Source organism: Paenibacillus sp. NPDC058174, from assembly GCF_042883865.1.
Lineage (GTDB): Bacteria > Bacillota > Bacilli > Paenibacillales > Paenibacillaceae > Pristimantibacillus.
In genome coordinates, this window is the sequence record NZ_JBHVUY010000003.1 from 219,597 (window position 1) to 272,282 (window position 52,686).

The 52,686-nt window shown below is 48.6% G+C and carries 44 protein-coding genes and 1 pseudogene (2 of these 45 running past the window's edge); 35 read left to right on the top strand and 10 right to left on the bottom strand.

All coding sequences use genetic code 11. The features are described 5' to 3' along the window. Positions 1–2 carry a 2-nt sliver of an ABC transporter ATP-binding protein gene (locus ACFVVF_RS17145; RefSeq protein WP_387812022.1) on the bottom strand. It extends 676 nt beyond the left edge of the window, so just 2 of its 678 coding nucleotides fall inside the window; only part of the start codon is in view: it crosses the left edge, with 2 bases visible at positions 1–2; its stop codon lies beyond the left edge, outside the window. Further along, positions 1–1,117, bottom strand: the 5' portion of a protein-coding gene (locus tag ACFVVF_RS17150) for an ABC transporter permease (protein ID WP_387812025.1). 2 nt of this gene lie to the left of the window's left edge; 1,117 of the gene's 1,119 nt are visible here — the first part of the coding sequence; its start codon is at positions 1,115–1,117; only part of the stop codon is in view: it crosses the left edge, with 1 base visible at position 1. The genes ACFVVF_RS17145 and ACFVVF_RS17150 overlap by 4 nt, the downstream gene beginning before the upstream one ends. Positions 1,118–1,262: 145 nt before the next feature. Here ACFVVF_RS17150 and ACFVVF_RS17155 point away from each other — a divergent pair, with 145 nt between their 5' ends. Then, the gene (locus ACFVVF_RS17155; protein WP_387812028.1) at positions 1,263–1,841 is read left to right on the top strand and encodes a sigma-70 family RNA polymerase sigma factor; all 579 of its coding nucleotides are present in this window, start codon (positions 1,263–1,265) and stop codon (positions 1,839–1,841) included. Next, positions 1,831–2,817, top strand: coding sequence for a hypothetical protein (locus ACFVVF_RS17160; RefSeq protein WP_387812031.1), 987 nt, complete (start codon positions 1,831–1,833; stop codon positions 2,815–2,817). Before ACFVVF_RS17155 ends, ACFVVF_RS17160 begins: the two co-directional genes overlap by 11 nt. Before the next feature lie 80 nt (positions 2,818–2,897). On the opposite strand, the gene ACFVVF_RS17165 is transcribed toward ACFVVF_RS17160, so the two are convergent. The 5 genes from ACFVVF_RS17165 to ACFVVF_RS17185 all read right to left on the bottom strand — a co-directional run bounded on the left by ACFVVF_RS17165 (position 2,898) and on the right by ACFVVF_RS17185 (position 9,624). Beyond that, on the bottom strand, positions 2,898–4,772 hold the full coding sequence (locus ACFVVF_RS17165) for an ABC transporter permease (RefSeq protein ID WP_387812033.1): 1,875 nt from the start codon (positions 4,770–4,772) through the stop codon (positions 2,898–2,900). A gap of 28 nt (positions 4,773–4,800) precedes the next feature. Further along, on the bottom strand, positions 4,801–5,586 hold the full coding sequence (locus tag ACFVVF_RS17170; protein ID WP_387812036.1) for an ABC transporter ATP-binding protein: 786 nt from the start codon (positions 5,584–5,586) through the stop codon (positions 4,801–4,803). 116 nt (positions 5,587–5,702) lie between these two features. Further along, positions 5,703–6,725, bottom strand: a complete 1,023-nt coding sequence (locus ACFVVF_RS17175; protein ID WP_387812039.1) for a sensor histidine kinase — start codon at positions 6,723–6,725, stop codon at positions 5,703–5,705. Positions 6,726–6,738: 13 nt separating this feature from the next. Next, the gene (locus tag ACFVVF_RS17180) at positions 6,739–7,422 is read right to left on the bottom strand and encodes a response regulator (protein WP_483875031.1); all 684 of its coding nucleotides are present in this window, start codon (positions 7,420–7,422) and stop codon (positions 6,739–6,741) included. 120 nt (positions 7,423–7,542) lie between these two features. Next, a complete protein-coding gene (locus tag ACFVVF_RS17185) occupies positions 7,543–9,624 on the bottom strand; it encodes a serine hydrolase domain-containing protein (RefSeq protein ID WP_387812041.1) in 2,082 nt (693 codons plus the stop codon). A gap of 191 nt (positions 9,625–9,815) precedes the next feature. Here ACFVVF_RS17185 and ACFVVF_RS17190 point away from each other — a divergent pair, with 191 nt between their 5' ends. The 10 genes and pseudogenes from ACFVVF_RS17190 to ACFVVF_RS17235 all read left to right on the top strand — a co-directional run bounded on the left by ACFVVF_RS17190 (position 9,816) and on the right by ACFVVF_RS17235 (position 25,634). Continuing rightward, positions 9,816–10,406: a TetR family transcriptional regulator C-terminal domain-containing protein gene (locus ACFVVF_RS17190; RefSeq protein WP_387812044.1), complete on the top strand. Its 591-nt coding sequence runs from the start codon at positions 9,816–9,818 to the stop codon at positions 10,404–10,406. A 79-nt stretch (positions 10,407–10,485) separates the two neighbouring features. Beyond that, positions 10,486–11,313: an SDR family NAD(P)-dependent oxidoreductase gene (locus ACFVVF_RS17195; protein WP_387812047.1), complete on the top strand. Its 828-nt coding sequence runs from the start codon at positions 10,486–10,488 to the stop codon at positions 11,311–11,313. Between the two features lie 115 nt (positions 11,314–11,428). Continuing rightward, positions 11,429–12,550: an aminopeptidase gene (locus ACFVVF_RS17200; protein WP_387812050.1), complete on the top strand. Its 1,122-nt coding sequence runs from the start codon at positions 11,429–11,431 to the stop codon at positions 12,548–12,550. Then, positions 12,550–13,344 (top strand): annotated as a pseudogene (locus ACFVVF_RS17205) (class I SAM-dependent methyltransferase). Before ACFVVF_RS17200 ends, ACFVVF_RS17205 begins: the two are co-directional and overlap by 1 nt. A 514-nt stretch (positions 13,345–13,858) precedes the next feature. Next, entirely contained in the window at positions 13,859–16,276 is a 2,418-nt protein-coding gene (gene helD, locus ACFVVF_RS17210) for an RNA polymerase recycling motor HelD (protein ID WP_387812052.1), read from the top strand. A 331-nt stretch (positions 16,277–16,607) separates the two neighbouring features. Further along, a complete protein-coding gene (locus ACFVVF_RS17215) occupies positions 16,608–17,504 on the top strand; it encodes a LysR family transcriptional regulator (RefSeq protein ID WP_387812055.1) in 897 nt (298 codons plus the stop codon). Between the two features lie 218 nt (positions 17,505–17,722). Beyond that, positions 17,723–20,134 (top strand): autotransporter outer membrane beta-barrel domain-containing protein, encoded by a 2,412-nt coding sequence (locus tag ACFVVF_RS17220; protein ID WP_387812058.1) that lies wholly within the window; start codon positions 17,723–17,725, stop codon positions 20,132–20,134. Positions 20,135–20,174: 40 nt separating this feature from the next. Next, positions 20,175–23,981 (top strand): S-layer homology domain-containing protein, encoded by a 3,807-nt coding sequence (locus ACFVVF_RS17225; protein WP_387812061.1) that lies wholly within the window; start codon positions 20,175–20,177, stop codon positions 23,979–23,981. A 162-nt stretch (positions 23,982–24,143) separates the two neighbouring features. Then, complete coding sequence (locus ACFVVF_RS17230; protein ID WP_387812064.1) at positions 24,144–24,626, top strand: GNAT family N-acetyltransferase; 483 nt, start codon at positions 24,144–24,146, stop codon at positions 24,624–24,626. A gap of 474 nt (positions 24,627–25,100) precedes the next feature. Further along, complete coding sequence (locus ACFVVF_RS17235) at positions 25,101–25,634, top strand: NAD(P)H-dependent oxidoreductase (protein WP_387812067.1); 534 nt, start codon at positions 25,101–25,103, stop codon at positions 25,632–25,634. Between the two features lie 72 nt (positions 25,635–25,706). Here the strand turns inward: ACFVVF_RS17235 and ACFVVF_RS17240 are convergent, their stop codons facing one another. Continuing rightward, positions 25,707–26,051, bottom strand: a complete 345-nt coding sequence (locus ACFVVF_RS17240; RefSeq protein WP_387812070.1) for a winged helix-turn-helix transcriptional regulator — start codon at positions 26,049–26,051, stop codon at positions 25,707–25,709. Between the two features lie 605 nt (positions 26,052–26,656). Between ACFVVF_RS17240 and ACFVVF_RS17245 the strand changes: the two genes are divergently transcribed. From ACFVVF_RS17245 to ACFVVF_RS17290, 10 genes are all read left to right on the top strand, one after another. Beyond that, positions 26,657–27,154, top strand: coding sequence for an RNA polymerase sigma factor (locus tag ACFVVF_RS17245; protein ID WP_188890048.1), 498 nt, complete (start codon positions 26,657–26,659; stop codon positions 27,152–27,154). Further along, positions 27,135–27,980 carry a hypothetical protein gene (locus ACFVVF_RS17250; RefSeq protein ID WP_387812073.1) on the top strand — a complete coding sequence of 282 codons (846 nt, stop codon included), beginning with the start codon at positions 27,135–27,137 and terminating at the stop codon, positions 27,978–27,980. Before ACFVVF_RS17245 ends, ACFVVF_RS17250 begins: the two co-directional genes overlap by 20 nt. A gap of 252 nt (positions 27,981–28,232) precedes the next feature. Further along, positions 28,233–29,918: a methyl-accepting chemotaxis protein gene (locus ACFVVF_RS17255; RefSeq protein ID WP_387812075.1), complete on the top strand. Its 1,686-nt coding sequence runs from the start codon at positions 28,233–28,235 to the stop codon at positions 29,916–29,918. 181 nt (positions 29,919–30,099) lie between these two features. Next, positions 30,100–30,903 (top strand): inositol monophosphatase family protein, encoded by an 804-nt coding sequence (locus ACFVVF_RS17260; protein ID WP_387812078.1) that lies wholly within the window; start codon positions 30,100–30,102, stop codon positions 30,901–30,903. Between the two features lie 149 nt (positions 30,904–31,052). Further along, positions 31,053–31,787 (top strand): hypothetical protein, encoded by a 735-nt coding sequence (locus ACFVVF_RS17265; protein WP_387812080.1) that lies wholly within the window; start codon positions 31,053–31,055, stop codon positions 31,785–31,787. Positions 31,788–31,892: 105 nt separating this feature from the next. Further along, positions 31,893–33,008 (top strand): hypothetical protein, encoded by a 1,116-nt coding sequence (locus ACFVVF_RS17270; RefSeq protein WP_387812083.1) that lies wholly within the window; start codon positions 31,893–31,895, stop codon positions 33,006–33,008. A gap of 116 nt (positions 33,009–33,124) precedes the next feature. Beyond that, the gene (locus tag ACFVVF_RS17275) at positions 33,125–33,760 is read left to right on the top strand and encodes a TetR/AcrR family transcriptional regulator (RefSeq protein ID WP_387812086.1); all 636 of its coding nucleotides are present in this window, start codon (positions 33,125–33,127) and stop codon (positions 33,758–33,760) included. Between the two features lie 15 nt (positions 33,761–33,775). Further along, the gene (locus ACFVVF_RS17280; protein WP_387812089.1) at positions 33,776–34,282 is read left to right on the top strand and encodes a DUF4188 domain-containing protein; all 507 of its coding nucleotides are present in this window, start codon (positions 33,776–33,778) and stop codon (positions 34,280–34,282) included. Between the two features lie 198 nt (positions 34,283–34,480). Further along, entirely contained in the window at positions 34,481–35,218 is a 738-nt protein-coding gene (gene pyrH, locus ACFVVF_RS17285; RefSeq protein ID WP_387812092.1) for a UMP kinase, read from the top strand. Between the two features lie 57 nt (positions 35,219–35,275). Next, entirely contained in the window at positions 35,276–35,605 is a 330-nt protein-coding gene (locus tag ACFVVF_RS17290; protein WP_387813112.1) for a low molecular weight protein tyrosine phosphatase family protein, read from the top strand. Positions 35,606–35,687: 82 nt separating this feature from the next. Here ACFVVF_RS17290 and ACFVVF_RS17295 read toward each other — a convergent pair whose 3' ends face one another. Next, a complete protein-coding gene (locus ACFVVF_RS17295; RefSeq protein ID WP_387812095.1) occupies positions 35,688–36,398 on the bottom strand; it encodes a DUF421 domain-containing protein in 711 nt (236 codons plus the stop codon). 118 nt (positions 36,399–36,516) lie between these two features. Here ACFVVF_RS17295 and ACFVVF_RS17300 point away from each other — a divergent pair, with 118 nt between their 5' ends. The 3 genes from ACFVVF_RS17300 (at position 36,517) to ACFVVF_RS17310 (ending at position 38,796) form a co-directional block, all read left to right on the top strand. Next, positions 36,517–36,849: a hypothetical protein gene (locus ACFVVF_RS17300; RefSeq protein ID WP_387812098.1), complete on the top strand. Its 333-nt coding sequence runs from the start codon at positions 36,517–36,519 to the stop codon at positions 36,847–36,849. 30 nt (positions 36,850–36,879) lie between these two features. Continuing rightward, a complete protein-coding gene (locus ACFVVF_RS17305; protein ID WP_387812100.1) occupies positions 36,880–37,086 on the top strand; it encodes a hypothetical protein in 207 nt (68 codons plus the stop codon). 159 nt (positions 37,087–37,245) lie between these two features. Continuing rightward, the gene (locus tag ACFVVF_RS17310) at positions 37,246–38,796 is read left to right on the top strand and encodes a tetratricopeptide repeat protein (RefSeq protein WP_387812103.1); all 1,551 of its coding nucleotides are present in this window, start codon (positions 37,246–37,248) and stop codon (positions 38,794–38,796) included. 102 nt (positions 38,797–38,898) lie between these two features. On the opposite strand, the gene ACFVVF_RS17315 is transcribed toward ACFVVF_RS17310, so the two are convergent. Next, positions 38,899–39,567, bottom strand: a complete 669-nt coding sequence (locus tag ACFVVF_RS17315; RefSeq protein ID WP_387812104.1) for a hypothetical protein — start codon at positions 39,565–39,567, stop codon at positions 38,899–38,901. Between the two features lie 181 nt (positions 39,568–39,748). Between ACFVVF_RS17315 and ACFVVF_RS17320 the strand changes: the two genes are divergently transcribed. The 10 genes from ACFVVF_RS17320 to ACFVVF_RS17365 form a co-directional block, all read left to right on the top strand. Next, positions 39,749–41,167, top strand: a complete 1,419-nt coding sequence (locus ACFVVF_RS17320) for an MDR family MFS transporter (RefSeq protein WP_387813115.1) — start codon at positions 39,749–39,751, stop codon at positions 41,165–41,167. 355 nt (positions 41,168–41,522) lie between these two features. Continuing rightward, complete coding sequence (locus tag ACFVVF_RS17325; protein WP_387813118.1) at positions 41,523–42,059, top strand: GNAT family N-acetyltransferase; 537 nt, start codon at positions 41,523–41,525, stop codon at positions 42,057–42,059. Positions 42,060–42,116: 57 nt separating this feature from the next. Continuing rightward, positions 42,117–42,785: a response regulator transcription factor gene (locus ACFVVF_RS17330; protein WP_387812107.1), complete on the top strand. Its 669-nt coding sequence runs from the start codon at positions 42,117–42,119 to the stop codon at positions 42,783–42,785. Continuing rightward, positions 42,782–44,164, top strand: coding sequence for a HAMP domain-containing sensor histidine kinase (locus tag ACFVVF_RS17335; protein WP_387812110.1), 1,383 nt, complete (start codon positions 42,782–42,784; stop codon positions 44,162–44,164). The genes ACFVVF_RS17330 and ACFVVF_RS17335 overlap by 4 nt, the downstream gene beginning before the upstream one ends. A 185-nt stretch (positions 44,165–44,349) precedes the next feature. After that, on the top strand, positions 44,350–45,360 hold the full coding sequence (locus ACFVVF_RS17340) for an oxidoreductase (RefSeq protein WP_387812113.1): 1,011 nt from the start codon (positions 44,350–44,352) through the stop codon (positions 45,358–45,360). 120 nt (positions 45,361–45,480) lie between these two features. Next, entirely contained in the window at positions 45,481–46,332 is an 852-nt protein-coding gene (locus ACFVVF_RS17345; RefSeq protein WP_387812116.1) for an amidohydrolase family protein, read from the top strand. Between the two features lie 154 nt (positions 46,333–46,486). After that, complete coding sequence (locus ACFVVF_RS17350) at positions 46,487–48,211, top strand: S41 family peptidase (RefSeq protein ID WP_387812119.1); 1,725 nt, start codon at positions 46,487–46,489, stop codon at positions 48,209–48,211. Positions 48,212–48,337: 126 nt separating this feature from the next. Next, positions 48,338–49,810 carry a protein adenylyltransferase SelO gene (locus tag ACFVVF_RS17355; protein WP_387812122.1) on the top strand — a complete coding sequence of 491 codons (1,473 nt, stop codon included), beginning with the start codon at positions 48,338–48,340 and terminating at the stop codon, positions 49,808–49,810. A gap of 116 nt (positions 49,811–49,926) precedes the next feature. Beyond that, positions 49,927–50,460 (top strand): GNAT family N-acetyltransferase, encoded by a 534-nt coding sequence (locus tag ACFVVF_RS17360; RefSeq protein ID WP_387812125.1) that lies wholly within the window; start codon positions 49,927–49,929, stop codon positions 50,458–50,460. Positions 50,461–50,810: 350 nt separating this feature from the next. Next, positions 50,811–52,686, top strand: a 1,876-nt coding sequence (locus tag ACFVVF_RS17365; RefSeq protein WP_387812128.1) for a leucine-rich repeat protein, incomplete at its 3' end; no start/stop codon positions are given.

Below are 52,686 nucleotides of genomic sequence, written 5' to 3' on the forward strand. Positions count from 1 at the left end.
ATGCTGCAGTCCTCCCTATAGCGTCTAATGCATCAGTTCGCGAAACCTTGTACACGGATAGCAAGGATCCTAGAACAGCCGTCACGATAAACAAGGAGCAAGAGAGCAGTACGGTCGAAGAATCCAGCTGGAATGGCATGGATGCCGGCAGCACGCTGTATACGACACGGATAAGTCCAAGACTAACCGCTAAGCTGCCGATCGAGAGCAGCAATACTTGACCGACGACATTACGCGCCAGATAGCCTGTTTTTGCACCGATCGCCTTCAAAATACCGAATTGGCTCGTTTTCTGTATCGTAATGACGAAGAAGAAGACGGCAAGCACCATGGCGGATATGACATACAGAAAAGCAATCATCATCAGAAGCGAGCCTTGCTCTTCTTTATAGCCCGGTACGGCGGATACGGTATCCGACTTGGAAATGATATCGGTGTCCGCCAGTTCAGTACGCAACTGCGCCAGCTGCTCTCCGGTTGCTTTTAAGGCGATCGCATTATACGATTTGTCCGAGGCGTTCTGCCCCTTCACAGGGGTAAAGGACTGCAGTTGCAGCCAATCCTTCTCATTCATAAATACGCTTGGCGTATGGCTGTAAGATTCGTTGGCGACGAATCCGCTTACTGTCCAGCTCGCACCAGTCATTTGATCTACGAGAACGCTGCCGACTTTAATTCCAGCCTCTTTAAGCTTGCGGTCCACGAGCACTTGGTCTTGTGTATCATTCGTGATGGTCTGCCCTTCAACCGTTGGCGGGGCAAGCCAGCTTGCCATATCCATCGCGAACAATGTCACGTCGGATTTGAGGCTGAGGCCCTTTTCCGTTACCGTCGCCATACGGAGATTTAGCGTAGTCGCCTTATCATCGCCTACAACTGTACGCGCAGTCGTGAGAGCTTCTTCCGTTATCTGTGAGCGTCCAAAACGGTGATCCGAATCTTTTTGCAGAATAAAATGGCTTGCCGCCATGTTCTTAACAGATGAAGCATTTGCGTATGCCAGTCCTTTGGCCAAGCCGGTCACAAACAAGACCAAGAACGAAATCAGCAGCATGATCATGACGATCATTACATATCGGGTTTTGGCGAATCGAATTTCCCTCAGTGCCAGATACATCGTGAATCCCTCCCTTGTTTCTATATCTAATAGTAGGAATCAAAAATGAACGGTTGATGAATAACAAATTACAAATGCGCTGAATTGAACCTTTTTCAGCAAACGAGCCAATAGCTCATGTAACACCTGAATGGAGGCCGGTCCTATGAAGGATATGAATTGGAGTCCATGGCTTATCCGGATGAGCCAGGGCGACGAGGAGGCTTTTCGGACGGTTTACGAAGCGACGCGCAATCATGCCTATGGATTGATTTATTATCTCTCTCCACGCAAGCAAGATGTTGGAGACATCATGAGCGAAGTATACATCGAGTTGCTGAGAAGCGCGGACAAGTACCGGCCGGAGCACCCTTTTACAGCATGGTTTAATGGTTTGATCGTAAGACAAGTTAGAAATTGGAAAAGAAAAGGGTGGAGGCTGTTCCGAATTGAGGAGAAGCTGCGCGGGTCGAAAGCTGAATCGCTCGACTTGGAGTCGGAGGCCAGGCTGTCTGCAGTTGGCGACCGCATGGAGCTGCTGCCGCTTCTAAGAACGCTGCCTTACAAAGCGAAGGAAATCGTTGTTCTTCGGTATTATCAGGATTGTTCACTTGAAGAAATCGCGGGCATACTGAACATACCGCTAGGCACAGTAAAATCGAGACATCATCATGCTCTGAAGCAATTGCGCCGTCGATACGAGGAGAAGCACGGCAGGAAGGAGAGGAATGGCTATGTCTATTGAGCGGCAGTTGGCCGAAGCCTTCAAGCACAACGAATCTGCACTCGAATGTCCTCCTTCGCTGGACGCCCGTATCATGGCGGAATACGGACGGATGATGAGGGGAAAAAGGGGAGATTCGTTCATGAAGAGAAGATGGAACCTGTCAAAAGTGGCTATTATCGTTGTAGTGGTTGCAATCCTCAGCGGATTCGCTTACGCCGGCAACAAGTTTCTGTTCTCGGATTCGCAAGGCCGTTATTCGATTCACATGCAAACGAACGAGGCGTTCAGTCTCAATCAGGAAACGCTGCAGAAGGCAAGAGCTTCACTCAAGGAGGTACAGAGCCAGCTTGCGCCAGGGGAAACGGCAGTCGTCTATCTTCCGGAAGTTGCCGCACAGTTTAACGGCGAACTGCCGCCGCTCGGTGTGACAAATCCGGCCTATATGACGGACAGACAGCAGTGGAAGCAAGCATTGGAGGAGAGCGGAATAGGAGAACCGCTGCCCGATTCCTTGCTCGGAGGAACGTACCCATTCCAGGCGGGAACCTTGAACAGTCCCTTTCATTTCATGATGGGGCTAGATGCGATTGAGCTGCAGAACGAGATGAAAACGGAGAACAAGAAGGGGGAAGGCAACCGGCCTCTATGGCGCTTAACGGCTCCTCCTGTTGATATTCCGCAATCTTACTACACCTCCGTCTATCGTAATGCAAACGGCGAAGCGATCTATATCAGCTGGGGAGTTTTAAAGGGCTCCTCTATAAAGCTGGAAGGAATCAGTTCGCCTGATACGGAATATGTTCAGCTTGATTTGAACGGGCAGAAAGCGCATTATACGAAAAACGACCAGTCTTTGTACGGGGACAGCAACGTATTTCAAAGTATTATGTGGATTGAAGAAAGGGAAGATCAAACGATCGTCTATCATGTAGAGTCCGATTCCGCCAGCATGACGAAGGAACGGTTAATCGAGGCTGCCACAAGTCTGCAATAAATGTTGATTGTTCTAAAAAGGACCTCAAATTCCTCTGCAACGAGGGGCTTGAGGCCCTTTCGCATATAGTTGTCGTACTTCTATAAAGCAGCCGCCACAATCCGGCGGTAATACCCTACGGTAAGAGCGGCAAACAGGAAGTATACAAGCGTGTAGACGGCCATGGCGACAGCAGCCGGGAACGTAATGTCGGACAGCGTCAGCGCAGAGGCGGTCTTGATGGCAAAGATCGAATGAACAATGCCGATCGCCAGCGGAATCGCGAACACGAACAGCTGTTTACGGAGAATTCCGCCCATGATTTCACGCTCGCCAAATCCAAGCTGACGAAGAATCGTATAGCTTTTTCTCTCCTGCTCCGCTTCTGTCATCTGTTTGAAGTAGAGAATACTGCCGGTTGCGATTAAGAAAATAAGGCCAAGAAAGCCCGCTGTGAAAATAATCAGTCCGAACTTCTGGAGCGAATCTTTGGAATACGAATAGTAGTCAGGCATAGACGCCTCGGCTTTTACATGCTTGGCATACAAGGCCGAAGCCGCTTCGTAATCGCTCTTAGCCATAATATGATACGCATCAATATCGACAATCGTTTGCTCTCCTTGCAAGGATAACTGCTCGCGAATCGATTGCAGCGTCGCCGCTGACACGACCAGCTGACGCCCGCTCAAGCTGTAGTTCATTGCGTAACGATCCACGGTTTTCGCTACTTGAATGTCGAGCTGGAGCTTGCTGTCCTCCGACGAGACCATCAGAGGAAAAGCAGCCGTATCCGTCTCTTGCTCCAATGCATTCCGCTGTCCTTTGTACCATACCGCGGTGCCTGGCTGCGGCACGGCAATGTCGATACCGTCCTTCTGAAGCTTTTCGGCAGGAAGCAGCAGGACGCTTCGGCTTTTCCCATTTGCTTCATTGCCGAAAGTGCCTTTCAGACCGACCGCTTCAATGTTTACTTGGTTAAAGCCAATTCCCGCCTTTTCCAGTTCAGTACGGAAGGCGGCCGCCTCTTGCCTGTTATCCTCGAGGGTGAAGTCGTACGGCAGCATAGCCCGGGCTTCCGTCTCCGAGGAATAGTACAGTGAATAAGCAATGGCAACCATCGTCAGCGTCATGGCAGACAGGATGGTAATAAGAGTGAGCGAATTCGCATTCGCCTTCAGCCGGTGCATAATCGGAGCCAGCGACAAGCTGTTGGTCAATCCCAGTTGACCATTCTTGCCCCGTCTGTACCGGTAGAACAGCCAGCCGATCGTAACGCGGAACAGCAAATAGGTTCCAAGAATGGTGCTGACGAGTATGATCAAAATTTGCATAGGCAGCTGAGCCCCGGACAGCTTGCCGGCGACCGTGTAGCCAGTCGCGATTAACGCGATGCCGATAAGCCCGATTACAGCAGACAGAACCTGATTAGGCTGTTTGGGGTGATCGCTTTGCCGTTCAGCCTTGAACAGATCAAGCAGCGTTGTCCGGTATACCTTGAACAGCATTTGAATAATGGTAAGCCCGATTAATGCAGCGAATACATAAGCGGTTTGAACGGCCGCCTCGGACGAGAAATTAAGTGTAATTACGCCTTGGATGCCGATCAGCTTCATCAGAATAAGCAGGAATAGCCGCGACATCAGCGCACCGGCGCCAATCCCTATTAATAGTGCGCCTAATCCGAGCAGCATATTCTCGATAATGAGCAGCAGCGATACTTTATTTTGCGTTAGGCCTATCAGCTGATAAAGACCGATTTCTTTGCTGCGGCGCTTTAGGAAAATGCTGTTCGCATACAGCATGAAGATAGCAGCGATACCCAGCAGCAGAAATCCGGAAGCCTTGAACAGTGAGGCAAATTGGACATCGCCGAAGGTTGCCGTCAAGATGGCTGCATCATTCTGCAAGGCGGCGAACACGAAGTACAGGGTTGCGCTCATCATCAGAGCGAAGAAGTACAGATAGTATTGCTTCATGTTTTTGCGCATGCTCCGGATGGCTAACTCAAACAACGTCAACGCTGTCACCCCCGAGCACAGCCTGTACATTCATGATGTCCTTGAAGAAAGCCTGGCGCGTTTTGCTGCCGCGGTACAGCTCGGAATACAGCATGCCATCCTTCAGAAATACGACGCGGCTGCAATAGCTGGAGGCGACCGGATCATGCGTCACCATCATGATTGTAACGCGCTGCCGCTGATTCATTTCTTCCATCATGCCAAGCAGCGAGGAGGCTGCTTTCGAGTCCAGAGCGCCTGTCGGCTCGTCCGCAAAAATGATAGCAGGCTTATGGATCAATGCCCGCGCTGCGGATGTCCGCTGCCGCTGGCCGCCGGAAATTTCATGCGGATACTTATGAGCAATTTCCAAGATGCCAAGCTGTGAGGCGATCTGCTGAAAATCGGTTTCCACGGTTGCCCGGCCCGACTTGCCGAGCGAGACAGGAAGCATGACGTTCTCTTTGACCGTCAATGTGTCCAGCAGATTGTAATCCTGAAAGATGAAGCCAAGCCGGTTCCGCCGGAAGACCGCAAGCTGGGCGTTCTTCATGGCCGAGATATCCGAATTCTCGACGATGATTTTTCCTTCTGTCGCTTTATCGATCGTTGCCAGCACGTTGATCAAGGTCGACTTTCCTGATCCGGAGGGACCCATGATGCCGACAAATTCGCCTTCCATCACGCGCAGATCGATACCCTTCAGCACCTGCTGGACATTGCCTCTATAGCCGTATGATTTACGGACTTGCTGTGCATGCAGCACCGTTATTTGCATATCGTTTGTATTCATCTATTTAGCCTCCCGCTCTAATCTATCCTCAGTTTAAAGAATTCGATCATGCCCGTCGCTCGCAATAGATGACAAGCGGGAGATCTAAGGTGACATTATTGTCATAGACGCAATGATTAGACCTGAACTTCCTCGAACCTGTTTGGCACGGTGAACATCATATCCATCTCCGTTCCTTCATGCAGCTTGGACCTCACGGCCAGATGTATGCCGATTTTTCGGCCTATCGTCTGGGCTAGATAAAGCCCGAGTCCAGTCGCTGCATTTTGCAGCCTGCCGTTGTCGCCGGTAAAGCCTTTATCGAAAATACGCGGCAGGTCATGGTCGGCAATGCCCGGCCCTTCGTCTTTCATCGTAATCCGGACGTAACCGTCAGGCGAGACGGACGTCGTCAATAGAATGACCGCGCCCTCTGGGCTGTACTTGATCGCATTGGTCAGCAATTGCCGGATGACGAAACGGCACCACTTGCGGTCTGTTGACACATAAGTCTCGTCTCCGTCAAACTCGACGGCTATATTTTTCTCCATGCACCAGGAGGCCATCTCGCGCACCTCCAGCGAGACAAGCTGCTGAATGCCCGCTTTCTCCAGCACAAAATCCGCCTCCAGCGACGGCAATCGCGAAATGTACAGCTGCTGGTCGATCAGCAGATGAATCCGCAGCCATTCCGATTCGATTTTGCGAATAACCGGGTTGCTTCTATTGGCGTCAATCGTTAATTTCATCGCAGTAAGCGGTGCCTTTACCTCATGCACCCAGGCGGCTACGTTCTCTTGCTCCACCGTTTGCGCAGCACGGCTCTCCGACAGCTTTTGCCGGTGCAGCTCCCCTGCAGCCAGCAGCAGCTGATGAGCAGCCGCTTCATGATGGAAGCGGGCGGGTGGCAGCGCATCTATCCAATCCTCTGCAATGTCCTCGGCCAGATTGGCAAGTGAACGTGAATAGTTCGATTCGATACGATAACGCCAGCCAAGGAAGACGATCATGGACAGCAATAGCAGCGCGTTCAAATAAAGCACCGATTCTGCCCGGACGGCGATGCCGTTGTCGAGCCAGATCAGCAGGTTGACGAATAACAAGGAAAGCAGAAAGTATAGAATCCAGCTGATTCGGTCGGCTAGATAACGGAGCAGCAAGTTATTTTCCCCCTTATAGCGTAGCAGCCATGTAGCCAAGCCCTTTTTTCGTGACGATCGCTTCCTCCAAATGGATGGCCGTCAGCTTCTGGCGCAGCCGGGTAATGTTCGCTGTCAGCGTATTGTCATTGACGAAGCGCTCATCATCCCACAGCTTGCTAATTAAATCATGGCGTGAGATGACGGTATCCTTCGCTTTAACGAGCACAACGAGTATGTAAAATTCATTTTTCGTCAGCATGACCTCTTGTCCGTCCTTGCGGATCAGACCGCGGTTCATATCGAGGATGGCGCCATTCCATTCGACGAGCTCAGCCGCTTCGTCTCCGTATGCATAAGCTCTGCGCAGGATCGCTTGAATCCGGGCCATCAGCACGTCCATATGGAACGGCTTCTGAATGTAGTCATCCGCTCCCATGTTCATCGCCATCACCATATCCATCGGATGATCGCGTGAGGACAGGAACAGAATCGGCACCTTTGAGACGGCGCGAATTTCGCGGCACCAGTGAAAGCCGTCGTACATCGGAAGCTGGATATCGATAATGACTAATTGGGGTTGTGCGGCTATGAATGCAGTCATCACATCATCAAACCGGTCCGGTCCGGAGACATGAAAGGACCACTGTTCCAATCGCTCCTTCAAGGAGCGGAATATGGCGGCATCGTCCTCGATAATAAAAATGTTCATATCCATTAGCGTCAAGCTCCTCCTCTCGGCTGCCATTTCATCTACTTTCATTATAAGATTGAAGGTATTATTTTCAAAATAAAAGAAGGAAGCCGCAACCGCAGCTTCCCCCTCTTCTCATTCATCCTATTCAGCGGGCAGCAGCATAGTGAATAAGAAAGCGGCCAGCTCCTGCTTGTTCAAATCCCGTTGCGAGCCAAAATCGACCTTGCCGTTCGATTGGGTTACTTCCGGTCCATGAAGCTTCCAGCTTACAGCCGAGCTAACAGCCTCCACTGCCCAATCCGAAGTTCCAGGCACCAATATAGCAGTGGTAACCGGCAACCGGATCTCATTGCCCGCCAGCAAACGGAAGGCAACAAGAGCTGCCTCTTCACGGCGGATCGGCCGCTCCGGCTCGAACAAGCCGTCTCCCATACCCATTAGCAAGCCAGACTCGTGAGCCGCTTGAATGTCTCCGCGGTACTCCGAATTGTCAATGTCAGTGAACGAGGACGGGTTCGCAGACGGCTGGATTCCCCATAATGCGTTGAAAGCGTGGACGAAGGCTCCGCGCGTGATGGATTTCTGCGGCTCAAACGGTTTGGCCGGATCATCCTTCAAGATGGCGAGCGATTTCAGCGCGGAAATGTAAGAGGCATAAGGATGGTCAGCTGCGATATCCGGGTAGCTGCCTTGAACCTCTTGCAATTTGACCGCGTAGCTGAATAGGTTCAAGTACTTAAGGTCAGTGATGCGGCCGTTGGTATCCTTCTTGAAGGCCAGCGGCTTGCCAGCCTCGTCCACGAACAACAGCTCGCCGACCTGCTTCAGCTGATTGCGGCTGCTCACATCGCTGACCGTCAGAGTGCCGTCGCCTGTTGCTTCAACCTTCGTCAGAAACTTCACCCGTAAATCGGAGTACAGCCCTTCAAACTTAGCGAGCTCTGCCTTGGACTGCGGCTTAAAGCCTGCTTGCTCATAAGGCTTCTTGCCATTGTCATAGTAATGATCCATGAATGCGGTGAACAGATCATTCCGAAGATCTGAATTGGCGTTATAGGTGAGGAAGACGCCGGTTTTGCGGTCCGGAAGCATCCATAAGAGTGAACTGAAGCCGATAATATCGCCGCCCTTGGAGATGACTTGTTCACTGTGCGTTTGGGACGGTTCAATTGGCGATTCAAAGCCATAGGTCATGTCCGGAAATTCAGGATGGATAGATACATGATAGGTAGACATAGCTTTCACGGATTCCGGCGACAGGATCACCTTGCCGTCAGCGGATCGCCCGCCGTTCAAGAAAGCTTTCATAAACAGCGCCATATCGGAGGCTGTGGAAATCATGCTCCCCTCCGGCCATTCGCGTGGCGACAGGTCATAGGACGGTATAGCATTATTCCCTGGATCATAGGAGGTTGCCATCCGTTCAGCCAGATCTGTCTTCAGCGTGAAGCTGCTGGAGGTCATGCCAAGCGGCTTCGTAATATGCTCCTCGATATAGCTGCCGAAGGACTCTCCGCTTACTTGCTGAATAATGTAGCCGAGCAGCCTCGTTGCAAAGTTATCGTACATATAGGACGAGCCAGGCTCACGAATGACCGACGGGAATGCATCGAAAATGCTGTCCTTCAACGAGACAGGATTAACGGAAGGATCAAACACATAGCTGGCATCGGAAGGCTGTGTCGATTCAAAGCCTGTTGTATGGGTGAGCAGCTGCTCGACGGTGACGGGCTTCCCGAACGGGTTCTTTATTTTATAGCCGTCTAAATACTTCTCCACGTTGTCCTGAAGTGAAATTTTCCCTTGTTCAACGAGCTGCATAGCGGCCGCTACCGTGAATACTTTGGAGACAGAGGCCACCCGGAAGATCGTCTGGCTGTCGTCTACCGGAGCTTTGGACGTCTGATCGGCAACGCCATAGCCTTTGGAGACAAGCACTTTGCCGTCACGAACGACGGATATCGCTACTGCTCCTGCTTTTTGTTTGACCGCATCCTGTGTGAAAAAAGAATCAAGGAAAGCTTCAAGCTCTTTGGCATCTTGCGGTCCATTCGTTAGAGCAGCTTTAACGGCGGCGACTGTGCCGGCTGCAGGCTGATTCCCGGAAGCGTGAGCATAGGAGGAAGGCAGAATTTGCGCATAGGCTTCCCCTGTAATACTAAGCGCCAGTACGGCAGCTAAAATGCGATATCTGCGGCGAATTCCTTTTTTGTTTTCGTTCATTATAAATCCTCTCCTTTATGTCGTTTGTATAGGTTAATTGTAGGCGACAGCCGCGAGAGGGTCGTTTGATTGTGATGACAATCCGGCGATGCAAGGTTACATTCTTGTCACATTGTGTGAGCAATTATGATTGTATATGGAATTCTAATCCATTATGATAGAAATAGAACGATCGTTCAAAAGGATGACAAATGATGAAACGACATTATGATAGTGACCAGACGAGGAAAATAATCGCGGAGAAAGCAGCGCAACTTTTTTCGCAAAAAGGTTTTGCAGGCACGTCAATTTCCGATATATCGAAGGAATCGGGCTTTAGCAAAGGCCATGTGTATTACCATTTCGAGAACAAAGAAAAGCTGTTCATGACGATTGCTCAAGATGCTATGCGGATATGGGGCGACAAATGGGATGCAATCTCGCCGAACTATGAGACTGCGACAGCCAAATTGTATGCAGTAGCGGGCTTTGTGCTGGACAACTACAAAACGCCGCTGCTCAAGGTTTTGCAGGAATTAATGACGAATCCGGCAGCCGATCCGCAAACGCTTAAGCAGCTGTACGATCTTGTGGAGACGCCGATGCGAGCTTACGAGGCTGTGTTCCAATACGGAATAGACAGCGGCGAGTTTGTCATTGAAGATTTGCAGACGACCACGTTCCTGTTCGGGAATTGGCTAGGCGCGTTATGCCAGCATATCTTCACGATGGAGTATGACACCTTGCACCGTATGTTCCAGCAGAGCGTAACCATCTTTCTGGGGGGAATTCTTAAGAAATAAGAGTTCTCTGCCTGCCAAAATTAGAACGATCGTACTAATTGTTCTAATCATATCTATCAAAAATAAGGATGTGAGCAAGTTGAATGATGAGTATCAAGTAGCGATAGTAACAGGCGGCGCATCGGGTATTGGCCAAGCGATTGCCAGTCAGTTGGCGGGCCGGCAAGTTTTTGTGGTGATTGCAGACATCGATGAGCGGGGCGGCAAGCAAACGGTTGATGCTATTGAGAAGGCAGGCGGGAGAGCAGTGTTTATCAGACTGGATGTAACGGATGCCGATGAGGTAGAAGCGGCAGTTAACAGCGTGTATGAGGAACACGGAAGATTGGATTATATGTTTAATAATGCAGGGATCGCCATGTATGGCGAACTGTACGATATGTCGCGGGAGCATTGGGAGCGAATCGTCAACCTTAATCTATGGGGCGTTATTCATGGCATTCAAGCAGCATATCCCATTATGAAAAAGCAAGGCTTCGGCCATATAGCCAATACAGCATCGGTAGCAGGTCTTGGTCCGTCACCAACGGCTGCTGCTTACGCTACAACCAAGCATGCCATTGTAGGATTGACTACCTCTCTCCACTATGAGGCTGAAACGTTCGGAGTCAAGGTGAGCGCCTTATGTCCAACCTTTGTGAATACGCCAATCTTCTCCAACGGCGAGGGAATCAATATGGACAAAGCGAAAATTGGCGAGCAAATGAAGGCGCGAAAAATGATGAGCCCTGAGCAGTTTGCCCGTATTGCGTTAAAGGGGCTGGAGCGCAATCAACTAATGGTATGCCCGCTGCCGCTCCGGCGGACGATGGATATTTTCTTTATTTTATTCCCGGGCATACACCGGAAATTTATCCGCTTTTTCCGTAATGAGGCTCGTAAGGCTAATCTGAGTACGATCCAGTAATTTTATTCGGAGCTGTTTATTGAGCAGCTCTTTTTATTTTTTTTAACCGTCATGTGGCCTTTTGACCGTCTGCGGTGTCTAATCCTATAAATTAGACACCCTGGGGGGAATTCCGATGAAAGATTCACGAATAGAGCAGCTTGCGACAAACATTGTTGCCTACTCTGTAAGTTTACAAAAGGGAGAAAAGCTGTTAATTGAAGTAGAGGGCCACGACAACGTATTGGCCCAAGCCATTGTACGAGAGGCTTATCGTGCAGAAGCCTGTCCATTTGTTGTATTTACGGATAAAAGCATTCTTCGCACACAATTGATGCATAGCTCATTGGATCAATTAGAGCGATTAGCGGCTTATGATTTTGTCCGGATGGATGATATGGATGCCTATGTGCTGATCAGAGCGAATGAGAATGACAGTGAACTAGCGGACGCTCCTTCGGAGAAGCTGGATCAATATTGGAAGGTGTACTATCAACATGTTCACGAGCCTAGATGGGCGAAAACAAAATGGTGCATTTTAAGCTATCCGAGCGCCGCAGCGGCGCAGCTGGCCAAGATGTCGACTGAAGCGTTTGAAGAGCTGTATTTTAACGTGTGCAATTTGGATTACTCATACTTATCGGAGCAAATGGACGCTCTGGTCCGTCTTCTAAGCCGTACAGATAAAGTGAGAATTACAGGGAATGGTACGGATCTGGCGATGTCGATTAAAGGGATGCCTGTCAGAAAGGATGCCGGATTGCAAAATCTCCCCGACGGCGAGGTGTACAGCGTGCCGATCAAGCACTCTATAAATGGGTGTATCTCATTTAACACGCCTGTTCAATTTAGAGGAACGGTATTTGACGATATCAGATTAACCTTTGAGCATGGGAAAATTATCGATGCAAAAGCCAATGACACGGCAAAGCTGCTGGAGATACTGGAGACGGATGAGGGAGCTCGGTATATCGGTGAATTCGGGATCGGGCTTAACCCGTATATCGAGAAGCCTGTGGGCGATATTTTGTTTGATGAAAAAATTTGGGGCTCCATACATTTAGCTATTGGAAGCGGTGCTGTTCAGGTCGAGCATTCAAATCTGTCCTCCATCCATTGGGATATCGTCTGTAATCAGCGCGAGGAATACGGCGGCGGACAGCTATGGTTCGATGACGTTTTAATCCGTGATAATGGCTATTTTGTCATAGAAGAGCTTGAGGGATTAAACCCTGAGCGGATTCGGGGGTTAAAATAATGGAATCCCTTCACCCAAATAAAAAAGCATGGAACAGCAGCACTTATCAATCCTGGGTGAACCGGTTCGGAATGCCGCAGGAGGCCGTTACGAAAATAAAGCAAGACCCTGTAAAGAGAGTCGGCACCGCATTCAAATTCATGGGTCAGAATGTAGAGGGGAAGAGAGTCATCAATTTGCTTGGCTCCAATGGAAATAAGGCAGTAGCGTTGGCGCTTCTGGGGGCAAAAGTGACCGTAGTTGATTTTTCCCCGGAAAACGAGCGATATGCGACCGAGTTGGCCAATCAGGCTGGGGTTGAATTGAAATACATCGTTGCCGATGTGCTGCAGTTACCCTTAGACGAATTAGCGAATCAATATGACTTTGTATTTATGGAGTATGGCATCCTTCATTATTTTACAGATTTGCGGCCGCTATTTCAGGTGATCCATCGTCTTCTTGATCATGGAGGCAGGATGATTTTGCAAGATTTTCACCCTGTATCGACGAAACTGATCACCTCGAAGGGAACAACTGCCAACATCAGGAAGCATAAGGTGACAGGCAACTACTTCGATACTTCACTCATAGAAAAGGACGTTTCCCATTCTAAGTACTTAGATTCCGATCAGATGGATGAAGCCGTCCACAAGGTTTATTTGCGGAATTGGACGCTCGGTGAGATCATCACGGCTATTGCAAGCGAAGGCTTGACGATTTAAGTGCTGGAGGAGCTGCCGAATCTTTCTTCTGAGGTGTTCGATAAGGGGATACCGAAAACATTCACATTGGTGGCAAGGCAACGGGGTTAAACAACAGGGCTAGGCAACAAAATGTAAAAGTACATTTGGATGAGCTTCAAATCGCCTAAAATAACCATCAAACTGCAAAAGTGCATTTGAAAACCTTCAAATTGACGCTTTGGGAGCCTTTTTCGCCAATCAGCCTGCACTTTTGCATTTTGAGGGGGTAAATGAACGAAAAAACGGCTAACAACCTGTATGTTTACATTTTGATTAGCTGCGGCTGTCGTATGTGCGAAGCTGTATATAGTCTCTCCGCCCCTTCAGGGCGGTTTTTTTGTTTGACATCCACCCTGCGGGGAGAACGAAAAAGAACCCGGGCGAGTCTCGCCGGGTTCCATATGAAATAAATGATTGCGCACATACGCATCATTATGTTAAAGTTAGTACATCTCTCGATTTTTAAGAAAATCGTCATGGTTATTGCATCTTATTTATATATCAATAATACCATGCGAATTTACGGTTTGTCAAATGTTCTTTTTCTTCTTTAGACGTGAATGAAAAGGAGTGTGTTCAACGGATGATACATGCAGAGGATTGGCGTAAGGAACAGGAGCGGCTGGATCGGGTGACGGAAGGGCTTCGATTGAAAATCGAAGAACTGGATCCCGAAGTAACGGGTCTTCGCGACCAAGTAGTAGATATTCGCAAGCGGTTTTGGGAAGAGGTTACGGTTAACACAAGCACCGATGAAGACTTCGAAGAAACCTTCTATAGCATCAAGCAGCAAGAGGCACTGTTGTCGGAACGGGAGCGCAGTCATCAGCAGCGGCTGCAGCGATGGAAAGGCATGAAACGGCTGCTACCGGCTCCTTATTTCGGCCGAATTGATTTTCAAGAGAGCGGCCTCAGCCTCAGTGAGCAAATATATATTGGCGTATCCTCCTTCGTTGATGCGGACGGACTGATTTTTCTTGTCTATGACTGGCGAACGCCAATTGCAAGCATGTACTACGATTATTCTCCGGGAGCTGCCGATTATAATACACCGGGCGGGCTCATTACAGGCGATATGACGCTGAAGCGGCAATATCAGATACGGAACGGCCAGCTCCAGAATGTGTTTGATACCAGCTTAACGATCGGGGATGAATTGCTCCAGCAGGTGCTGGGCAAGGGTGCGGACAACCAAATGAAGAGCATTGTCGCGACAATCCAGCGGGAGCAGAATGCAATCATCCGCAATGACAATAGCCGAATGCTCATTGTGCAAGGGGCGGCCGGTAGCGGAAAGACATCCGCTGCACTGCAGCGGGTCGCTTACTTGCTGTACAAACACCGGGAGCGGCTTAAAGCGGATCAGATCGTGCTTTTTTCGCCCAATCCGATGTTCAACAGCTATGTATCGACAGTTCTGCCGGAACTCGGAGAGGAGAATATGCAGCAGACGACTTTTCAGGAATATCTGGCTTATTGGCTGGGAACCTCACTGCGGCTTGAAGATCCTTTCGAACAGATTGAATATGTTCTGACTACAGAATGGTCACAGCAATATGAGGCAAGGCTGGCGGGCATGCAGTATAAGGCCTCTGAAAACTTCCTCCATGCGCTCACCAGTTATGCGCAGTGGCTGGGAACAGAGGGCATGCTGTTCCACGGCATTTCTTTCCGTGACCGTGAGCTGATTACCGCAGAGCAGATGAAAAAGCAATTTTACAGTTATGATCCTGCCATCCGTCTAGCTAATCGCGTTGTTCTGCTCCAGGATTGGCTGCTGCAGGAGCTGACTTCGCTGGAGCGTCAAGAGCAGGAAGCGCTATGGGTGCAGGATGAGCTTGATTATCTCGACCATGATCAATATGCCGAAGTCTATAACGAGGTGCGCAAGAAGTATCAGCGCGATGATGTCGTGTTTGATTTCACTCAACAATATGTGGAGCAGTATGGCGATTTTCGAAATCCGGATGTAGGTGAAGAAAATGTATTTGACTTCGCTATACAGCAAGAGAATTTGCTGCGCCGGATGATTGCGAAGGCGCATTTCAAGCCGCTGAGACGGGATGTAAAGCAGTTCTCGTTCATCGATGTCAGGGGCTTGTATGTGCAGCTGTTCAGCGATGAAACGGCGTACCAGAGCATGACGGGAGGAAGCGAAGCGCCTCAGCATTGGATGGAAATATGCAGGCAGACGAAGGAAAAGCTGAGCCTGAGCGGGCTGTTTTATGAGGATGCAACACCTTTCCTTTATTTAAAAGAGCTCATCGAAGGGACAAGGACGAACACGGTGGTACGGCATTTATTTATCGACGAGGGCCAGGACTATTCACCGTTCCAATTCGCGTTTCTCAAGCGGTTGTTTCCTCGTGCGCGGATGACGGTGCTTGGCGATTTCGGGCAAGCGATTTTTCCGCAAGCTACGCAGCTGCATGAAGCGGATTCGCCGTTGATCCGGCTTTATGGCGAGGAAGATACGAGTTTAATTCGTCTTATTAGAAGCTACCGTTCGACTCGTGAGATTGTGGAGTTTACGAAGTCCTTGCTTCCGGGAGAAGAGATTATCCCTTTTGACCGGAGGGGCAAAAAGCCCGCGTTCTCGCTGACAGAGAATTGTGCAGAGCGGACTGAACAAATGCTGAAGGATCTCGCAGAGCTGAGGGCGGAGGGGTTTGACTCCATCGCCATCATTACGAAGACGGCAGCAGAAAGCCGTGAGGCCTATGAAGCATTAATGGGGCTGGGAGCTGCGGATTTGCGGCTCATTACAAAAGAAACGTTAACGTTCGAGAAAGGAACGCTGGTGCTTCCTGCATATTTGGCTAAGGGCGTTGAGTTTGACGCCGTGCTTATCTACGATGCTTCTTCGCGAACGTATCAGCGTGAGAGCGAGCGCAAGCTTTTTTATACCGCATGTACAAGGGCTATGCACCGGCTGCTGCTCTATGCAACGAAGGATTGGACGCCTTTCATTCCGGCAGCGGATACGGTTATCGTACCGTAATGCTTCTAAAGAAGCCTTCACTATAGGAATTGGTGAGGGCTTCTTTTGACGAATAGATTAAGTGAAAGTCAGAATGGAATAAAATTTGAAAAAAGGTACGGTCTCTTTCATTTTTCTTGAGGAGCCGTACCTTTTTTCGCGAATATCGCGGTCTAAGCAGCTACTGCCCATATGAGAATGGCGTAAAAACAGGAAATTGATGGTTTTAATTCTGACAAAACATAGTATAATAGTATGAAATATTCACGCGTTGACATTGAAACTAGTCTTTAAGTCCCGTCTAGTAATTAAAGGCTGATTACCCAATCTGCTTGAGGAGGCGACAGAATCAATGAACCTGGATAACATTGAAGCTTTTGTATATGTGGTACACTTCAACAGCTTTCGCAAGGCGGCAGATGCACTGTTCCTAACGCAGCCGTCCATATCATCGCGAATCCGGACACTGGAGAAGGAGCTTGGCGTCGAGCTGCTTATCCGGGAAGGGAAACGATTCTCGTTGACCCATAAAGGGGAACTGTTTCTGCCCCATGCCCAGCAGACACTAAAGTCCTTCAAAAAAGCGGAGCAGCTGATGTCGGGCAAGACAACAGAGGTGGAGACGCTGCGGCTGGGCTGTACGGAGACGATCTCCCATTATGTAGTACCGCTCGTGATGCCGAAGCTGAAGGCGCGATTCCCTGATTTTCAAATTCGTATCATTACGGATAATAGCGATTCTATCATTGATAAGGTTTTGAACAAGGAGATTGATCTCGGGTTTGTGCGGAGTGTTTCCCATCCTGCGCTGGAGTCTGTAAGGTTCATTGAAGATCCTATTAAACTATGCGTCTATCAGGGGCATTCCTATTTGCAGGAGCCGCCGTTATCGATTGACGCGCTGGAGTCGGAGCCGCTCGTCTTTTATGAATGCGGTTCGCTCAATTGGACCAAAATACATCGTTTGTTTGAGACGTTAAGCCATCCGCCCAAAATCGATTATCACACCGACAACATGGAGACAGCGAAGAAGCTTGTGCTTGAGCGTGAAGGAATTAGCTTTTTACCCATGCTGTGCATCCGCCGAGAGATAGAAGAGGGGCTGCTAATACCAGTTACGATCCCTTCATTGTCTGAGCTGTCACTTGTAACCAACCTTATTGCGCTGAAAGGGAGCGCGTCTTCTGTTATTTTCGAAGCGGTGCTTGAAATCAATAAAGAATTGAAATTGATAGAGCGATTCTATTAATTAAATTCAAATGCTTATTGGACGGACTTCATCTGCGATGATAATGTTAAGAGCATATTCTACCTTTTTCCGTCGTCATAAGTGCTTCAACTATTAATCGGCTGCGGCTCAGGAGATAGCGAAAAAGTATAGAATGGCTTTTGGAGACTATTTTGTTCAGTTATAAATCCGACTATGTTTATGGGATTATATTGTTATAAGAAGAGGGGATGTTGACGATGCAACAAATAACAAAACGGCGACCGGTTTTACAAGGAAAGGGCTTCAAACTAGCGGCGTTAGCTAGCGTCCTTGCACTGCTGCTTACTCTCGTTTCTCCGGCAGGCTATACGTCTGCGCAAGCTTTGAAGACGACGCTTGATCTGGCGAAGGGAAGCATTAAAATCGGCAATGGAACCGTCACTGGCAAAACAGCAACGGGGGCAGCCGCGGTTTATAACGGGAACGGCTATATCATAACAAGCAGCACCAGCTCCGAGACTGCTAATACGATTACAATCAGTGGCGGCTCCACTGAGATCGAGCTTAAAAACGTTAAAATCAGCACCGGCTATAGCAGCGCATCCCCTATTTCGATTGAAAATGCGGGAACGATCGTGGATCTAAAGCTTAATGGGACGAGCGTCCTCACTTCCGGCAATCCGAAAAAAGCAGCGTTTGGCGTGGCTGAAGGAACGGAACTGACGATTGGTACGGTGGACGGAAGCGACAATCATACATTGACGGCCAACGGATATGGGGGCTACGCCGCTGCAATTGGCGGCAACGAAGCTGCGGCATCTGGTGCGATTGTCATTGATGAAGGTACGATCATTGCAAAGTTTGCCCGCAGCGGCAATTACGGAGCGGCAATCGGAGGCGGCCAAGGCGGAGCGGGCGGATCGATCGTCATCAATGGCGGTACGGTTACGGCAGAATCGTACGGCGGCTATGCCGCAGCAATCGGAGGCGGAAACTCCGCTGCCGGCTATAGCGGCAAAGCGACTGAAGTAACGATTAACGGCGGCACTGTCACGACGAAAATTCCAAATGCGGCGCCATACGACTCTATCGGCTACGGCAAAGTAGCCTCTGGCTATACGGCGTCGGTACAGGCTTCAACTTCAGTCGTCGTTAATGGCGGCAGCATCATTAACCGAAATGACAGCAGCAACATTACGACCCTCCTATACAAGCGCCAGCCTGTTAATGCTGACGGACAGCCGTTGTATGCAGCGGGCATCAAGCTGGAGGATGCGCCTGCAAACGGCACAGCCGTTGATGTTGAATACGAAGGCGGCAGCATACGGACGAATACGTTGAACGGCGGTTATGTGTATTTGTTTTTACCAGCAGGCTCTAATGATGTAGCAATTACACGCGCAGATACCGGGGCGGCATACTACGGAACGGTAACTGTGGCAGAAGGGGCAGCTAACAGTGCTTTTATCGCAGCAATTGCTTCACGTACGATTAAGAGTGTGCCTGTTCTTGCTGTTCAAAACGCTGATATCGAGGATTCGGATTTAAACGAAGGCAAACCAAGCGTGCTCGCCGTGTCCAACTACAATGAAGTCGTTAATGCCGGCGGTTATGCGCTTCAAGCGGGCACTGATTATGTGGTGCAGTGGTACAAAGGCTCGACACTAATATCTGGAAATTCGGAAGACAGTTCGAAATTGACAGTTACCCCTCTGACGGGGGACGTATATAAGGCTAAATTTGTAGCGGTTTCCGGTGGAAAGGTTGTCGGCTCCTCCTCCTTCTCTGCGGTCAAAACGTCGCTGGGGCCGAAGGCTGGCGGCATTCCTGTTCCAGGTGTGCCTGCCAAGCTGAGCGTTACTTCTGAAGCGGAATTTACGAAGCAGCCAGATCCAACAGCAGGCGCGATTACTTATACGGTTAAGCTGACCTCTGACGACGGTCTGGACACGCCGATCGAGGGCGCTACGGTCCGGTTCTATCAGGATGGCTCAAGAAACTTCTACACAAGAGTGACAGGTACGGGAGACAAAGCAGGATTGATCAGCTTTACATTCAGCGCTTTATTGCCGGGCGAGCATTCCATCCGCATTGCTTATGAAGGCGGGAAAGCAAACGGCATTTCCTATGAAGGAGCCAGCTACAGCAAAAGCTTCACGGTCGTGAAGCCGGATAAGCCGTCTGGATTTACGACGATTGCGGCTAAGACAGGAACGAAAAACGGCAAAATTTTCGGTGCGGACGAGTCTCAGGAATATATTAAATGGATTCCGCAGATCGGCAACAATCAGCAAATCTATCCGGTAACAGGCAATGTCATCGATAACTTGGAGCCGAGCCTGTACAGTATCCGCTATAAAGCTTCTTATGACGGCGACGTCTACACGCTGGCGTCCGATTACCGTTACTTAGTGTGGGTTCAAACCGCCCAGTGGACGGTAACGCCGGTCACTTCAGACTCTGTGGTATGGGAGACTGGTGCGGTAGATGTAATAGCTGGCGGCAGTGCGCAATTTTACGTGCATGCGCGAGAGGGCTATACGATACAGGCAGGCGATATTCAAGTGAAGTACGCGAACTATAGCTACGACAGCCAGACGGGGCTGTTAAGTCTCGATACCATTACAAGCGATATCCGCATTGCGATTAACGCTACCCCAATCGAATAGTGCGGGAGATCTTTCAAGCAAAGAGAGAGGAGCTTTTGCGATGAAAAAGGGGAAATGGCTGCGGCTTGGGCTCACGGCTGCCATAATAGTAAATTTGTTTGCAGCGGCGGTTCCGCATGCTTCTGCGGACGAATCAAAGACGACGCTTGATATTTCCAAGGGCAGCATTACGATCGGCGATGGCACCGTTACGGGGAAAACGCCAAGCGGCGCAACGGCTGCTTACAATAACAACGGTTATATTATTACGGGGGCTTCTACCTCTAACGTAGTGACGATAAAAGGCGGCGTGGAGCAGCATGTGACGCTGGAGAACGCCTCGATTACAAAATCAACCGCTTCCTATTCTTCCATTCCTACTATTTCAATTGAAGGCAGCGGCACAAAGGCCTATCTGACACTTAGCGGTACAAATACGGTGTCCGCATACAACGGCGCTACTCAAAAAGCTGCTATAAGCGTCCCTGAAGGCAGCGAGCTTATTATCGATTCAATTGACGGTACGGACAGCCATTCATTGACTGCCAGCGGCTACAGCAGCGCAGCGGTCATTGGAGGCAATGTGAATGAGACTGCCGGCAGCATTACGATCAATAGCGGCACGATTACGGCCGGGTTCAGAACGACTGGCAACTCAGCAGCCGCAATTGGCGGCGGCAAGGGAGGTGCAGGCGGTACGATCGTAATTAACGGAGGCGTTATTACAGCGGAGTCGTACAATGGTACAGCAGCGGCGATTGGCGGAGGCGACGTATCCGCGAGTTACCCTGGCAAGGCAACGCGTGTCACGATTAATGGCGGTACGATAACGGCAAAGGTGCCTTCTAATGCAGCCAGCTATTTTTATGATGCCATAGGCACGGGCTACGCCGCTACTCCAAACAGAGCGGACAATGTGCAGAAGACGACCGTACTTATTAATGGCGGCAATGTATTCACGAATGGCATACCCCTTCTTTATGGAAGACAGGCAGTAAACGAGAATGGCCAGACGGTATACGCTACAGCGATCAAAGTAGATGCTTCTGCCGTTCCTGCAATCGGCACCGCTGTAACTGTCCACTATAGAGGCCAAACGTTGAATACGTCCATACTGAGCAACGGAAGTGTATATCTGTTCCTCCCCGCAGGTACAATACCGGTCGACATTACGTTGAACACTACCGGAAAAACCTACTATGGACAAGCGGTTACAACGACTTCTACGGCCAATTATCCGAACAGCACGGCCACGGTATCCCGTGAGCTAAGCACATTGCCGGTGATAGCGGTTCAGGCTGAAGCTGAAGGAGACAGCCACTTTTATTACGGAACGCCAGTTACTCTGTCGGTTTCGAACCTAGCTTCCGTTGTGAATAAAGCTGGTTATCCGCTCGTTTATGGTACAGATTATACAGTGGAATGGTTTAAAGGAGCAGGAGCAACGCCAGCGGCTATTGCAGGCAATGCGGATAACGCATCGAAGCTGACAATTACGGCATCATCCGGAGATCTATACCGAGCCAAGTTTGTTGCGATCTCCTCCGGGGCATCCAAGCTGGAAGCAGGCAATGCGGGAAATTTATCCGCCTCGCTAACTGCAGATTGGCTCAAGAGAACGGTGAGCTTTACAAATTTACAAGAGAAATATAGCTTCGGGGAGCAAGCAACGATTGCTGCGGAGCTAAGCGCGGGGAACGACAGTGTGACCTTCGGCAGCTCCGACGAGAATGTTATTTCTATTCATCCTGTGACCGGGGCGTTAACCGCTCATAAGCTAGGCTTTGCAACACTGACGGCGGCTGCGGCACAAAATCCGACAGCGAAGCAATCCTCTGCTGTTGTGAGCCGTATTGTCGAGGTGGTTCCGCTTCACCCGCTTGCTCCTGTTCATGTGAGTGCGGTACCGGGCGATAAAGAAGCGGTTGTTAGCTTCGATACATCCAGCAATCCGGACGGCAGCTTGAACACGGCTTATACGGTTACGGCATGGAGCGATGGTGAGCTGATTAAGACGGTAAGCGGTGCATCCAGCCCCATCTCAATAACAGGGTTGGAAAATGGCAAAGCCTATACGTTCACGGTCGTTGCGACCAATGTGACCGGAGATTCTCCGGCATCTGAACCGTCGCAAGAGGTCACACCGATAGCGGCCGAAGTGCCCGCCCAAGTACCAGACAAGCCGACGAATGTAATCGCGGAGGCTGGTGATGGTCAAGTGAAGATAAGCTTTACCGAGCCTGCTTCCAATGGCAGCAGCATAATCGGATATGCGGTGACAGCATGGACCGGCGGTGAACTAGTTAAGACGGTGAACGGTACTGTCAGTCCAATCAACGTAACAGGGCTGGAAAATGGCAAGGCCTACACGTTTACAATCGTTGCAACCAATTCGATTGGGGACTCGCCTGCCTCTGAGCCGTCGGAAGAAGTGACGCCAGCAGCGGCCGAAACACCGGGAACACCGGAGCCTGGCGAAGAGACGCCAGCTGATGTGCCCGGCAAGCCAACCAACGTTACGGTGACGGGAGGCAATGGTGAGGCCACGGTGGCATTTACGGCTCCGTCAGCTAACGGAAGTGAGATCACCTTGTACACGGTAACGGCATGGACCGGCGGTACGGCGGTCAAGACAGCGACAGGGACGTCCAGTCCCATCACGGTAACTGGCCTCGTCAACGGAACGGCTTACACGTTTACAGTGGTTGCGAGCAATGGTGTAGGTAATTCGTTGCCATCGGATGCTTCATCGGTATTCGTGCCGGAAGGTGGAGTCTCGGAGTCTCCTTCTCCGTCGCCGTCTCCAACATCATCACCGTTTCCAACACCAACATCATCGCCGACGCCATCTCCAACACCAACGTCATCATCGGAACCATCGGGGCCGACAGTGCCAACGACGCCGGCAGCGACGCCCGTATCGACGGAGAAGGTTATTCCGGCGAAAGAAAGCGGCGAAGTTCAACTCAATGATGAGGTCTGGGTTATCATTCCAAGCGGAACATCAGACCAGCCTATTCGAATAAAGGTGGAGAAGCTCAAGGATACAGCGAATTTGGTGGAGCAAGGGCAGAAGCTTGCCAGCCCGATTTACGAGCTGCTCAAGGATTTTACCGGAAATTTCACCAAATCGATTACACTTCGATTTGCATTCGATCAGAAGATTTTACAGGATAAAAGTCTGACGGCAGCTGTGTTCTACTATGATGAGACGGCTAAGCACTGGGTTGAAATCGGCGGCGACGTAAATAACGGAGTCATATCGGTACAAGTCGATCACTTCACTAAATTTGCTGTGTTCGCGGTGAGCAAGCCTGTTCAGAAGCCTTCGGCTCAGTTCACGGATATTGCCGGACATTGGGCAGAGCTGGCTATCAAGCAAGCTGTAGAACAGGCGCTGATCTCAGGATACCCGGACGGTGTATTCAAGCCGAATCAGTCCATTACCCGTGCTGAATTCATCGTTGTTCTGGCTAAGGCACTGAACTGGCAAAATGAAGGCGTGCCACTTTCATTCGGTGATAAGGATGCTATTGGCACATGGGCTGAGAAAGCGGTAGCGCAAGCCGTTGAATTGAAGGTAATATCCGGATACAACGACGGCAGCTTCCATCCGAACGCAAAAATTACGCGCGCCGAAATTGCGGTAATTATCAGCAGAGCATTTGGGTTTACACAGCCAGAGGCAGCAGGGGCTGGCGGTTTTGCCGATGCAGACGCTATTCCGGTCTGGTCTAGAGAAGCGGTAGAGGCTGCAAGGGAGAAAGGCATTATAACGGGACGCAGCGGCAACCGGTTTGCCCCTAATGATGAGGCCACTCGCGCAGAAGCAATAGTTCTTTTGCTGAAGGCATTAAACAGTAAGTAAAGATATTGATGGCTATAGAAGATCGCTCCACTAGTGGGGCGATTCTTTTTTTATGATGAAAAGGTTCGCGGGTCTGAAATATTGTTGATTGACCGCTTTAATATCCTTATTATGGTAGTGGATATATTAGAAGAAAGTAACATTGCAGAGGGGGAATGAGATTTGGAGACTGACAGATGTATCTTGGTTAATCTACAGGAATCCGATTACGAAGAGGTAAAAGAGATCTATACCAATGAAAAGGTCAGAACCTTTTTAGGAGGGGCAATCCTAGAAGAGCATACGTTACATAAGTTTGAGGACATATTAACGCGATCAAATAAGGATTCTTATTATTGGACAGTTAGAAAGAAGCCTACGAATGAATGCATCGGATTAGTTTCCTTGGACCAGCATAGTGAGGGCGTGAATATTGAGGTTTCGTACGAGTTTCTCCCCGATTGGTGGGGGAATGGTTACGCAACTGAAGTTATTGCTGCAGTACTTGATTACGCTCTGAATGGGCTGCAAATCTCTAAAGTTATTGCAGAGACACAAACAGCTAATATCGCGTCTTGCAGACTTTTAGAGAAGGTCGGCATGAACTTAGAAAGAACCGTTCAAAGATATGGTGCTGAGCAAGCTATTTATGCGATTGAAAAATAAAAAGCCGCGCTATGCGGCTTTGTCCGGATGTGACCGGCTGCATGCAGCTATTTTGCAGCATGTACCGACAAAGTACAAACCAACTGCTCCATGTGTTCAATCCAGGCTTGCTGAACAAGTTGCTGCAGCGCAAGCAAATCCACTTTTTCCGAGATAATCTCCTTTAGGCCGTTCAATGACTCGTACTGCGCATGGCCAGTCCTTCATCGCTCTCTAGCGAAGCTTTTCCCCAAGAGCCCATCGCAGCTCACTCCCTTCCTTTTCCATAACTTTAGCATGAATGGGTATCTATGCTCATGATTCCGAAGCGCCATAATATGGTGTAATTCTAGTCTGTTGATGCCCCGCTCCCGTCAAGAGGAATATAGCCGTACACTAACCTTCATGTAAGTACCTGTAAAAAATGTGCGTACTTACTTATTTGATAAGGGTATTTTATACTCTACAAATAACAAGATTGGAGGAAATGAAACATTGAAAACACTAATTATTGTAGCGCACCCAAACCTGGAGAACTCCGTTATTAATAAGCGTTGGGCAGAGGAGCTTCGTAAATATCCGGAGAAATATACGGTACATGAATTATACAAGGCTTACCCAGACGGCAAGATCGATGTGGAAAAAGAACAGCAGCTCATTGAATCGCATTCGAAGCTTGTTTTTCAGTTCCCTTTCTATTGGTTTAACTGTCCGCCGCTTCTTAAACAATGGTTTGATGATGTTTTTGCATATGGCTGGGCATACGGCTCGGGAGGCGATAAATTAAAGCATCGCAAAGTGGGTCTTGCTGTGTCGGCAGGTATTAGGGAAGAAGATTATAGTGCTGAAGGGAAATACCGCTATACGCTAGAGCAATTATTATATCCTTTCGAAACAACCTTCCATTATTGCCATGCTGAATATGCTTCATTCTTTGCGTTTTACGGTACTGAAAGCATGCCTAGTGACAACGAGACTGAAATTATGAAAAGCGCTCAGGATTATGTAAGCTACATTGATCAACTGTAATCGAATTGCACAAAAAAGAAGGATCTCCACATGCGGGGATCCTTCTTTTTTGTGATTTGATGCTGTCGAGGGCTACACAGTGGTTAGCTGGTTATGCTCGCCCCATTCGCACATCATGTCTAACAATGGCAGAAGCGAGCGGCCGCGTTCAGATAAAGAATATTCGACTTTTGGAGGCACCTGGGGATATTCCTTCCGCATGATAAGGCCGTCTGCCTCCAGCTCTTTCAACATGAGGCTTAACGTCTTGAAGGAAATCGTGCCGATGCTTCGCTGCAGCTGATTATGCCGCATGACCCCATTTTCAGCTAGCCAGTACAGAATAATCATTTTATATTTACCGCCTATTAAGGACAGCGTATAGCCAAATCCGGTATCTTTTATCGCCACACCTGTAGGAACACAGCTCTCGTTCATCCGTTACACGCTCCTTTTCAAGTATACAGGATCATCGTGCTCGTACTTTACATTTTACAGGGAGTAGCCGGCAGATGCCAAACCTATTTTCATTCCATTAACTGCTGGGATCACTCCAAGCCCTTGCACTGCTCAGCATCAAAATGCAAAACTGCATTTTAATTGGATAAAAATAGTCGATATTAGCGCTCAAAATGTAAAAGTGCATGTTGAATGGCTAAAAACCACTCAAATGGCCTCCAAACGCTTATTCAAACTGTACTTTTGCATTTTGACAGGCAAAAACGGCGATTTCCGGCTCTGCAAACTGCACTATTGCATTTTGTTTCGATAATAAGCGGACCGAGAGACTGGGAGAGGTTTAACGTTAGTATTGTACGCTCTATTGTTCAAGCTCGCAGCTGTTGCGGGCTTTTTTCGCGTCTATAGTCATGTCTGGTCAAGGGGGGAGGCCATGTCTGACAAATAAATGTTAATGTCCGCCGACTTTCCTCCTCCGCACCCACGTTTATTTTATTCGTAATAACCCGATGCTAAAAAAATATTTGCGGCAGTGAAAAATATGCGCGTCCTCAGTTGTATTTAAAGTGAAAGGGGGTGCTGAGGTGTACAATTCATATGAGCTCAATGAATCTGTACGAAGGGCCTTGGATCTATATTCACAAAGCTTGATCAAAGTTGCTTTTACGTATTTGAAAAATATAGCGGATGCCGAAGAAGTGACTCAGGAAGTGTTCCTGGCCTATCTGCAAAAGCGCCCTGTATTTGAAAACAATGAACATGAAAAAGCGTGGCTGATTCGAACCACCATAAATAAAAGTAAAAATATGCTCAAGACCGGATGGTTCAAAAGCAGGAACCCTGTTCCCGAAGATTTGAGCTATCTCCCTAAGGAAGAAAATGAGGTTTTGCAGGCCGTACTGGCTTTGGACAAGAAGTATCGTATTCCAATTCATCTGCACTATTATGAGGGATATTCCATCCAGGAAATTGCAGTTATTATGCAGTCCAAACCGGCAACGGTAGGCACATGGCTTGCAAGAGGACGCCTTATCTTAAAAGAGAAGATTGGAGGCCTGGATAATGAAGAAATCTGTCTATAAATCGGCAATGTCCCGTGTGAAGACAAGCGAGGATTTTCAAGAAGCAACCTATAAGAAGCTGTTGTCGGAAATGGCTAACAAACCACAAACAAATACGATCGATCAAAAGGAGCGGGTCATAATGGAAAAAGCAAAAAGAAAAACGGTAACAGGTTGGACAGTCGGAATTGCAGCATGTGCGGTATTGTCGGTCAGTCTCTTTGCAATGAATCAGCAGTCGCCTGCAGTCCCCAATACGCCGCCTACTAATGTTACAGCTAAACCGCCAATTATGGGCAAAGTGGCCGTCAACATTGACGGTGTGATCTCGGAAGTGAGTGCGGACGGCAAGAGCTTCAAGGTCGGCAATCTCTGGGTAGAAGTGACGGATCAGACCCAACTGGGCAGCAAGGAGCCTACAGCTGCAGAACCATCGGAGGATCTGCTGCAAAAGAACTTCCAAGTGGGCAACATCGTGTCCGGCTACACTTCTCAGGATGTGAACACGGGCAAAGTAACGGCAGACGTTATTTACAACAATATCGCCCCGCAAAAGGATGAGGCTGCTAAACCTCCTGTATCAGGCAAAGCTGCGGTTAACATCGACGGCACGATTACCGAAGTGAGCCCAGATGGCAAAAGCTTTAAGGTTGGCGACCTGTGGGTAACGGTAACTCCGGACACTCAATTGGGTATTAAAGGACCAACAGCGGCTGCGCCATCGGAAGAGCTTCTGCAGAAGGAATTTAAAGTCGGCAATATCGTATCCGGATTTACGACGGAAGATGTAAGCACGGGTAAAGTGAACGCGACTAACATCTACAACAACATGGCTCCGCAGCAATAAGTGACCAGCCAGTAGATCGCTGAGAGCTGTAGCAGCGTATAAACCATAAAACTGCAAGATCGTATTGCCCTATCCGGCAGCGGTCTTGCAGTTTTTTGCATTTTCTTGCTAGTCTGCCTGCAGGATAAGGAGATTCTGTTACAAGTAGGTCCTATGGGATAAAATGTCTTGGGAATTGTAGTTCGAAAGACTTATTATGGATATTCAATATGCATTGCATAATGAAATATTTGTAAAAGCGAGGTGCGGGGAATGAATTTTACCATTCGAAAAAAATTGATGGCAGGTTTTTTAGGAGTTATTATCCTTCTTGGGATGATTAGCAGTATGTCGTTTGTTCAGATTCAGCAAATTAACAATTCTTATTCAGATTTAATTGAACGCCGGTCTGTTATTCTAATGAACGCAAAGGATATGCAAAATTATGCTTCTAGAGCGATAAGCGGTTTGCGCGGCGCATTGCTGGAGGAAGAGGGGCAGGCCGAAACACTGGCAGCAATGATTGCTGATCTTGAAAAGGTTGTACAGTTGACCGGTAGCTTAGCCTTGCGTACAGAGACTAAAGATATGCTGAGTCAGCTTGAAGCATTGAATGCAAAGTTTCGAGTAGAATCGGATAAAGTGCTTGCTCTCATTCATTCGGACCCGATAGAAGCCAAACGCTATTCAATAGAAGTGGCATCGCCAATAGCCCGGGATATTAGGAATGTAGCTGATAAATTAGCCTTAGATCAGGCAACCTTTATGGAGGAAGGCACCAAAGCGAATTCTAAATTGGTTGACTCTGTCAGTGATACGATTTTATTTTTGAGCATCATTTCGCTTATTCTAGCTGTTGGAATAGCGATTCTTATATCTCAGATCATTGCTAAGCCGATTCTCGCACTGGCAGGGGGCGCAGAGAAAATCGCTGCGGGTGATCTGACGCAAGCGGACATTCAGGTGAAAAACCGGGACGAAATCGGCCGGTTGGCAGATTCGTTTAATCAGATGAAGTTGAACCTAAGACAATTGATTCGTGAAGTGGGACTTAACACTGATCAGGTCGCTGCAACTTCAGAAGAGCTGTCTGCAAGTGCTGAACAAACGAGTACGGCGACCGAGCAAATTTCAGCAGCCATTCAAGAGGTCGCGTCCGGCGCTGCCACTCAGGTGTCCAGTGCTGCAGCCGCAACGAATGCCGCAGCAGAGATTTCCAAGGGGATGGATCAGGCCGCTGCATCGATTCAATTGGTGTCCGAATTAACGGCTGCTGCTAATGATAAAGCAGATGCCGGCAATACAGTGGTCGCACAGACGATTGAACAAATGAATCGGGTTCGCAATTCAGCTAGCGAGACGGCTGAGATCATTTACACCCTTGGTGAAAAGTCCAACGAAATCAATCGAATTGCTGCGTTTATTACTCATATAGCTACCCAGACCAATCTATTAGCATTGAATGCTGCCATAGAAGCTTCGCGGGCAGGTGAAGAAGGGCGAGGGTTCGCCGTAGTGGCTAGTGAAATACGGAACCTGGCTGAGCAATCCAGTGTGGCAGCAGGCAAAATACGTGATCTCCTTCAAGAGGTTCAATCGGAGACCGATAAAGCTGTTCATTCTATGCATGAGGGGACATCTGTCGTCAAAGCAGGCATGGAGATGGTTCAGCGTACAGGCGAGTCCTTTTCTGAGATTGCGGATTCTATTGGACAAGTTGTACTGGAGTCGCAAGAGGTGTCGTCCATTGTAGAGCAAGTGAATGCAAGCTCCCAGAGCATGCTGGTGATGATGGAAAATGTGGCCCGTATTGCCGAACAGTCGGCGGTTAACACGCAGAATGTGGCTCAATCATCGGAAGAACAGACGGCTGCAATGGAGGAAGTGTCAGCCTCTGCGGAAGCTTTAAGCAAGATGGCTCAAGAGCTGCAAGAAGCGATAAGCAAATTTAAAGCATAGCTTCTCAAACGTAATAGCCTCGCCTGCATAAGGGCGAGGTTTTTTTGTTATAGCAGTGGTGTTTTTCGTTGCCTGTATTTCTAGGCTCGCCGCAGGAGGGTTGATCGTTTCCAGTGATTCACCTAAAATAATGATATTCTAACAGCTGATGTACGGCAGAAATTCGAAGGAGTGAAGTCTCATGCGCGCTGAATACGAAATTTACGAACAGTCTCTGCCTTGGATATTGGAAGCAGGGGAAATGATAAAGAACAGAATACAAGGGCATACCGAAATTAAGCAAAAATCCAGCCATTCCGATGTGGTGACAGAGGTTGACCGCGAGATCGAGTCGTTTCTGGTGAGCAAGATTAGCGAGCATTATCCCGAGCATAACATTGTGGGCGAGGAGAATGTCGGCAACCATGCTTCATCAAGCCCTTATATGTGGATTATTGATCCCATTGACGGGACAAGCAACTTCATCAATCGAAAAAAGGACTTTGCTATATCGGTAGCCTTTTGCGAGCGGGACCGCGGCATATTCGGCATCATCTATGATGTGATGGCAGGCAAGCTATACCGCGCTCACCAAGGAAGCGGTGCATTTTTGAATGATGTCGCACTGAACACCGCTGGTAAGGATGGCTTGCTTGAGAACGAACTAATGGCGATTAATGCGCCTTGGGGCAGTATGGAGGAAATGAAGCGCTGGGAGCACTTCTTTAAGCTTGGCACCCAAGTCCGCGGCGTACGGAATTATGGCGCAACGACGATGGAATTGAGCGATTTGGCGACAGGCGTGCTGGGCGGCTATGTTCAGTACTATGTAAACTCATGGGATTATGCGGCTGGCCGAGTCATATTGGAGGAGCTTGGCTATGTGTTCTCCGATTTGGATGGCAATGCAATCGACAGAGTCTATTGCGGAGGCATTCTCGCAGCCAGTGAACCGCTTCATCAACAGATCGTTCAATCTTTGAAAAAGTCTTTAAGCGAGGCTTAGTAGTAATTGTAATATGAAGTGATGGCCCCGTCTGCATGCAGACGGGGTTTTTTCACTGGCCTCTGAAACGAAAGTCTCAGTACAGTCTATGTCAATTGTGGTAAACTACTGACCAGAATTATACAGTTTGCTAAACGGGAGGGGAACATATGTATATCGTATCACAGCCGAAGCCGCTGACTGATGAGCAACAATTAAGGTTATCGCAGGTGAATGCCGCTATCGCTCCACCGGGTTACTTGAGTTTTTTACAGCGATTCGGAGAGGGCACTTACAGAGGGTGGATGAATGTTCAATTGCCAGATCCGGAAGTGCTGAAGCCCTTTGCCGAGTATGATTTATGGGAGCATGACGGGAATAGCCCGATCACGCAGGAACAGATCGCACAATGCGTAGCTATAGGTACAACAGTCGACGGCGACTTTCTTGCGGTGCATCCCCCAACAGCGCAACTGCTGTGGCTGCCGCGTCACGCGGATCAGATAAAGGCCCTTTCACTGCAGCCCGGTGAACAGGATGATGAAGAAACGTATGCCTTTGTAATGGATGAAATCTATAGCTGGGTGTACGGAAGCGGGAGGGAAGGTGGCGTTTATTATGAACCGTGGACGGGCTCCCGTAACCATATGTTTTTGCGGCTGCCGCCAGGAGAGGGACAATTGTCATTAGAGGAGTTGTCCGGCATGTGCCGCTTGGCTTTTCCCCCCGATTTCATAGAGGAGTCGCTCTATTCTTGCCATCTGTTCTATCAGGAGCTGGGCGGCTATGTCCGGTTCAATTATGCGAATGGGCAAGAGGCGGCCATTATGTACGAGCAGGACGCCGGGCAGACATGCAAGACGATGGAAGGCTGGCTTTTGTCGAAAGGATGTCAGCCCATTTAATCAAATCCCGATAAGAATGGTTTCCTAGGAATTGTTCTTTACATATCCCGCAATCGGGCAGCATGCTAGATTAAGACAACGGCTACCTAAGGAGGCGTCATTGTCATGGTCGATGTATTTGAGGTTGCAAAAATTATCGTTGAGCGCATTAAGACCCACTATCCCCAAGATGTTGCCATCGTCGGATATTATGGGTCTTATTTGCAGGGCAGAGCGACGGAGCGTTCGGATTTGGATTTCTTTTTTATCCCGGCCACCGTACGAGGAAGAGAAGTCGAACTGCAATTTATTATTGAAGGGATCAGCTTTGACTTTTGGCCGATTCCTTGGGATCGCGCGGAAAGAATAGCGGCATTCGAGGAATGGAACACGACGATAATAGCGGATTGTGAGCTTCTGTATGTCCGGTCGCCGGATGACCTCGCTAGATTTATGGGGCTCCGCGAGACTATAGCTGCACTGGGCAATTCGTCCAATACGTTAAAGCTGGTCCAACAGGCGGAGACCGCACTCGGCAATTGCTTGATTAGCTTGGCTAAACTCCGGCTTCCTGCCAGTCCGGGAGATTTATCCTACTGCCGGGTTCAAGCGCATGAAATTGTGACGAGCTTATTTGAATCGTTTTGCTTCTTGAACCAAGTCTACTATACACGCGGCTGGGGTCATTATCGGGAGCAAGTCAGGCAGCTGCCCATTAAGCCCGCTCAATTGGAGCAGCATGTAGATACGATTATGTTCAGTCGTTCGCGGGATGACATCTTGTTTGCTTGCGAACAGTTGATTGCGGATACGCTTAGTTTGATATCAGAACGGAGAGCAAGTGTGGAAGGAGCCCGTTCCTATCGGGACCGGATGAAGGGGTATTATGAAGAGGAACGAGGGCTGATGAACAAGCTGTTGACTGCGTGCGAAAAAGGACACTATGAAACGGCATTTTTCGTTGCCATTGGTGTGCAAGACGGTTTAGCCAGAATGCTGTATTCCGCAGAAAAAGGCAGCTGGCCGAGCAGCTTGGACTCCGGCGAGTATCGGACGTACTATGAGCAGTTCGGATATCCCGATCTCATTGCCTTGTTAAATCCAATCGATTTCGAACCGTTGCGATTGGCGGTTTTATCGCTGATCGAGAAATTAGAGAAACACTTGAAATCTGAGGGCGTCCCGCTAAACCAGTTTGATTCCGTTGCCCAATTCAAGTCCTTCGTTTTGTCGTGCAGTTGATGCGATTGCGGGCTGTGTGTTAGCTGCTTGGCTAGCTTAGTTTATCATTTGACACTTTAAGTTAACATGAGTTAATATTTTAACTAGTGTTAGTTAATTGTGGAGGATGATGTATTGTGACCCTTACAGATATTCCATTAAGGGAGCTCAAGAAGGCTCGCAACAAGGTGGCCTTATATAACGCCAGCTTATCTCTTATGGGAGAGAAAATGTTCAGGGAAGTCATGCTTGATGATATTTGCCGAGCAGCGGAGGTTTCGCGGGTCACCTTTTTTAAATATTTTCAAAGGAAAGAGGATCTGCTGCTGTATTTCATGCGTGTCTGGCTGACTGAACGAATCATTGAGGTAGAAGCGGAAGGGATGAGCGGCTTTGCCGCCATCAGACATCTGATGGGGAAGGTGGCGGAGCAGAATAGGGAACGCATTGGGCTCATGCCAAGCTTGATTTCTTTTCTTGCGGAGATGAAGATGCATCCCGATATGCCGGAGATGAGCAAGGCGGAGGTTCTGCTGCTGTTCCCTCATCATGTAGAGCTAGGCTCCCGGTCACCCAACATGTTCGAATTATTTCACCAGTGTATGACGGAGGCGCATAAGAGCGGGCAGCTAAGAAGCGGCATCACCGTAGATCGGGCGGTTCAACTGCTGCTGACCATATTTTACGGAGCATTTTTGACAGCACAATTGTATAATTCGCCTGATGTTGCGGATGTTTACGAAACCCATCTGTTATTGCTTGAAAATCACTAAAGGAGCGGTGAGCATATGAGCAAGGTCATACCGGGCCGGTTTACGGCCGAAATGGATGGAGATTTCGTTGTTTTTATCATTGGCATGCGTATTAATAAATTGTGGGCCGTATACAAATGGCTGCCCGTATTCATGGCGATGGGTCCGATGATTCAAGAGCTGTATCGAAACCGTGAGTTGGGCTTTCTGGACATGAACTTCTATTTATCCTGGCGTGGAGTATCGCTGGTTCAATACTGGAATTCTTTTGAGCAGCTCGAGCATTATGCACGCAAAGGCGCCAACCACTTGGAGGCTTGGAAAAACTTCAATAAGAAGGTCGGAACGAGTGGTGTGGTAGGCATTTATCATGAAACGTATCTGGTTCCGGAAAAACAACATGAGTCCGTCTACAACAATATGCCTGTGTACGGACTAGCCAAGGCTGGCCGCCATGTTGCTGCTGTCGGGAAGAGGGAGACGGCAAGCAGACGGCTTGGCCGTGAAGGGGAACCGGCAGTTCCGACGCCGCCTAACCCGTAGGGCGAGGAGAACCACGGAATGGTTGCATTATTCCTCCAGTATGTATAAAATAAGCTGAAGAAAAAATTCGAAAGAGGTGGGAGTATGAGGCTAAAGCGAAAAGGCAATCTTCAATTAGCTTCATATTTTCATTTCATTGAAACACTAAAGCATTCATTGCTTTAGTGTTTTTTTATATCCAATTGGAGGTGTGCTTAATTGTCCAGGTACAAAAGAGTTCTCATCAAATTAAGTGGCGGAGCCGTTGCTGGAGACTCCGAATTTGGTTTTGGGCCAGAAAGATTGGAGCATATCGCTAATGAAATTATGTCGGTTGTGAGCTTGGGAGTTGAAGTAGCGCTTGTTATCGGAGGAGGCAACATATTTCGCGGTAATATGGCTGAGAGCTGGGGGATCGAAAGAGCTGAAGCCGACAATATCGGAACGCTCGCAACGGTCATCAATAGCTTAATGCTCCGGGGCGTACTTAGAGCCAAGTCGGGCAAAGAGGTTCGTGTAATGACTGCTATTCCGATTACATCCGTAGCAGAGCCATACATCAGACTAAGGGCCGTTCACCATTTGGAAAAGGGCTACATCGTCATTTTTGCAGGAGGCAACGGGCAGCCTTACGTTACTACGGACTATCCGTCCGTACAGAGAGCCATCGAAGTGAACTGTGAAGCGCTGCTGGTTGCCAAGCAAGGTGTTGATGGTGTTTATAATGCAGATCCAAGGTATGACAACCAAGCGAAGAAATTTAAATCTCTACATTACAACGACGTGCTGGCACACAACTTGAAAGTAATGGACCAGTCCGCCTTCATATTAGCAAGAGATTACAATTTACCGATGCATGTATTTAACTTCGATAAGCCGGGGTCGATGAGAGGAATTTGTGAAGGAAGTAATAACGGAACCATCATTAGCGGCGAATCTGTTCTGGAGTTGGAGTGATTATGCTAAAATACTGGAAAAGCACGGTTAAGATCAAGAAGGAACGGGTGAAAATCTATTAAATTACTCTTTATATGCAGCCGCAATAAGTGGCGAAGCCTGACTGCCGAGAAGATATTCGACGGTTACAATGGATATGAGGTGCGGTCGGCCGGAACGGAAGAAGGAGCCAGAATTAAAGTTACTGAGGGACATATCGGATGGTCGGATATGATTTTTGTGATGGAGAAAAAACATACGAGAAGACTTAACGAGAAATTTGCTCGGCAGCTCAATGGGAAGCCGTTGATTTGTCTGGATATCCCGGACGAGTACCGGTTTATGGACGAGGAATTAATCGAAACTTTGAAGTCAAGAGTATCGGGGTATATCGAAGGGATTGAATAATTCAATTAAAGGCTGACCCTATTCAGCATAGGGTCGGTCGCTTTAAATTGTTGAGCCGTAGCATCGATTACTACTATAATCATTATCCCGGATCAATCGGATTTTGAATCTCATCGTGGTAATAATCAAAAAACAGATTGTTTTGCGTGCCTTTCACTGCATAGAACACGTCGGAAACTGCCTTTTTGTGTTTCTTCAACTCGCCCTCCAGCCATTCGCGGGTCAAATCGTTTTGGGAGAGATTTTCTTCGAGCACCTTTCCATCGATAATAAGCTCTACCGGAAAAGATTTGAGCTTCGCCACATGGAGCTGCAAATCTTTGCGAGTGACCGCTTCATATTCGCTTTTCTTTTTGACGGAAAGCTTGCCATGATCCTCCATAACCGCGTATTCAACTTCCTCCATGTTGAAAATATTTTTCTCGCGCAAATTCTGTATCAGGGAGTCCATCGTATAGCGGATTTTTCGCATATTGCCTTCAAGGATTTTTCCATTCTCAATAATGACAGTAGGGGTGCCGGAAACCCATTTGCTCCAGGTCCTGTTTTTTAGTGAGATGAGGGAGGAGAGGTAAGCTGTCCCGAAAAAAACAACGAGTGCGAGAATTAAGAGCCATCGATTAATCGAGGTGTTGAAGGCCAAATTGGCCGTGATTCCTCCTAGCGTAATGCCGCTCACGAAATCTTGGAAGGTCATGTTGGAAATCGTTTGTTTGCCTAGTATTCTCGATACGACAAGCAGGAGGATGAAAGCGACCCCTGTTCGGATAATAATCTCGATAGATAAGTGCACTGGAATTGCCCCTTGTATAAGCGGTATTCCCGATCAACATTCAGCCGGGATTGTATCACTATTTGCTTAGATAAGGCAAAATATTCATCGATTATTTTTTGTCATTAAACGAGAGGGAGTGTACGATCTGTCTTATTCTATTTGGCTTGAAGCTGAAGCATGGTTGGAGGAAACGTGGGATATCCATGATGTTAATATGGATGTAATCGTTGAATTTGAAGACGGCTCCAGATGGATTGCTACATTTTATACATATAAGAACATATTGACGCTTGCCGAAAAGGATAAACAAACAGGTGAGCACTTGAATGGAAAGTATTTTTGGGGCAGTGATATGGTGCTTGTGGACGAATGCAGCCGATCTCGAATTGAAGAAGTAATCGAGCATCTCTTGAATAAAGGTGACTTCGTCACAATTTTTGATAAGTGTGATGATCATCTGTTAGATTGAAACAATATTATTATAGCGGGGGACATACCCATGGAAGCTGAAGAGTATAACGAGCATTTTTATACATGTCCTCTCTTGAATAAAGAAATCGATCAGGGCGCTTGCTACGACATCAATATGGTTGCGGGTGGCTGGATTAAGAAAGAAGTGCTTATAGTTCTGGAGAGAGAGTATGGAATGAGCATTGATACAGCGATAGCCTCCCAAATTTGCCCTGCGTGTAAACACTCTCTGTAATAAAAACAGTATCATTTCAGCTATGGAATAGAGCGAGCCTCCACCATGATTTGGAGGGTCGCTTTTTCTTTTATGCGTCAAAAAGGTTATGATAGCAGATAAGAAGACGAGGCCATATTGATGAAGCCAATAACTAGCAGAGAGCAGGATAAAATAAGAATGACGAATCGAACAGAACAACGCTACCGCTTTAGCGAAGCGCCTATTTGGGAGCTGCAGCGGACATATTATGAAGAAAAAGGGATGAAGGCCTGGAACAATGACCAGGTTCCTCAATATATAACGAGCAATCCGATGATCGGGACAGCCTATGCAGAACTGGTCTTTGGCTTTCTTCAAGATCGGGCAGCCAAGGGGCATAGCACAGAGCCAGTCTGGATTGTAGAGCTTGGAGCGGGAGCGGGACGTCTTGCTTTCCATGTACTGCTGGAGCTGTGCCGGCTTCGGGATTATGCAGGGATGGAATTGCCTCCGTTCCGCTATGTGATGACGGATTTAGCAATGAATAATGTGCTCGCCTGGAAGGAGCATCCCGCACTGCAATCCTTTATTGCCGAAGGGCTGCTTGACTTTGCACGATTCGATGCCGCTAATGATAGCGAGCTGGACTTAGTTGTCTCTGGCAGCACAATACGTAAGGGCGATTTGGAACAACCGTTAATCCTTATTGCGAATTACTTTTTTGACGGTATTCCACAGGAATTGATCTATGTTGGCGGCGGTCATATTTACGAAGCCGATGTCATTGTCGATACTCCTGCAAATATCGATTCGCTGTCGCCATCCGAAGCGTTAAATCAGATCAAGTTGCGTTATGAGCATCGACTAGCGCCTGAATATGAAGAGGCTGCCTATCCATATCGCGACCTCATTGCTGTATATCAGGAACAATTAGAGGATTCCCATATTTTGTTCCCTGTCGTTGGATTGAGTTGTTTAGAGCGTCTCAATCAGTTGTCCCAAGAAGGCTTCCTGCTAATAACAGCAGATAAAGGCGATCATTTGATCGATATGTTCAAATTTGCGGAACCGCCAGAGCTGATTTTGCACGGAAGCTTCTCTTTTACCGCTAATTACCATGCAATTCAGCATTTTTTCGAATCGAAGGGAGCCGCATCACTATTCCCAACGCATCACTACAAAAATATTAATGTCGGCTGCGTATTCCATACGGACGAGCCGATGAGCTATTTTCAAACGAGATTGGCTTATCGCCGCTTTGTTCAACGGTATGGTCCGGACGATTTCTTTAGTCTGAAGGAGTGGGTGGACCGCAATTTGGACAGTATGGGATTGCAGCAAATTTTAAGCTTTTGGCGTTTGGGCGGCTATGACGCGGAGTTTTTCATTCAGAGCGCGAAGCAAATTTCCAGTCTGCTGCAAGAAGCTAACGATGACGAGCTGCAAGACATTTTACGAGGGATCGAGCATATGTGGTCTTCGTATTATGAGATGGAGCAGCGTTATGACTTGGCGCTGGATGCGGGACTTATTCTGTTTGAGATGGACATGTACGAGGAATCGAAGCGCTTCTTGGAAATATCAGTTGATACCGATCAAGATGAGATCGTGTCTACTGTATTCTATTGCCTGGCTATCTGCTGCTTTGAGATGGAGCTGGAGGACGAGGCAATCAATTATACGCGGAAGCTGTTAGAGCTTGAACCTGATCATGAAGAGGCGTTGGCGCTGTTGGAGCGGTTTGAGTAGAGCCGTCAGGAAATAGCGACTAATAATAAAAAGTGAGAGAGCAGGGATTCTTCAATGAATTCTTGCTCTTTCGCTTTTATCATTTATGCCGAGGATCCTCCATTAATTGTCCATGCTGTTAAGCCTGGTGCGTACCCATACTCTAAGCAGTAGGATAAGGCCTGCTGCAGCTAATAGGATACCAAATATGAAGATAACAACGGGAATCACTAAGGCAAAGGGATTTGCAGAGGCGTATTGAATATCTGTCTTATATCCCATGAGAGAGGCGCCGCTGTATTTAACTAATCGGATGTCTAACGGGTCCTTTGATTTATTTTCCACGCCCATACGTTTAACCTCTACCTGTTTCAAGTGGTTCACATAATAAATATTCCATTTATTTTGCTCAGGCATCGTCACAATCGCTAGCAGGTCGTCTTGACGGTTTCTATTTCCGGTTTCACGAATGACAAAGGTATTTACCCAAACCCCTTTCGTGTAAGTCGCATTATCATTTGAAAGTTGTGCAGCAATAGGGCGAGTGAGCGGCTCTCCATTTAGAATAACCTTCAAATTGACGACATCGCTTGAAGGCTCTTCTACGATCTTTATCATGTTGTTATTGAATTCTAGCTGGTTGTTTATAAGATCTTTATGAGTTATTTCGTATTGATGATCTAAGGAGCGTTGTGTTTGTTTTTCCTGGTACATCAGATATAGAGGGTTGAAGGTTGCTAGACTTATCATAATGCCTAATATGGTTAACGAGATTCCAATGATTTTCTTCATCTTGCCCGCCTTTCACCAAACATGGTGGTACACTCATCATAACGGAAAGATGTTTGCCAGACATCATACATTGACAATTTTTCTCGATATCTCTATTCTAACTAAGTAGACCAATTGTTATAATAATGTTATTTTATATAGACTGGTCTAATTATTAGCGTGTGAAAGGATGAACGTTTTGATTACTTCTGAAACACAGTCACAAGTACAACAAGTGCGAAATCCGAAAGCGATGGCTTTTGTGCTTATGCTGGGCGCTTTTATCGGTCTATTCAGTGAAACGGCATTGAATATGGCGCTCACGAATATTATGGATGACTTCGCTATTTCAACAGCTACTGTGCAATGGCTTACGACCGGGTATTTGCTCATGTTAGGCATTCTTGTACCGGTATCGACTTTCTTGATTCAATGGTTCACAACGAAGCAGTTAGTCATTGCTTCATTAGTCTTTTCAGTTACGGGCACCATATTAGCCGCAATCTCGCCTACCTTCTCCGTGCTGCTCATGGGCCGTCTCATACAGGCGGTGGGTACAGGCATATTGCTGCCGTTAATGATGAATGTTATTTTAGTCATTTTCCCGATTCAGAAACGCGGCGCGATAATGGGTGTGATGGGCTTGGTCATTACGACCGCTCCCGCTATTGGTCCAACTGTGTCCGGACTGATCGTGGATGCGTGGGATTGGACATATATTTTCTGGGTCAGCTTATTTTTCTTTGCGGCCTTGATTATTTTCGGATTACGGCAAATCGACAATGTATCGAAGCTAACGAAGCCAGCCGTAGATTTGATCTCGATTGCGTTGTCCACGATCGGCTTTGGCGGGCTTGTCTACAGCCTAAGTGCAGTAGCGGAACAACCATTTGCTTCTGCACAAGTATGGATTCCATGTCTTTTGGGCGTAACCGGACTCGTTCTATTTGTAATTCGGCAGCTCCGTTTAAAACAGCCTATGATTAACTTGCGTGTCTTCAGCTATCCGATGTTTACACTCGGAACGATATTGGTGTTTATCAGCATGGTATTGATTTTGTCGACAGCGATCCTGCTGCCGCTTTACTTGAAAGGTGTTTTGCTCGTTAGTGCTGCTGTAGCAGGACTTACTCTGCTGCCTGGCAGCTTGCTAAATGCACTGCTTTCACCAATTGTTGGCCGGTTATTTGATCGGTTTGGAGCGAAAAAATTTGTGCCGCTCGGCTTTTTACTTGTACTAATTTCTAGTTTGTTGTACGTGTGGGCGCTATCTTGGGATACGTCTCGTTGGCAAATTCTCGCAGGCTATATGATTCTGTTTCTAGGCATTTCATTAATTATGATGCCAGCACAAACGAATGGCTTAAATCAACTGCCTCGTCATTTGTATACCGATGGTTCGGCTGTCATGAACACGCTGCAGCAGATAGCGGGGGCGACCGGAACGGCGTTGGCGATCCTGTTGATGACGAGCGGACAAACCTCGTATAGCGAGAGCTTTCCAGACTCTTCGGCAGCAGAATTGCTGGCCGGGGGTGTGAAATATGCGTTTTACTTTATTACCGGGATCTCGTTTGCAGGCTTAGTGGCTTCTCTATTCATTAAGCGTGTACGGGTATAGTAAAGGATCAAAATGCAAAACTGCATTTTGTTAGTCGTTTTATCGCCGTTTTATCGCATCAAAATGCAAATGTGCAGGTTGATTGGCCTAAAAAGCCCGATATGGCGCAATATAGTCATTTTCAAATGTATAATTACATTTGATGGCCGTTTAGGCCGTTTTGGGGCTCATTAAAATGCACTTTTACATTTTGTTTCTTTTTTTCAGTCAGCAGATCGATTCCATCTGCGAGGTATGGATTCCGGTGAAAAGAAAGGTATAATTTGAATGGAAGCACTAGGGTGGATGCTCTAGTGCTTTTCTTTGAGTGGAAGCAACTAATAAAGTGCCTCAATACAGAAAGGTTGGATTGAATATGAGCAGCAGCTCTATTTATTTAAGATATTTGGTTAAGGAGGATGCAGAAGCTCTTATTGACATAAAGCTAAGAAATCGTCCGTTTTTTCAGCCGTTCGAACCGATCCGCGATGAATCGCATTTCACACTGGCGGTACAGGAACAGGAGATTGTGAGCGGGAATGAAGCAATGGCCAATGATCAGTCTTATACATTCGGGATTTTTCTTCAAGCGACGGACGAACTGATCGGAAGAATAGCGTTAACCGGCATTGCCCGCGGCCCTTTCCAGAATGCCTATTTAGGCTATTTCGTTGATCAGCAGCATAATGGCAAAGGTTATGCAACAGCGGCGGTCTCCTTATGTGTGGAAAGGGCATTCAATGAACTCGGCTTGCACCGGATTCAAGCTGGCGTTATGCCAAGGAACAAGCCCTCCATTCGAGTTCTGGAAAAGGCAGGCTTCAGGCACGAGGGCTTGGCCCAGCAATATTTGAAAATTAACGGAGCATGGGAAGATCATGCGCTGTTTGCAATTGTTAGTTCGGATAGATAACGGCTTTAATCAAGCATTAGTCTGTCATTTGAATGGAGAGAAGGAGGACAGAACGGTATGGCTACAATTCTGATTGCAGAAGACGATGCTCATATTCGCGAACTGATCAGCTTTCATATGCAGAATGAAGGGCTGGATACGGTGGAAGCGGATAATGGCGTCGATGCACTGTCAATTGCGGAAAAAGGTGGTGTCGATTTAGTCATCCTCGATATTATGATGCCTCGGATGGACGGCTGGGAGCTGTGCAGAGAGCTTAGGAGCGGGGGCAGAGATATTCCGATTCTAATGCTGACGGCTATAGGGCAGAAGGTGAAGGGGTTTCAGCTTGGAACCGATGATTATTTGACCAAGCCGTTCGACCCGGCCGAATTGGTACTAAGGGTGAAAACCTTGCTGCGCCGGTATCGGATTGCCACTTCCCATATCATTCAACTGGGAGACCTGGTGCTTAACAAGCTCTCTTTGAAGGTCGTTCGGGGCAACGAAGAAATGTCCCTGCCGTTAAAAGAATTCGAGCTGCTGTTCAAGCTGGCCAGCCATCCCGGACAGATCTTTACCCGCGAGCAATTGATCGTCCAGATATGGGGGATCGCTTATGAAGGCGATGACCGGACCGTTGATGTACATATCAAAAGATTGCGGGAGCGCTTCGCAGGAGAATCGAAGCACTTCACGATTGAGACTGCTCGCAGCCTAGGATACCGGCTCGTACTGCACCCATGATTAAATCCCTCTATGTTCGCGTCGTATTGACGTTTCTGGCGGTCATTCTGTTCGCTCTCCTCGCCGCTTCAATTATCGGCCTTGTGTTGTTTCAGAAAGATTTAAATGCTCTGCAGAAGAAAGAAATGTTAACAGCAGGCGAGCATATTGTTCGTGTCTATCATCAGTCAGATGTGCAGGATTTGGAATCGTTCATTGAAAGTGTCTCCGAGTTAACCTCGTATCCGGTACAAATCTTCGCGGAATCTGACCAGCCTGAGCTGTACGAAGCGTTGAACCGGAAGTATGAAGTTCAGCTTTCTCCAGAGTCGATTCATAAAGTGTTGGCCGGTGAGATCTACCAGCCTGACTTGAAATCAGAAGGCGCATTCGTCGGCTTTCCCATTCTATACAAGGATAAGCCTTATGCATTAGTCTTGCTCTCTTCCTCTAGAAACGAAGGCATGATTATAAGCTTGTTTCTAACGATACTGCTGCTCGTCTTAATCATTGGAAGCTTGTGTATACTGCTCGCAGCGGGCTACTTAGTGAAGCCGATTAAGGTGCTGACGGAAGCGACCAAGCGGCTGGCGAAGGGCGATTTTGACGTGACGCTGCGGATGAAGCGTAAGGACGAGCTAGGCACACTGGCGCATAGCTTCAACGATATGGCTCAGGAGCTCAAGCAGCTGGAGACGATGCGGCGTGATTTTGTCTCCAATGTATCGCATGAAATTCAAACCCCGTTAACCTCGATCACTGGCTTCGTTAAGACGCTTAGGAATAACAAAGGGCTGCCGGAAGAACAGCGGGATCGCTATCTCGGTATCGTCCTGACGGAGAGCGAGCGTTTGTCCAGATTAAGCGATAATCTGCTGGCGCTTGCTTCACTAGAGTCGGAGCATCACCCGTTCGAGCAGCACACTTTCCGCCTTGATGAGCAGCTGAGGCAGATCGTCGTTGCCTGCGAGCCCCAATGGCTAGCCAAAAACATTCATATGGAGCTGCAATTGCCAAGAGCTGTCCGAATAACGGCCGATCCCGACCAGTTAAGCCAAGTGTGGATGAATGTGCTGGGCAATAGTATCAAGTTCACACCGGAGGGCGGGCAGATTCATATTGCGCTTGCCTCTGCTCCCCACTCTCATACCGTTACTGTCACCGATAGCGGACCTGGCATTTCTCCCGAAGACATCAGCCGCATCTTTGACCGCTTCTACAAAGCAGACCGATCGCGCAGCGGAGGAGGGAATGGACTAGGACTTTCCATCGTCAAAAAAATAGTCTCTCTCCATCAGGGACATATCGAGGTGCATAGCGAAGAAGGGCAGGGCACGACGGTTGCTGTTACATTGCCCGTATCAGCATTGCCGCCTGGTGAACAGGCCCAGCAGTCATAGTCCAAATCGAAGCGGGATGGAGCAGAATGGAATTCTGTACCGTCCCGTTTATTTTGCCGAAGCTGCTTATGCGACAAATTGTTTGGCTGGCAAACGGGCTTGACATGGAGTCAACTCCACACGATAAGATGCGTTTGTAACGAGCAAGCTAAGCAAGACTAATCGAGCATAGAGGAGATGGAACGATGCCTGCAAATAAAGCTTATCAAATTACACCTCAAGAACCGATCCCATCCGGATTCGGTCCGCAGACAACAGCACAAGAGGCGCTAGGCGGACGTGATCTGAGCGGCAAGACTGCTATTGTAACCGGCGGCTACTCGGGTATTGGCTTGGAGACAGCGCGTGTGCTGGCCGAAGCCGGGGCAACGGTTGTAGTACCCGCGCGTACACCGGAGAAAGCGAAAGCTTCGCTTGAAGGTATCTCTCGAGTGGAGCTAGAAGAGCTGGATTTGCTGGACCCCGTTTCGATTGATGCCTTTGCACAGCGGTTTCTGGATTCGGGCAGAGCTTTAGATATATTGGTCAATAACGCAGGAATTATGGCTGCACCATTAGTTCGTGACACACGCGGCTATGAATCGCAATTCGCCACTAATCATTTGGGCCACTTTCAGCTGACTGCCCGGCTCTGGCCGGCCTTGAAGCAAGCGGGCAGCGCACGAGTCGTGTCTGTATCCTCAGCCGGCATTCGCTTCGGCGGCGTCGATTTTGACGATCCGAGCTTCGAGCATCAGGAATATGAGAGATGGCGTGCTTACGGCCAGTCGAAGTCGGCCAATGCGCTGTTTGCCGTCGGGCTGGACAAGCGGGGATATGAGCATGGCATTCGTGCTTTCTCCGTACATCCCGGCAGAATTTTGACCGATTTGGCGCGGTATATGAGCGATGAAGAATTGCGTGCCATGGGTGCGGTTGACGAGCAGGGACGCCGGATTACAACTACGCCGAGCGGATATAAGACCGTCGAACAGGGAGCTGCAACAAGCGTTTGGTGTGCGGCGAACGAGCAGCTGAACGGGAAAGGCGGTGTCTATTGCTTAGATACCGATATCGCCCAGGTTGATACGGAATTTACGCTGGACGGGGTAAGCCAAGTGGTGACAGGGGCGCTCCCTTGGGCAATTGACCCTGACTTGGCGGAGCGGTTATGGCAGCTTAGCGGAGAGATGACTGGCGTCAAATTCACATCCTAAGCCGTGCTGCAGGAATTGCTGCATAATCTTTTATTGCCAAATCAAACATTTCAATTAGCGGCGTTCATACCCGCATGCTATTTTTAACTGGACCAGACTGGTTCAGATGGAGGATGAGGTATGACGATTATTGATTTTCGTATGAAGGCGCCCATTCCGAAGTGGGAAAAGCTGTTTGAAGATGCCAAGGATGTCGTAAAGGACTATCACCAGTTGCGCAATGTAGAGGCGATTCCGTCTAACACTTTAGAAGAAGTTATCGAAGAGCTTGATTCTCATGATATTGCCTATGCAGTCATTATGGGGCGGGGGAACGAGCCCGGTTCCTCAAATGAAGAGCTGGCAGATTTTCTGAGAAGTCCGGCTTCCGATCGCTTTGTAGGCTTTATAGGGGTGGATACTCCTGATGTAGATGAAGCGGTAAGAACGATAGAGACGTTTGCGGCAACTGGACTGTTTCGCGGCGTTGCGGTCAATGCTTCTGTGCTGCAGCCGCATTTGCCAGTTGGGGATGCCTCATGGGACCCGATTTTTGAGACCTGCGTGAAGTATAAGCTGCCGCTGGTACTCACGTTAAGCGTGTTTCTAGGCTTAACCGGGCCGCGGCAAAATTATGATTTTGTCCGGCCGAGTCAACTGTATAGAGCGGCAAAGGCTTTTCCAGAAGTGAACTTTATTATTTCGCATGGGGCTTGGCCGCTAGCAGGAGAAGCGATTGCCGTTGCATCGTATACGCCGAATATTTATATTCTGCCCGACTTATTTGTCCGGTTCCCGGAAGGCGATAAATATTTGGAAGCGGCCAATTTTCATTTGTCCGGCCAAGTCCTCTACGGTAGCAATTATCCGAATGTTCCGTATTCCTTTACGCTGGACAAGGTCAAAAGCTATCAGTGGGACGAAGCGGCCTACCGGAAGTTTGTATATGAGAATGCAGCTAAGCTGCTGGGGCTCCCCAGCTGGAAAGAGTGATTGTCTATACCGAAGCGGTAGATCAGATTGATCGGCCGCTTTTTTATTTTGCCCCCGCATACGTACAGAATTTCTCCAGTTCACGCTCCGTTCATGTTTCCCTCCTAAGCTCATTGCAAGCAGCTGCAGAATGATAATTCGGGAGGAAAATAACATGTTTGATTCCATCAAGTGGTTAACGGTGTATGAGATGATTCTTTGCTTGCTTCAATTACTCATACTAATGAGATACGCGGTGCCGATTACAAGAAAAAGCTATCGCTGGATCGATTTTTTACCCAGCGCAGGCATGGTGGTCGCGCTTGTAAGCTTTCTCGCAGGGGACAGTTCGATCCTGGCGCTGGCATTTTATTTTCTAACAGTACTGTTGTTCCTATGTACAATCCGAAGGGTATTTAAGCCGGCTCATGCTTTCGCGGCCCCTAAACGCACTATTGTGAAAATAACAAGGGTTGCCCTAAGTCTATGCGGTATCGTCTTTATTGGGGCAGCCATTACAACTGCAGGCGAGATTCGTTACAATCCGGTCAGCAATTTTAGCGAGATGAGCTATTCCGATGCTTTCATTCGATTAAACGAGCGGTTGTCGGTCGAATATCCTTTTGGAGAATGGAAGCGGATTGACTGGGAGGGGCAGCGCCAAAAGTATGAACCGCTGTTCAAGCAAGCTGAGCAAACGAAGGATAAAGCACTGTATTACAAGACATTAAGGGAGTATCTTGCTTCCATGAGGGATGGTCATATTCGGATTGCGAACGATAGGCTGTATGACAATCCGATTTATAAGCAGGAGGGCGGAGGCGGATTCGGCTTGAGCACCCTTCGGCTGGACGACGGCAGGGTGTTGGTTACCCTTGTGCTGAAGGATAGTCCAGCGGATCGGAGCGGCATCCGGGCCGGTGCAGAAATTATAAAGTGGAATGGCGAAGGGGCGGAGCAAGCTTACCGTAAAACCGAGTGGAGCGACTCGCCGAATACGAACCAGAATGAGAATGTGAACAGGGGCCGCTTTATGGTGAGAGCCGCGATTGGGCAAGAAGTGGAAGTCGTATACAGAAATGCCGGGTCATCAGATGTGATTGCAGTGAAGCTGACGGCATATGACGATCAATATGAAACGCTAAGAATGACGAAGCCTCAAATTGTAAGGGGAGCTCCGCCAGTTGAAGGCGAAATACTCAGCAACGGTTACGGTTATGTACGGATCACCAGCTTCCTCTCTAATACGGCTGTACGGAGCGACAACACTTTGAAAAGCCTGCTGTCCAGCCATTCACCATCCGATCCTGCAACGCTGCTGAGGGAGCAGCTAGAGAGCTTCTTGGATAAAGGGGTCAAGGGGCTTATTATCGACCTTCGGGACAATCCCGGCGGCGAGGATGCTCTCGTCGTGAAGATGGCCGGATATTTCGTAAGTCAGGAGAAGCGATATTCCTACGCAAGCTACTACAACCGAAATACGGGGAAATTCGAACAAAATAGCGGCGAAGACTATGTCATAAAGCCTGCTGAGCCTTATTTTAACGGTAAAATCGCCATTCTCGTCAACGGACGAACGGCAAGCTCGGGAGAGGGGCTTCCTCTGGCGTTGAAGGGTATGCCGAACGTTACCATTGTAGGCTTTACAGGTACGAACGGTTCATTCGGGATTATGACGAGTCCGATTATCGTGAAGATGCCGGAGGGCTATACGGTGGAGTCCGCTGACGGAAGGGCACTGGACGAGAAGGGTATTATTCAAGGAGACGGCGATTATACCGGGAGGGGCGGCGCCTTGCCCGATGTGGTCATACCGCTTAACGAAGAGACTTTTACCGCTAAATACGTGGAAGGGCAGGATATTGAGCTGAAGTATGCAATTGAGGCGATGGAGAAATAAGCGGGTTTAAATTTAAGGTGCTGCGGAGCGGCAAGAGGTATAATATATGGACATAGGGAAAAGTTAACCAAGATTTTGCTGTGTTCATGTGCTGAGAAGGATACCTTACAGAATTCAGGTGATACGATGACAGATTCAACAACAATAGATGCGGGCTGGCACTTCGATAACAGCTATGCCCGGCTGCCGGACAGTTTTCATAGCAGTGTCCAACCAACGCCAGTCAGTTCGCCGGAGCTGGTCGTTTTCAACGAATCTTTGGCTAAAGCTCTAGGTTTAAAACCGGAGGCGCTGCAAAGCGATAACGGCACAGCCTTGTTTGCCGGCAATGAAATACCGGAAGGTGCCTCGCCGCTTGCTCAAGCTTATGCGGGGCATCAGTTTGGACATTTCACGATGCTTGGCGATGGCCGGGCGGTATTGCTGGGCGAACAAATTACTCCTGCGGGAGAGCGGTTGGATATTCAGCTTAAAGGCTCCGGCCCTACACCATTTTCCCGCCGAGGCGATGGCCGGGCAGCGCTCGGACCGATGCTGCGCGAGTACATTATCAGCGAAGCGATGCATGGACTGGGTGTGGCAACGACGCGCAGTCTGGCGGTAGCAGCAACCGGTGAGCTTGTGTACCGGGAAACTACGCAAATGGGTGCGGTCCTCACTCGGGTGGCAGCTAGCCATTTGCGTGTGGGAACGTTCCAATATGCCGCTCAACGGGGCGTAATTGAAGATCTTAGAGCTTTGGCGGATTATGCGCTGCAAAGACATTTTCCAGAAGTGGAGCTGGGCGAGGGACGATATCTCCGTTTGCTGGAGGAAGTGATCAAGCGGCAGGCTGAGCTAATTGCGAAGTGGCAGCTTGTCGGCTTTATTCATGGCGTCATGAATACCGACAATATGGCCATTAGCGGTGAAACGATCGATTATGGTCCTTGCGCTTTCATTGATGCCTATGATCCGGCAACAGTGTTCAGCTCCATTGACAGCAATGGCCGTTATGCTTACGGCAATCAACCACAGATCGGCGCCTGGAATTTGGCTAGATTTGCAGAAGCGCTGCTGCCTTTGTTACATGAGGAAGAAGAACATGCCATTACGCTGGCTGAAGAAGCGATTTCGGACTACCCCGATTTGTTCCACTATCATTGGCTAGGGGGAATGCGGGCGAAGCTTGGCATTTTTGGCGAGGAGCCGCAGGATGAAGCGCTTATTGAAGACCTGGTCAACATGATGCGAAAATATAGCGCTGACTATACGAATACCTTCCGCGCCTTAACGCTTGGGCGGCCGGAGGATACGGTTCTGTATGGCACCCCGGAATACGAGCAATGGAATGCACAATGGCAGGACCGGCTGGAGCGGCAGCAGCAATCAAGTACAGAGTCGCTTGAGCTGATGCGCAGCAGCAACCCTTCTATCATCCCGCGCAATCATCGGGTGGAAGAGGCGTTGAAGGCTGCTGTGGAGAATCATGATTTTAGTGTGATGCACCGGCTGCTGGCTGTACTATCGGATCCTTATGCCTATTCCGATGAGCAAGCCGATTACACGACATTGCCAGAGCCGTCGAAGCTTCCTTACCAAACATTTTGCGGAACATAATGAAACCCCTGTAGAAAGCGAGGATTGTGTATGCCGGTATACTTCTTCCAGTCTGAGAGCCATTCGTAATTAAACAGACTAGGAGCGTGGTTATAATAAATACCTCTTTATTGACGATGCGGTTAGAAACGGAGCGCCTGATTATCCGCCCTTATATCGAGAGCGATTTGATGGTGTCATTTCAGCTAATGCAGGACCCTGAGCTGTTCACCTATATGCATATGGGTGTTTTATCTTTAGAGGATTACAAGGGCTTATTCCGTTGGCTGCTAAGCAGCTATGATACGCCTTTTGATCGGCCGTTTAAATATTCATTTGCAATAATAGACAAGGCGACCGGCGACTTCATTGGCTGGTGCGGGGTCGGTGTGCTGGATTTCAGCGTGCCGGATAACGAGCTTTATTATTTGATCGGACGCCCGTATTGGGGCAATGGTTATGCCGCAGAAGCGGCCGCTGCCTTGACTGATTATGCATTCGCGGAAATCGGCCTGAACCGGCTGCTTGCCAAAGCGGATCCGCGCAACGTAGCGTCTCTGCGGGTATTCGACAAGCTGGGCTTTACGTTTGATCGCGTGCTGACCGGTTTGACCGGCGATGATGAAGAATGCAATGGTGAACATCTGTATGTTCGATATGCCCGCCGGTAAACGGACGGACAGCATGCAGAACAACTAATACCCCTACGAACTGATACATCTGCAGATATAGCACGAAAATTGAAAAACAACGTTCAAACGCTGCTGACACCTTTGTGTCAGTAGCGTTTTTTTATACATCCTAAGAGACCCTCTAACATCACTTGCAAATAAAACGGTATTACTCGCAAATTAACTTCACAAAAACTTCAAAACTCCGCAAGGCTTGATACTGCGCGACTTTGACTGATTCTTTCATTATTCTTTTATTGGCCGTCTTTATTATGAAATATAGTAGTCGTCCAGTTGCATAAACCGTAGAAGCCTATCCGCTTCAACCGTTATAGTAGAGGAGATAGATCATGAAAAAATCAGTCATATGCTTATTAATTGTATTATTTGCGTTCGGGACTTCATTCTCGCAGATTCGACCTGTATATGCAGCCGAGAACGACTTTACTTTTACAGTCGGCGCCAACGGCGCAACGGTTTCGAACTACGGGGGCACGGATCTGAACGTGGTTATTCCCGCTGCTTACGAAGGGACGGCTGTAACTGAGATTGGGAGATCAGCATTTGATACGTACGGTACGGGCAAGCCTAGAATTACGAGCGTCGTGATTCCGGATAATGTGAAGGTCATTCAAACGTATGGATTTCGTTATACTAGCCTTACATCCATAGACCTTCCTGACAGCTTGTTAACGATCGGTGCCAGCGCATTCGAGAACAATCCGCTTACAACCGTCGTTTTTCCGGACAGTGTGGTGACTATCGGCAACTATTCATTTTATATGAATAGTTTGACATCGATTAAATTACCGGAAAATCTGAAGTCGATTAATGGCGGTGCTTTCGACACCAATCACATTGCGAAACTGGTCATTCCGGCTGGTGTAACGAATGTCGCCAGCAGCTCATTCTTTAATAACAGCTTGACAAGCGTCACGGTGCTAGGCGATGCAACAGCTTTTGGGACAGACGTATTTGCTCGTAATCCGGGCAATCTAAAAATATTTGGAATTGCGAATTCTCCTGCAGCCGCTTATGCGGCGAGCAACGGACATGCGTTTGTGGACGGAACGGGGCTGTTTCAAGCGGTCGCTAGCGCCAAGTCGTTGTTGAAAAGTCACTTGCCAGGCACCGGTGTAGGACAAGTGCCCGCGAATACCTACAACGACTTGTCTGCCGCCTATGACGCAGCCAAGCTTTTTATCAACGGAATTGGGAATGCCACCGTCGCTTCCGATCTGGCTGACGCTGCAACCCCACTGACCTCTTCAATCGCGGCATTCAATACGCAAATTGTCCAAGCCGGCAATCCGGCGGCGTTGGGGACGGCGATCGCGGCGGCGCAGCAAGCGTTAACGGATCATCCGCAAGGCGTAAACGTGGGACAATCGTCGGCGGGAGCCCGCAGCGCTTTACAGAACGCGATTGCTGCAGCCCAGCAGATTTTCAATCAGGCTGCCCATTATCTACAGGGCGAATTGGAAGCAGCTGTCGCAAATTTGGAAACGGCGATAGATACATTCGAGGACATGATTATCTCATCCGGCGATCCGACTTCGCTGGGCGCAGCGATCGTGGCGGCGCAGCAGGCGTTGACGGATCATCCGCAAGGCGTCAACGTGGGGCAAACGTCGGCGGAAACTCGCACCGCGCTGGCAACTGCCATCGGTACAGCGCAGCAGATTCTCGGGAATGCGAGCAATAACACGCAGAATCAATTGGATACTGCCGTCGGTCAGTTAAATGCATCCGTTCAAGCCTTTAATGCCGCTGTACTTCAACCGGGAATCCCGACAGTACTGGGTGCGGCGATCGTGGCGGCGCAGCAGGCTTTAACGGATCATCCGCAAGGCGTCAACGTGGGGCAGACGTCGGCGGAAACTCGCACCGCGCTGGCAACTGCCATCGGTACAGCGCAGCAGATTCTCGGTAATGCGAGCAATAACACGCAGAATCAATTGGATACTGCTGCCGGTCAGTTAAATGCATCGGTTCAAGTGTTTAAAGCCGCCGTCGTTCAACCGGGGATTCCGACTTCGCTGGTCGCGGCGATCGCAGCGGCGCAGCAGGCGTTAACGGATCATCCGCAAGGCGTCAACGTGGGGCAGACATCGGTGGAAACTCGCACCACGCTGGCAACTGCCATCGGTACAGCGCAGCAGATTCTCGGTAATGCGAGCAATAACACGCAGGATCAATTGGATACTGCTGCCGGTCAGTTAAATG

Bases quoted from the DNA above. Each gene is read 5' to 3' on its own strand.
- ACFVVF_RS17155 (WP_387812028.1), top strand. From the start codon at position 1,263: ATGAAGGATATGAATTGGAGTCCATGGCTTATCCGGATGAGCCAGGGC.
- ACFVVF_RS17160 (WP_387812031.1), top strand. From the start codon at position 1,831: ATGTCTATTGAGCGGCAGTTGGCCGAAGCCTTCAAGCACAACGAATCT.
- ACFVVF_RS17165 (WP_387812033.1), bottom strand. From the start codon at position 4,772: ATGAAGCAATACTATCTGTACTTCTTCGCTCTGATGATGAGCGCAACC.
- ACFVVF_RS17170 (WP_387812036.1), bottom strand. From the start codon at position 5,586: ATGAATACAAACGATATGCAAATAACGGTGCTGCATGCACAGCAAGTC.
- ACFVVF_RS17180 (WP_483875031.1), bottom strand. From the start codon at position 7,422: ATGGATATGAACATTTTTATTATCGAGGACGATGCCGCCATATTCCGC.
- ACFVVF_RS17185 (WP_387812041.1), bottom strand. From the start codon at position 9,624: ATGAACGAAAACAAAAAAGGAATTCGCCGCAGATATCGCATTTTAGCT.
- ACFVVF_RS17190 (WP_387812044.1), top strand. From the start codon at position 9,816: ATGATGAAACGACATTATGATAGTGACCAGACGAGGAAAATAATCGCG.
- ACFVVF_RS17200 (WP_387812050.1), top strand. From the start codon at position 11,429: ATGAAAGATTCACGAATAGAGCAGCTTGCGACAAACATTGTTGCCTAC.
- helD (WP_387812052.1), top strand. From the start codon at position 13,859: ATGATACATGCAGAGGATTGGCGTAAGGAACAGGAGCGGCTGGATCGG.
- ACFVVF_RS17215 (WP_387812055.1), top strand. From the start codon at position 16,608: ATGAACCTGGATAACATTGAAGCTTTTGTATATGTGGTACACTTCAAC.
- ACFVVF_RS17220 (WP_387812058.1), top strand. From the start codon at position 17,723: ATGCAACAAATAACAAAACGGCGACCGGTTTTACAAGGAAAGGGCTTC.
- ACFVVF_RS17225 (WP_387812061.1), top strand. From the start codon at position 20,175: ATGAAAAAGGGGAAATGGCTGCGGCTTGGGCTCACGGCTGCCATAATA.
- ACFVVF_RS17240 (WP_387812070.1), bottom strand. From the start codon at position 26,051: ATGAACGAGAGCTGTGTTCCTACAGGTGTGGCGATAAAAGATACCGGA.
- ACFVVF_RS17250 (WP_387812073.1), top strand. From the start codon at position 27,135: ATGAAGAAATCTGTCTATAAATCGGCAATGTCCCGTGTGAAGACAAGC.
- ACFVVF_RS17255 (WP_387812075.1), top strand. From the start codon at position 28,233: ATGAATTTTACCATTCGAAAAAAATTGATGGCAGGTTTTTTAGGAGTT.
- ACFVVF_RS17260 (WP_387812078.1), top strand. From the start codon at position 30,100: ATGCGCGCTGAATACGAAATTTACGAACAGTCTCTGCCTTGGATATTG.
- ACFVVF_RS17265 (WP_387812080.1), top strand. From the start codon at position 31,053: ATGTATATCGTATCACAGCCGAAGCCGCTGACTGATGAGCAACAATTA.
- ACFVVF_RS17270 (WP_387812083.1), top strand. From the start codon at position 31,893: ATGGTCGATGTATTTGAGGTTGCAAAAATTATCGTTGAGCGCATTAAG.
- ACFVVF_RS17280 (WP_387812089.1), top strand. From the start codon at position 33,776: ATGAGCAAGGTCATACCGGGCCGGTTTACGGCCGAAATGGATGGAGAT.
- ACFVVF_RS17305 (WP_387812100.1), top strand. From the start codon at position 36,880: ATGGAAGCTGAAGAGTATAACGAGCATTTTTATACATGTCCTCTCTTG.
- ACFVVF_RS17310 (WP_387812103.1), top strand. From the start codon at position 37,246: ATGACGAATCGAACAGAACAACGCTACCGCTTTAGCGAAGCGCCTATT.
- ACFVVF_RS17315 (WP_387812104.1), bottom strand. From the start codon at position 39,567: ATGAAGAAAATCATTGGAATCTCGTTAACCATATTAGGCATTATGATA.
- ACFVVF_RS17325 (WP_387813118.1), top strand. From the start codon at position 41,523: ATGAGCAGCAGCTCTATTTATTTAAGATATTTGGTTAAGGAGGATGCA.
- ACFVVF_RS17330 (WP_387812107.1), top strand. From the start codon at position 42,117: ATGGCTACAATTCTGATTGCAGAAGACGATGCTCATATTCGCGAACTG.
- ACFVVF_RS17335 (WP_387812110.1), top strand. From the start codon at position 42,782: ATGATTAAATCCCTCTATGTTCGCGTCGTATTGACGTTTCTGGCGGTC.
- ACFVVF_RS17340 (WP_387812113.1), top strand. From the start codon at position 44,350: ATGCCTGCAAATAAAGCTTATCAAATTACACCTCAAGAACCGATCCCA.
- ACFVVF_RS17345 (WP_387812116.1), top strand. From the start codon at position 45,481: ATGACGATTATTGATTTTCGTATGAAGGCGCCCATTCCGAAGTGGGAA.
- ACFVVF_RS17350 (WP_387812119.1), top strand. From the start codon at position 46,487: ATGTTTGATTCCATCAAGTGGTTAACGGTGTATGAGATGATTCTTTGC.
- ACFVVF_RS17355 (WP_387812122.1), top strand. From the start codon at position 48,338: ATGACAGATTCAACAACAATAGATGCGGGCTGGCACTTCGATAACAGC.
- ACFVVF_RS17360 (WP_387812125.1), top strand. From the start codon at position 49,927: ATGCGGTTAGAAACGGAGCGCCTGATTATCCGCCCTTATATCGAGAGC.